Below are 57,671 nucleotides of genomic sequence, written 5' to 3' on the forward strand. Positions count from 1 at the left end.
TCTATAATCGCCCATGCTTTTCGTTTCCTCTTACTTGTGGTGAATAAGAAGTCTCTTTTAGCATGGGCGTAATTCAGGCTATAGCCTCAAGGAACAATCACCACCGCCAGAGGCGGTGGTTTTGGGATGACAATAAAGCGCGTCACACACCTGCAATATAAATCGCAGCCAAGAAAACTAACCTATTATTAATACTGTATTTTTATAAAAATTATTTACCAAAAAATGATTAAATTGATTCAGTGTCAACTGTACTAAACCAATAATAAGAACGTGAAGCCTATAGTTCAGCAATGAAGATACGTATTGCCCATCTCCCACTCCCACAATATTGAATACCACTAAAAAACTTCGGACTCAGCTAATCAACGATTAGCTATCGTCGGCTTCCATGTAACGCCAACACACGGCTGTGCTACCGCTGCAATTCATCCGCCTATCCATAACACAGTGGTAAACCACAAGGCTTGCTTGTAGCATAACAAGCCTCTATGTTAGCCAACTTCACTAGCACTACCGCTTACAAGTACCCGCTTAACGACAAGAATGTTATGAAGATATTCACTATTGCTACTCTCCTATTACTGTTGACAGTAAGCTTTGCAGCAACCGCAGAAAAGTCCGCGCTGGAACAGCTATTTGAGCAACAACAATACGACGCTTTCTTACAACAAGCGCAGCAGCAAGCAGCAGAGAACAATGCTGAGGCGTTATTCTTACTGGGTAAAGCCTACCATCTCGGCCGTGGCGTCACGCAAGACAATGCCACCGCCAGCCAATACTATGAACAAGCCAGAGCCTTAGGTTCGGCCCGTGCCAGCCATAATCTAGGTAGCATGGCGCTGGATAATGATCGAAAAACGCAGGCCATCCCCTTGTTAGAAGAAGCGCTGGCGCGGGGTCTTAAACTACCGACCTTATATAACCTAGGACGAGCACACAGTCCGGCAGATCCCAGCTCAAGGTTCTATCTAGCGAAAGCAATCACTGCGGCGCAGCAAGCGGGGAGTTACTTTGGGCAAGCCTTTGAACTCCAGCCCGATAACCTCTATCTGGATAATGCCTCACGCGAGTGTCTGCGCGCGTACTTAATGGCGATGCAAAGTGTCGGCAGCGAAAGAGAAAGCATCAACATCCCGCAGTTACGCCAGCAAGCCATAAAGTGGCTAGAATTGGGTATGGCAGCAGATGACGGTACGGCGTGGACAAACTACGGCGCTCTGCTGTTGAATGAAAATGACTACAGCGGTGCGAAAGCCGCATTTTTACAAGGTGCTAAGCATCAAGTTGCCATCGCTAACTATCATTTAGGCAGCATGGAAGAGCGCGGTTTGGGCGCAGAAGCCGATAAAGTGCGAGCACTGGCATACTACGAGAAAGCGGCGTTAGCCGGCATGGAACAAGCTAAAACGCCCGCATATAATCTGCTTAATGCACAACTGGAATACGAAAATGATCTCACTAAATTGGAACAGGGCATTGCCCGCTTTTATGCACTAAAACAGCAAGATCAGTATGTTCCCATCTCACTGGACTCAGTTATAAATCGGCTAGCGTGGGGTAAGTTTCTGGCACTGCAGCGACAACAGATTATTTCGCTGCCAGCAGCGGCCAAAACCCAATTAAGCTTGCAGGCCTGTGGTTTAGGCTACAACCAACTGCATGGCAGCATATACAATATTGGAGAAAACTCTCACTGGCGTATGGCAGCCTATCTAACCTTAGCTGACAAAATCGCCTTACCACTAGAAGGCAGAGTCGATGAACATGGCTGCGCCAGTTTAACGATTGCCATGACTGATCAGCTGTATCACTTGTTACAACAAGGTGCCGTATTCGGATTGCGCTTTCCCAACTACACACTGCCACTGGCATTAAGCCGGCAAGAAAATATCTTGCAGCTGACACTTATGCCCGTCGAGACCCCATTACCGGTTAATTAGTCACAGCAATTTAAGCCTGTGGCCGCGCTTGCTCAGGTTACAGGCATAGTCTATTTTCGACAGCAACATCTTATTAATCTTGCGATTCCCTCGCCCAATATCCGGCCAACATGGCGCCTGATAGGTTATGCCATATCGAGAAGATGGCACTGGGGATAGCGGAAATGGGGCTAAAAAATTTAATACATAAAGCAGTGGCGAGACCGGAGTTTTGTAGGCCAACTTCGATAGAGATAGTTTTACAGACTGTGTGGTTAAAGCCTAATAAACGGCAACAGAAATAGCCTAAGGCGAGACCAAGACCATTATGTAAGAACACGGCCAGCAGAATAATCGGGCCAACTTTATCAAACTGATTGGCATTTAACGCCACGATAATCGTAATCGCCATCACAATTGCCAAGATAGAAATCAGTGGCAATGCAGGAGCGACTTTAGCCACCAGCGATTTAAAAAAATGATTGATAATCACGCCAACGCTGACAGGGATCAGCACAATTTTCACTAAACTCAGCAGCATATCGGCGAAGGGTATATCGATCATTTCCCCAATCAACAGCTTAATAATCAGTGGTGTTAACACCACGCCCGCTAAGGTTGATAGGGCCGTCATGGTTATCGATAAAGCCACGTCGCCTTTCGCTAAATAACAGATCACGTTTGAGGCGGTGCCGCCTGCAACACTGCCTACTAGCACCATGCCTATGGTGAGTTCCCTATCTAATCCTAATAACAGGCTGATCAATAATGCGCTGAGCGGCATGACCGAAAATTGCAGCACGAGTCCTGCGAGTACCGCACGTTTCTGTTTGAAGGCATTAGCAAAATCCTGCAGATCTAAGGTGAGCCCCATAGATAGCATGATGATCACCAACAGCGGCACTATGGCGGATTTAAGCTCAGTAAACCAACTCGGTATCAGATAAGCTGTCATTGCGCCTATCAGTGCCAACAGCGGGAAGAAGCGGTTTACGTTTGCCAACATAGTGGGCCCTTTACATCAAGAGGTTATTTTTATCGCTCGGATGATGACAGCCGTCCCTTGGATAGACAAGCGCTAATCCGCCAGCAACAAAATGCCTAGAATGGTGATTTTCAATCTCAGTATTTAGACTGACACGGCAAGCTAACCCCGCAAATCTACAATAAATTCCGCTAAAAAATGTATGATAAAAATGCATTCTCAATCGCTAAAACATGATCTGCTTAACAAAAAGCCCGTGATTTCCTTGTTAGGAAACCGTAACTTATAACCAGTTCACGTTTTAACAATTACATACGAGGTAGTCTTATTGCGCTAGGTGGTCGTGAATTACCTAAAGCAATTTCGGTGTTTACGGTTAGCACTCTCAGATAGGAATCGTTATGTCATCAGTTATTCAAACGCTCAGCGGCGCTATCGCAACGCCTTATCAAGCGAATATTACCGTCCCTAACTGGATGCTCGGCTCGATGGAACGGGTCATGCAGTACTATGTCGATAAGAATCTTCGCCTCGATACGCTTTCCGCAGAAATGATGCCAGCACCGGTTGAAGGCAAAAAATATATGCTATACGCACATATTCCCTTCTGCCATACCCTGTGCTCTTACTGTACCTTCCACCGTTTTATGTTTAAGGAAGACAAGGCGCGTGCCTACTTCATCTCATTACGTAAAGAGATGGAAATGGTCAAGGCCCTCGGCTATGACTTTGAATCTATGTACATTGGTGGTGGTACCACCACGGTATTAGAAGACGAATTAGCCCGTACCATAGAACACGCTAAAACCCTATTTCCTAGCATTAAAGAAGTCTCCTGCGAGTCCGATCCGCAGCATTTAGACAGCCCAGGCTTTAAACAGCTCAAAGGCTTAGTGGATCGCATGTCTATCGGCGTGCAAAGCTTTAATGACGATATTTTAAAAATGACCGACCGACTCGATAAATTCGGCACGGGTCAGCAAACCTTCGACAAGATCATGGGTGCCAAAGAGTTATTCCCTATTATCAACGTCGACCTGATTTTTGGTTTCCGCGGCCAAACCGATGAAGTGATCCAACACGATCTCGACATGGCATCGCGCTTAGACCCAAGACAAATTACCACCTATCCGCTGATGATCACTCATCAAACCCGTAAGAGTGTTAAAGGCAAATTAGCGGCGCCGCAAGCGGATATGGCAAACCAATATCGCCAAATATTAAACAGTCTTAATGGTCAATATAATCAATTATCTGCATGGGCATTTGGTAAAACCGATGACGAAGGATTTGATGAATACGTTATTGATTACGACGAATATTTAGGGGTAGGTTCGGGCTCATTTAGTTTCTTAAATGACACGCTTTATGTGAACACTTTCTCGCTACGTAAGTACCAAGAACGCATCGCAGCGGGTCAAATGGGTGTCGAGCAACAAAAGAACTACAGCAAAAAAGACGTGATGCAATATCGCTTTTTGCTGGGCATGTTCTCCGGCCGTTTATCGCGTAAATATTTCCGCGAAACCTTTGGCGTCAATTTAGATACCGCCTTATTTAAAGAAATGACCTCGATGAAACTGATTGGCGCCATCAAAAACGACCCAACAGATCCAGACAATCTGATCGTCACCGATAACGGCAAGATGATGGGTCTATTGATGATGAAAGAGTTTTACTCAGGCATGGACAACGTGCGCGCTCAATTGCGTAAGCCACTCAAACCCTGCGATATGTAACACTTATTGATGATTGTTGATTCATAAAGACTAAACAGGCCCTTCGAGGGCCTTTTTGTTAACTCGGTTTAAAGGTAATCTTGCCCAGTACTATTAATTGAGCACAATCCCAACAATAAAGGAGTATTCGTTATGGGTTTTAATGAACAAGAAAAACAAGCCTTATTAGCACTCAAAGGCGTTGGCCCTACGGTAATTAAACGCTTCGAAGAAATTGGCATCAGCTCGCTGCAACAACTCGCCCAACACGAAGTGGATGATATTGCTAACTTAGTCGCCAGCATGCTGCGCACCACTTGCTGGAAAAATAGCCCACAAGCGCGAAATGCGATAAGTGCGGCCATCGACCTCGCCCGCGCGCAATAATCGTTCTCCATTGATACTTAAAGCATCCAACTAGAGTTAAGAAGTACATGTCAGCACACTTAGTCATACCCCTTTTTGCTATAGTTTTACTCGTCTACGGAGAAACGGCCTCTGCCAACGACAGCAGTTTTGGCGATGCTAATGGCTCTATTACCTTGAAATATCAGCCTAATATCAGTATGGATAAAGAGTCCCTCTTCATCAGCGAGACCGAAGTCAGGGTCGATTATGTGTTTACCAACACCAGTTCGCAGGATCTTATCGTCCCCATTGCCTTCCCCATGCCACCGATGTTTTTTGGCTCAGCCGATCACAGCAGCATTGATAATTTCACCCTTAAAGTGAATGGTAATACCCAGCCAACTCAGCACAGGCTGGTTGCCCAACTTGCCGATAAAACCGATATTTCAGCCGAGCTGAAACAGCTTGGTTGGGGGATAGATGAAGTCGCTTACTTTGCCGAATATGCCGATGTCCCCGAGGGCAAACCCGCGCTCCCCAAACAATGGTTGGATGAGGACCAACAAATCGCCTTTACCCTAAGTGATTACTTTGTGTGGGAACAAACCTTTCCCGCGGGCCAATCTGTCGCTATCAGCCATAGCTACACGCCAAGCCTCTCAACGGGCATCCCCGATACTGCCAGTAGTATTATTGATACTTACACTGAACTGGCCTGTTTAGATGAAAGCGCCAAGCAAGGCATTAGGAAGCGCAACCTTATCGTTAAACAAGACGGTGAAGATCAGGAGATTGGCGTCGAATGGAGCCATCTTAGCTATATTTTGGTCACAGCTAATAACTGGCAAGGGTCAATTAAGGACTTCAAACTCACCCTAAAAAAATCCCAGCCCACAGATCTCATTAGCTTGTGTTTTGATGGCGAGCTTAAAAAAACTGACCCACTCACCTTTGAGTTCCAGCAAAAACAGTTCACGCCAAAGCAAGATCTCAGCGTCCTGTTTATTCGTAAACCGAATTTTGAATAATCAGAAAAGAAGCCAGCTAAGTGCTGGCTTCTTTATAACTTGCTATTTTTAATTTAAAAACTATAGGTCATACCTAACCAGTAACGGCGGCCATCTTCGATATAACCGTATTCCTCTTGGGTAATTTCCTTATCGAAGGCGTTATAAATGCCCGCGCTAAATTTCAGGCTATCGTTCAACTGGTAGTTAGCCCCCAAATCCAGCAGAGTATAAGAAGGGGCGATTAAGCTGCTCGATGAAGGTCCTGTCGTCGGTTGGCTCTCTTCGCCACGGTAGTTCACCCTCAACCAAGTGCTTAAATTATCAATAGGCTCGTAGTTGAAAGACGCTTGAATCAAATGCTTAGGCAATTGATTCAATGGGCTACCTTTATAAACACCTGTCTTTTGCTCCGAATCCGTATAGGTATAGTTACCTGTCAAACTCAAGTTTGAGCGAATGCGATAGTCGATACTCAGTTCAATCCCTTGGGTCACAGCTTCGTCGACGTTCACATAAGTCGTCGGATTAGAACCAAATTGATTTGGACCATCGGTACATTGAGTCGCAGGACAGGCTACGCGGGTGATCTTGTCATTAAACTCGTTATAGAACACACCCGCGCTGGCGGTAATGCTCTCGGTCAGATCAGAATACAAACCTAACTCGTAGTTAACTGAAGTTTCAGGTTGTAAATCTGGATTACCGTACATGTTGCCACCGCGGCTGACTTGTCCCCAGTCGGGCACTGTCTGGCGTAAACTCGGCGCCCTAAAGCCTGTTGATACACCGCCCTTTAAGGTGGTGCTGTCGGTTAATCCCCACACGCCATAAACGCGCGGACTGACATGATTACCAAAGTTTTCATCATCATCCAAACGCAGCCCCATGGTCAGAGCAAAGTTATCGACAATGCGCCATTCATCCTCAGAAAACACCGACCATTGTTTGCGACTAATATCAGTTAAGTCACTCACTTGGTTACCTGTTTCGTCGGTGAGATCTTGATGGTTGAATGCTGCGCCAAAGGTCGCTGTATGACTTTGGCCTAACGTAGTGATAAGGCTAGATTGCGCATCCGTGTTAGTGATTTTCATCTTACGGGATTTATTATCAAACACTTCATGCTTGATATAACTATCCGAAGTACCAAAGTTCCAACGACCTGTATGTGAAAGGGAGAAGGTGCTGTTTTCATATTCTGTCGTTGAAGATTCAGGGCAACCGCGACGACCACAGGCTTCGCCCGGTGCTAACGGTGTGACGGTTTTACCTAAACTGCTGTCGAGTTCTTGGTTAGAAGTACCAACTTCAAACATGATATCGTGATTTTCATTGGGTGTGAGCGCAAATCTCGCGGTCAAGTTAGTCGCATCGCGACCTCGGTAACCACCATAGATTTGATCTTCTTCACGCTGAGTATATTGACCATAAAGTTGCATCCCTAGCAGATCTTTGATCAAACCACCGTTGACGAAAAAGTTGCCTTGATACACATTTCCCGAGTCAGACTTTTCCTGCAAAGTGCTGTCGAGTCGTACCTCACCCTGCCACTCGTTTGGCACTTTGCGAGTGATAATGTTAATTACCCCACCAATGGCATCCGAACCATAAAGTGACGACATAGGCCCACGAACGATCTCAATTCTATCGATAGCAGCCAATGGTGGCGTCCAAGCGCCTTCAACGCCTGGGCCGTCACTGTTGGTCCGTGTCTCGCGCGAGGATTGGCGTTTACCATCCACTAAAATTAACGTGTATTGGCTACCCATGCCCCGCAGACTGATATCCTGACGGTCTGCACCGCCCGTAATCACTACGCCGGGCACTTCTAACATGGCATCGGTTAAGTCGCGGTAGAAGCGGTTATCCAGATCCTCACGGGTGATCACGCTGATAGAAGCTGGCGCATCACGAATTTGCTGTTCAAATCCCGATGCAGTCACCACGATTCTTTCCATCATCTTTTCTTTATCTGACGCGGTATCCGCAAGGGCATTTGTTACTGGTACTGTGGGCAACAAACATAAAGCGGTGATCACTTGAGCGAGGTACTTCTTACGACTTAACAACATAACCGACAAGTCTCCATTAGAGCAAAGATTGTAAATGAGAACAATTTTCAATACGGCAATGTATCTCTATGTTACAATCAGCTCAAGTTAGACTTTAGGTATTCACTTGTAAGAGTTACTTAAAAATGAATAAAAACATGATCAAAGGGATGATCGTTTTTGCGACAATCGCAGAAAAGGGCTCAATGAGTGCCGCAGCGCAGCAATTAAATCTCAGCTCGTCGGCGGTAAGTCAGCAAGTGACCAAGCTCGAAATGGACATGGGGATCAGCCTGTTCCACCGCAATACCCGCAACCTCACACTCACCGAAGCAGGCAGTTTGTTCTATGAGAATTGCCGCAAGGTCATAGCGATAGTCGAAAGCACAGAGCAGAAACTTAATAACTTGAAAGGTATTCCATCAGGGGAATTAAAGATTGCCGCGCCTATAGGATTTGGCGGCGGCCTGTTAAGCGAACCTTTTAATTACCTGTTGGCAGCACATCCACAGATAAGTTTGAATTTACTGCTGCAAGATGGCCCGATAGATATAGTCAACGACGGTATCGATCTGGCGATTTGCATCGGCCCCTTATCGGATTCCAACTTAATTGCCCGCCATTTAGCCGATTGGCGTATGTTACTGTGCGCCTCCCCCAATTATCTGCCAATGCATAAAAACCTTAGCCACCCAACGGAGTTAGCTGAAATAAATCGGATCTATCACACTTATGCTAAAGGCGATATCTTAACCCACGCCTTCAGCCAAGAGTGTTTTGAACTGACAAGCCAGCGAATTAGCGTCAACAATATGCAGGCGTTAATTCAACTCACACTCGATGGTCTAGGATTTGCCGCTCTGCCCGAACCTGAAGTGCATAAATACCTCGAAAGCGGCCAACTGGTCACCCTATTACCCGAATGGTCACTCAATACCTACAGTGTTTATAGCGTAACGTCGGCGCGAGATAAGCAGCCCGCAAAAGTGAAAGAAGCACTCAATGCACTTAGCCAATACTTTAGTCAGGCAGATTTTCACCAAGCCTATCATGTTAACCTGGGCCATCAAAAAGATGGTGTAAACGATAACGTAACCAATATCTTACCAATTAAAACTAAGAAAAAGTCACATCATCTTGATGTTGGTCACGCATCTTGAGGATACCTTACACGCATTCATTTCTGCGCTAAGCTGGGGTATTCTGCGGTGATAAACCGATAAAAAGATGTAACTCGATGAAAGATGTGGCCTTAGTGTTGGAAGGTGGTGGCCTCAGGGCCATTTATACCGCAGGTGTATTAGACGCGTTTTTACAGCAGTCACTTCACTTCAACTATGTAATTGGGGTATCTGCAGGTGCCATTTATCCCGCGTCCTATGTATCCCGCCAATTTGGTCGCAATCTCCACATTCAGCAGCAATATCTCAATGACAAACGCTATATGGGCATCCGCCATTGACTGGCAACGGGTAATTATGTCAACACAGACTTTACCTACCGTCGCATGGCTTATGAGTTGCTGCCATTTGATTTTGATACATTTTTAAATAGTAATACCGAATTCAAGGTCGACGCCTTTAACTGCAACACAGGAAAAACCGATTACTTTGGGATGGCCGATTTTAATGAACACGATAAATTGCTCGACGTGCTCATTGCCTCCTCTAGCCTGCCTTTTATGTCTAAACCCAGCGTGATCAACCAAAATCCTTACCTCGATGGCGGCATCGGCAAACCGATACCAGTAGCGCAATCACGAAAGGACAGTTACGCACGCCAAGTCGTGATCCTGACTCAAGATGAGCATTATCAAAAATCCGCGATGAAAATGAATTGGTTAGCCCGCAAAACCTATAAACACTATCCCGCCGTTGCCCATGCGCTAAATGAACGCCATCGTGTTTATAATCAAGCATTAGTCGAGTTAAACCAAGCCGTTGCGAATAATAAAGCCTTTGTGATCCGCCCAGCGCAACCACTTAATCTATCGCGGCTCGATCGCAATATCGGTAAAGTAACCGCTGTCTATCAGCAAGGCTTAACAGATGGGCAAAATATCTTGCCCGCATTAATCACTTGGTTAGCCGCACCAAAACGGCCTAAATCTGAAGTGTAATCGAACGCAGCACTTGGCTAATAATCAACTCTCGCAGCCATTTATGGCTCAAGTCGTGTTCGAAGTGTTTGTGCCACATCAATAAATACGCACCGGGGATCAGCTTGATGGGTGATGGTAAAGACTGAAGCTCAAAAGACTTCATCACAGCCAAGGCATAGCGCGAAGGTGCGCAGAGGATTAAATCGCTCTGTTCACACAGGGTGAGAGCACTCTGAAAGTCGGTCATATTCACGGCAATATCCCGTTTACGGCCCTCGAGTTGCAACACATCATCCAGCAACCAATGCTCTAAACCGCCAAAGGCCACTTGCAGATGGCGATAACTCAAGAAGGTATCTAAATTCCATTCTTGTGTTAACGCCGGATGATCACGACGCATCAAACACACGGGATAATCCTGCACTAACTCAACATGGCATAAGTCATCGGGAATATTATTCACATGCATGGGCGAGCGCTCATCCCACTCGCGGCAACCTATGGCTAAGTCGATGTCGCAGCGCAGTAATCTGTCCATGGTATCGAGTCGCCACGTTTGGCAATTGAGACTCACACCGGGCGCTTGAGTGAGCAACATGGGCATAAAATGAGGAAAGGTCAGTGAATAGGTGGTTTCGACCAAATGCATTCTAAACTGTCGTTGGCTCAAGGCGGGTTCGAAGGTGTCCGGCCGAGTAAATTGCGCCAATTGCTGTAAGCATTGGCGCAACTCAGGCGCGAGTGACAAAGCCTTGGGTGTCGGTTTTAGGCCGTAGGCGGTACGCTCAAATAAAGGATCATCAAATACTTCCCTCAGACGTGTGAGCTGTTTACTCACCGCCGACTGGCTCAAATGCAACCGCGCAGCAGCGGCGGTCACGCTTTGCTCCTCAAGTAGAATTTCGAGTACGGGCAGTAAATTCAGATCCAAACGTTTTAGCATCTATGCCTCATTCACCCCAAAATAATGACTAGGGTTGCACTTTTTTAAATGGATTTAACCTTAAATTCTGCGGCAACTTCATCAATAACAGTGACAATAAAATCACAGCTATTCCCATCCATTGGCGCATATCTAAAGTTTCCCCCACAATCATGACCCCTAATGATACGGCAACCACAGGGTTGACTAAAGCGACCATACCCATGATTTCTGGCCCTAAGTTTCGCATAGACCATAACCAAGCCCAATAGGCAACGGCGGTGTTGGCAATCACTAACCATATCAGTGAAGGTACAAGCGTCATACTCGGTAGCTGCGGTGGCCCTGCCATAAACCAAGCCAGTGGGATCAACATCAAACCGCCTAATAATAGCTGCCACGCGGTCAGCACTAAAAAGTCACCCACATCCCACTTTTGCATCCAGCGAGAAGAAAAGGCAATTAACGTAGTGGCGCTCAACATGCACAACACGCCGATAGGATCGAGATCCGCCGAAGGGTTAAGCAGTAAAATCACCCCACCAAGACCCATTAAGCCTAATAATAACCACTTCATTGCTGGGCGTTTTTTATCAATGAGCCAAGCCAGTATTAAGAAGATGAGCGGCAGAGTGGCCCCTAAGGTTCCCGCCACCGCGCCCGGCAAACGATACGCGCCGATAAATAGCAAAGTGAAGAAGGCACCGATATTACAAAAAGCCAGCAAACCAAGCTTTGACCAAACCAAAGTTGGCAAACGAGGACGCAGCATCAACATCAGAATCCCCGCAGGCAGCGCGCGCCACACAGCCACCCAATAGGGCGACATATCATGTAAGTAGAGACTCACTAACGCATAGGTCGTCCCCCAAAATACAGGGGCGAGTAACGCAATAATAAAGGGCATAATGACTTCTTAAAAAGTATCTTGATGTTGAGATATATTACTTTGAGATAATAAAACAGGCAAGCCTTGAGATAACAATTCCACCGATTACAACCTCTATTGCATGAACTTAGCCAAATCCACCCACAACAGACACTGCGCTTGGGCGCCGTTTGCCGTATAATCGGCCGTCATTTTCTACAGGCGGGCCAGTATGTTCCATATCGCACTCTATGAGCCAGAAATCGCACCTAACACAGGTAATATCATTCGCCTTTGCGCAAACAATGGCTGCCAGCTGCATTTGATTGAGCCATTAGGTTTTGATCTAGAAGAAAAAAAGCTACGCCGCGCGGGTTTGGACTATGCCGACTTAACCAATGTGACTCGCCATAAAGACTTCGATGCTTTCCTCGAAGCCATGGCTGGCAAGCGCATTATGGCCTGTACGACTAAGGGGAGTAGCCAGCATACTGAACTGAGTTTTGCCAAAGACGATGTGCTGCTATTCGGCCCAGAAACCCGAGGTTTACCGATGGCGATTATCGAATCTATCCCCACTGAGCAGAGACTACGCATCCCCATGGCGGCCACCAGCCGTAGCTTGAATCTTTCTAATGCGGTGGCGATTATCAGCTATGAAGCGTGGCGCCAACTGGATTTTGCTGGCGCACTTTAAGCGCTATCGAAGGTAAATCGGATTGGCGACTAAGGAGATGGCGCGACTGGCGTCATCTCTATCCCGCGAAAAAGCTGATAGCGATCAACATCATCGTCTAAATATTGAATATTCTGCGTCCATTGCCATGTGTTAGCTTGAGCACCCGCCCCCTTTGCCTCGAACAGTAATTGAATTAACGCAGACCGGGCAGTCACCACGCCCTCACCCAGCAAAGAATAATCGCCATTTTGACGATATAAGCTAAAGACTTGCTGCTTCTCTTGGGACACGCCATCGTAATAAGTCAACAACACTTGCTCGCCCTGCTCCCTAAACCACCAGGTTTCACTATAGGGCGCACGCGTGCCAACACTCACAGACAATAACAGCTGCCGCTTATCATGGGAGCAAAATCCGGTGACTGTGACTTTTCGTGGCACTTCCCCCACTTTAGCGGCATCGCCCACCCATTGACCGGTAAACTGAGGGCAAAACTCACTAAAACTTACCCTAGCCGCGTGCGCAGCCAGAGGAATAACAGTACTCAGTGCAATTGTCACTCCCCATAATAGTCTTAATCGATTGATTTTATTCTGCATCTACCTAGTCCTCAGCCGAAATCTCATCCTAGATTAGCCTGTAATTCTGCCATCAACAAATCACAATTAGCCGACAACCATTCACAGATGCTTACACAAAGCGTCCCGCTATGGGTTATCACTCAGTTTGCTTTCATGCTCGGTTTCTATACTCTCGAATCTGCACCATAAATAAAATCATTATAACTATATGTATGATAAGGAGACTCACAGTGAAGAAGGCAGGAATCTTATTGCTCTGTCTGTTGATGCCATTCGGCTCAGCATTTGCGGAGCAGGGTAAACCGCTCTCGGTGGAATTGCTCTGGCAACTTAAGCGTATTGGTAGCCCAGTCGTATCGCCCTCTGGTGAGCATATTATTGCGCCAGTCACAGAATATGATCTGAAGGAAGATAAAGGTTCGACCCAGTTATGGCGTTTTGATGGCGAAGGTAAAAATAATCGTGCTATTACAGTCAAAGGGTTAAAGGTAAGTGAACCCGTGTTTTCGCCCGACGGCAAAACCTTAGCCTTTGTGAGTGAGCGAAATGAAGACGACGCAGGCCAAATCTACCTATTGCCTATGGACGGTCCGGGTGAAGCGCAGCGCTTAACCGACATACCTACTGGCGTAAATGGTATTAAATGGGTTGGCAAGCATTTGTATTTCATCAGCAATATATTCCCAAATCAAACATGGGACGAGATGAAAACCCAACTAAAAGCCGACGAGGACAATAAGGTCTCCGCTCGCCAGTGGAACGCTTTGCCCTACGCTCAGTTCGATCATTGGTTAGATGAACGTCGCCAAGCCCATGTATTTAAGATCCCCGCTTCGGGCGGCGAAGTCGAATCCGTGACGCAAGCGCTCGGCCATGAGTTACCACGCTCGAGCCAAAGCAGTTCAAGTTACGATATTTCGCCTAATGAAGGCTTAATTGCCTTCAGTACTTATGGCTCAGACAACCGTATCGACCCTAAACTGGATATTTTCCTTGCGACGATTGGCAGTGGTAAAGCAGAGAATATCACCCCAGAAAATCAAGCCGCAGATGCTGATCCCAGCTTTAGCCCCAATGGCAAAACGCTGGCTTTTACCCGTCAGAAAATCCCTGGTTTCTATGCCGATACTTCAAGGCTGATGTTACTGGATATCGATAGCCGTAAACTTAATACGCTAACACCTGAGTGGGATCGTTCGGTCAGCCAATTTAATTGGACCCCCGACAGTAAAGGCTTTTATGCCACCATCGAAGATGCCGCCACTAACCGCATTTATCATATCGATGCCAAAAACGGTAAAGTCAAAGCCATTACAGAGGCAACTGACTTTAGCCAACCCGCCATAGGTAAAGACGGTGAACTGATTGCCACCAACGAGAGCTTTTTGCACCCAGCGCGCTTGGTCAGCATTAATCCCCGCAATGGTAAGACGGTACGCCTAGAGAATTTTAATGACGATATTCTCAAAGATGTTGATTTAGGCACTTACGAATCAGTGACCTACAAGGGATATCAAGATCAAGATATTCAAATGTGGGTTCACTATCCCCCCGGATTCGATCGCAGTAAAAAATATCCACTCTTTATGCTAGTTCACGGCGGGCCACACAACGCCATTACTGACGGTTTCCATTACCGTTGGAACGCACAAACCTTCGCTTCTTGGGGATATGTCACTGCATGGCCGAACTTCCATGGCTCTAGTGGCTTCGGACAAGCGTTTGCCGATGCGATTAACCCAGATTGGAAGAATAAATCCCTCGAAGATGTGCTCAAGGCGGCCGACTGGTTTAAACAGCAAAGCTGGATTGACAGCGACCGCATGGTGGCGGGTGGCGCAAGTTACGGCGGTTATCTGACCTCAATTATTTTAGGTCAACCACATCCCTTTAAAGCCTTGTTGATCCACGCTGCGGTTTACGACATGTATTCACAAATGGCGTCGGATTTTGCCGTCCACAGCACCCGATTTGGCAACTACTGGGATAATCCTGAGCTGTATAAAGCCATTTCTCCACATTACTTTGCGGCTAACTTTAATACCCCAACCTTAGTCAGTCATGGTCAACTTGACTACCGGGTACCTGTGGGACAAGGGTTTGAACTGTTCCGCACCCTTCAAACTCGCAATGTGGAATCGCGGATGATTTATTTCCCCGATGAAAACCATTGGGTTATGAAACCCAATAACTCTATCTATTGGTATAACCAAGTGAAGGATTGGATGACCCATTATGCTAAGCCGGGTGGACAATAAACGCTGCATCTAGCACCAAGAACAGAAAAGCAAAAGGTCTGCACTATGCAGACCTTTTCTTTATCGAATCAAGCCTCGCAATAATAGCTTATTGGCCAAATCCCGTGGCTTTAATATCGACGGTTTGCACTTTGCCGTACTTAGCGGCAATAGGTGCAATCTTAGCCGCATTGCCAATCAGCACAAATTGCAGATCTTTTTGCGGGAAGTAAGTTTTCACTAACCTTTGGGTTTCTTCTAGGGTTAAACCATCCACCTTAGCTTGGAACTCATTGATAAACTTATCATCGAAACCATACAGATACATGCCTGATAAGAGCCCCGCCAGCTGCCCAGAGGTTTCAAACTGAGGCGGGAACTGACCCTTAACATAGGCTTTAGCCGAATCTAAGGTCGCTTGATCTACACCTTTCTCCCATAAACGAGCATAGGTTTTCAAGGCTAAATCCATCGCTTCTTGAGTGGTTTCCGTCTTAGTGAAAGTGCTGATTGTGAATACGCCCGAATCGGTATAAGGGCTAAAACCTGAGCGTGCGCCATAGGTTAAGCCTGCGTTCACCCGCAGCTCGTCGTTAAGCCAAGAGGTAAAACGACCACCTAAAATAGTGTTCACTACCGTTAAACCTACATAGTCTGGATTGTCACGACTAATACCTAAGCCCCCGATCACAAAAGTAGTTTCGATTGCATCGGGTTTATCCACCAGCAAGACTTTGGCCTCAGTCAACTGAGGCAAACCTTGGTTTAAATCAGGTTGTACCAGTTTTTCGCTGCCTTGCCACTGACCAAAGGCTTGCGTCAGCTTGGCTTTCATCGTCGCCACATCAAAGTCACCCACGACAGTTATCGCGGTATTGGAAGGTTGATAGTAACTCTTATGGAAGGCGCGCAGTTGCGGCACGGTTACTTGTTCAAGCGAATCGCTGTTACCCGAAGCCGCATTACCATAAGGATGTGCACCAAATACGAGCTTATCAAAATAGCGACCAATCACCGCCCGCGGGCTTTCTTTATCCTGCTGCAGCCCAGCAATCGCGCGCTGTTTGAGCTTATCAAACTCGGCGGCATCAAAGTCAGGCGTTAACATCGCCGCGCTAAATAAGCCCAGCATCAAGTCAATGTCCTTCGCCATAAAGTCAGCACTCAGATAACTGCCTTCCTTATCCGCTTCGGCCACTAAGCTTGCACCGAGAAAATCCACTTGCTGCTCGATATCCGCCTTAGATTTCCCCGCCGCACCTAACAGCAAGCCTTCTGCCGTCATTTGTGCCACGCCTGCGGTGGTGTCATTCACAGCACCGGCGCGTACCACGGCATTTAAGGTAATTAACGGCACTTCGCGCTGCGGCATTAAGTACACAGTTAAGCCGTTATCTAACACAAACTTATCGTAACTTGGCATCGCAAAGCTGCCAGTATCGACCCGCTTTGGTGCCGATGTCGCCGCGCAGCCCGCTAAGACTAAGCTTGTGCCTAAAGCCAATGCTGCCATTAACTTAGACGATTTCCCAAGTGATTTCATTGCTGTCGATTTCATAGGGAAGACTCCTCGGTTGCCGCCAGCACAGCCACAGTGCGATTCGATTTACGTAAGTAGGTTTGGGCAACTCGTTGAATATCCGCAGGCGTCACCTTGTTATAGGCTTCAGGTGCATTAAATAACTTGTCGTAACTGCCAAAATACATCTCATAGGTGCCTATGGTATTAGCCTTACCATTAATGGTTTCCATCGAACGATAAAAATCCATCAACTTAATATTTTTAACTTTATCCAGTTCTTGCTGGGTCACGCCAGTTGTCGCAATCGCATCGATTTGTTCAATCAACGCATGCTCCAGCGTCGAGGCTTTAACCTCAGGTGTAGCAACACCCATCACATAGAAGAGGTTAGGATCGACCGACATCGGCATGTAAGTTTGCGCTTCTAAGGCCACTTGTTTATCAACCAATGATTGATATAAACGCGAGCTATTACCTTGGCTTAGAATCGAGCTTAATAAATCCAGCGCATAAAAATCCGCATGGGTTGCCGCCGGAATATGGTACGCCAACATTACGTTAGGTGTGCTGACCGATGCCTTCTGCACAAAGGTGCGACGCTCACCCTTTTGCTCAGGTTCGACAGTGCGAATCGCTTTAGGCGGAGTCTGTGCCGGAATAGGCGCAAAGTACTTGTCTGCCAAGGCTTTTACTTGGGCAAGCTTTACATCACCGGCAATCACGACCACGGCATTGTTCGGCGCATAATAGGTTTTATGGTACTGGACTAAATCTTCCAGCGACCAAGCGGCGATATCCGACTCGTGACCGATCACCGACCAAGAATAAGGGTGGGCTAAAAATGCCACGCCTTTGATTTCGCCTTCGAGGGCATTCCAGTTCGAGTTTTCTAAGCCAGTGGAACGCTCCGACTGCACTACACCACGTTCGCTATCGACCATGGCTTGGTTGATATCTAAGTTAGCGATGCGGTCAGCTTCGAGATCGAACATAGTTTCGAGCGCATTGGCGGGGAACCAATCGGTATAAACCGTCATGTCTTCAGTGGTATACGCATTGTTCGCGCCACCGGCGGCTTCCATAGTACGGTCGAACATTTTTGGGCCGTACTTTTTCGAACCGTTGAACATCATGTGTTCGAAAAAGTGCGAAATACCGGTAATGCCGGGCACTTCGTTACGTGAACCGACCTTCCAAAATAAATACATGTTGGCATTGGGAATTGAGGCATCTTCTAGCACCATGATTTTCATGCCGTTATCTAGCGTGAAACTCTTAATGTCTTCTGCCGTGGTGGCCTGTGCTTGGCTTAGGGGGTTCAAAAGTCCCATGGCCAACACCAGAGCCGATAGCGTGCGCTTCATCTTGTTCGCTCCTTGCTGTAAATATCCACATATAGAGGTAAATTGTTTAACAAATCAAGCGCAGGAAGCGTATCCCGCGCCGATTTTTTGTAAGCTCAAGTTATACCGCAGCGCTTACGGAATAATGCATTAGCCACTTATTGGGCTTTGAGCGCCGTTAACGCCACTTTGGTCATGGCCTCAACGCCCACTTTTAGCGCGCTTTCATCCACATAAAATGCCGGCGAATGATTGCTGGCCGCCGTTTCAGGGTCAGCTCCCTTTGGCGTCACCCCGAGGAAGAAAAACATCCCCGGCGTTTCTAAGGCATAGTAAGCAAAGTCTTCGGCACCTGTGATTAACCCGGGTTCAATCAGCATCTTATCGCCCGCCACACTCGCAAGCACAGGCCGCATACTGGCGACTAATTCGGGATTGTTAACCACCACAGGATAACCTTGATGGATCTCAGTAGTCGCAGTCGCCCCTAAGGTTTTCGCCGACAGCTCGGCCATTTGCGCTAAACGCAGTTTAATATCGGCGCGCATGGGTTGGTCGAAGGTACGAATCGTACCAATCAGCTCGACTTCATCGGGAATAATGTTAGAGCGAATGCCACCATTGACCGCACCAAAACTCACAACAGCCGGCGCTTTAGTGATATCCACCTGACGGCTGACGATCGTTTGCACGTTAGTGATAATTTGTGCCGCAGCGACGATAGGATCGACCCCATTCCAAGGACGCGAACCGTGGGTTTGGCTGCCTTTCACTTTGATGGTAAAAGAGTCTTCACTCGCCATTGCTGGACCACTGCGCAGGCCAATCATGCCACTCGGCATACTCGAGGTGACATGCATACCAAATACTTGCTCGGGTTTGCGCTGAGCAAACAGCCCTTCTTTGAGCATCAATTCCGCGCCGCCCTCTTCACCCTCTGGCGCACCTTCTTCAGCGGGTTGGAAGATAAACATCACATCCCCCGCTAGGCTGTCTTTCACTTTAACCAAGTTTTCGGCCACGCCCATTAACATAGCCACATGGGTATCGTGACCACAAGCATGCATCACACCCACTTTTTGATCGCGATAAGTGTCAGTCGCCTTAGAGGCAAAAGGCACATCGACCACTTCAGTCACAGGCAGTGCATCCATATCTGCTCGAATCGCAATCAACGGACCAGGCTTGCCGCCCTTCAGCTTCCCGCCTTTCAAAATGGCCACCACGCCCGTATGTGCAACACCCGTTTGCACTTCTAATCCTAAGGATTTCAGATGTTTTTCAATAATCTTGCTGGTACGAAACTCACGGTTAGACAACTCAGGGTGTTGATGCAAATCACGACGCCAGTCGATCACCTTTTGCTCCACACCCGCCGCCAACTTAGCCGCATCAGGCATAGCACTGGTCGCCGCTTGCGCCGAACTCAAACCCGCAGCCATAAAGCTCAAGGCGAGAGCAGAAGCGATTAAGGTCCTGGAAAAAATGGCTTTGTTTGCAGAGGATTTAAAACCAAATGCCTTTGGGATTGCTGATTTTGAAATAGCAGATGGTGATACAGAGGGTAAAGTCATAGCGATAGCCTATTGTTGTTTTTATAAGCTATCTAAACTACACGGACAAGGAAGAATTGTTAATAGATTTAATGATAAAGGTAAAAGAGACTGTGCTTCATTAAAGGCTGTCTTTAACCGTCATTCCCGCAATGTTTGTGGGCGGGAATCAAACTTTTAGATAAATCAACCTGAAAAAAGATAGGGATGGCGGATCTCAGTTAAAGAAACTCAAGGCAACGGAAAAGCTGTCCTAATGCTTGGCATCGTTAGCTTTAGTCACAAAACAACAAATTCACGATTTTCTTTAAAACCACATGGCCATCGGCCTTGGCTATACAACTCAGCCACCTCACTCCATACGCCCTTTTGTCTGAGAACGACCTCTCTCGCTGCCATTTTGAAGGCAAAGAGTGCGCCGCCTCTAAAGCTCTCAGTAAAATCATGAGGACCATACACAAGCAAAGGATGTGACCGGCCAATTTTTCTCAGAGATCTGAACGCCGATTTATACACAAGCATCTCCGCGTCTTTTGTTTCCTCACATTTTTTCGGACCATTCATAGGATCCTCTTGATCTCTGCTTGTAGGCAGCCATTCCCATCCATATGTAGAACCCAATACGCCTTCAATGGGACTTGCAGCCGAGAGCCAGTCAATAAATTCAACTTGTTTGGCTAGATATTCAGGTGTCATAGGAGGTTAACGCCGTGTTAAAGGAGTTTCAAACTGAAGCAGCAGTTTGAACTCCCAGTGAGTAAAGCGAAGAATTTCAAACGCTTTATTACGTTTTGGCTGCTTAGCTTGGTTTACCAGCCAAAGTCTAGCCACCCATTCTAAATCAACAACATAATGCACTTTCGGTTTCTCTACCACCTGTACTGGCTAAAATTACTTGAACCAGAGCCATCATATATGGATGTCTGGCTAAAATGCTTAGCTAAAATTGCCTTTCTGATTAACACAGTATTGCGCGGGAATAACGGTAATGAAATTTAGTCAGCAACTCACAGAAAATTAAGCTCTTCATCTTGAAGGGATAAAGCACTATCAATGGAGGCTAATAACACACCATAAGTGTAACCGCAGTTGCCCACAAAAATCACTTGATTACCATTGAGTACCATCACTTCTACCCATGATCGGTTTCCCAGTTGCAGGAGTAATGATAACGAATTGCCCGAGTCTCCATTGTGCTGGTGTCATCCAATATAATGTACAACGGCTGGGTATTTGCGGCTATTTCATTGATGGTATTTAAAGAAACCTCTAAGTCACCGCAATAATCTTCAAAGTACTTATGCATTTTGAGCATAGCATTTAGAATTTGATGCTTCGTTTCTGGTGTCATCAGAGAAACGTCTTCGAGCATTTTTATGCGTAACTTATCGTTGCCCTGAAGCTCACCTTCAATAATCAGTTCACTCGGTTTGTTGAGTAATGGGTCGTACATTTTTGTTATCCTTAATCCTCAATTAATTCATCTGGATATAGCGCGATTTGCGCCAAGGATTGCTCAAAAAATTGGCTTAGGTCTGGGCTGATAAAGTCCATCATATCGGAGTCATGGGTGTATGCGATCACTTGTCCCATTTTACCTAATGCCGAGGGCGAATGATCTGCAATCAAGAGTAATGTGCCACCCCCAAATTGGGCAAAGGGCAGCCAACCTTCTTGATACCATCCTGATTGGATTTTGGGATCCCGCACTTCTGGCTCGTGGTAATTAGCGTAGTGCTGGGCCCGTTTTTTCATTCGGTCACGATATGTAAGAGATGAGGCTAAAGACAAAAAATCATACCGGCAAAAGTAATCTTTCCGGGCAAATACTGTGCTCCACTCATTGCCGCCATTGGCATATCCCCAAAGCTCCCTTAACGGAGAAACAAATTTAAAACCTAATTGTTTTTCGGCTTCATCTAAGACTAAGTTTGATAAGCCACGATCCAGTTCTAATGTTTGATTCATGTTGGCGTAAATAGCACTCAATGCTTGTAGATACGTCTTAACATCCATTGTATTTATTCCTTCATCTTGACACTTGGCCGCAGTGTTAATCCGTTTGCTTTATACCGCTAACATATACACTTGGCGAACTTATTTAATCGAATTAACCACATAAATTCTATTTTCATATTGCTGCAACAAATTTTGTCGCAGCCTTCTATTACTTACTAAGCCGCTATTCCAGTCATACCTTATTAACTAGATATACAGCCTAATTTTCAGCGTCAAGTGACCCTTACTCAGTTTGATCCCTCGCTCGCCCCGCAAAATATCGGTGAATGAATTAGTCGAGCGTCTTGAAAACCACACGCAGAATACGAGTAAACGTTCGGTGCAACATCCACTACTCGATGATATAGACCAAGCACTAGCGGCAATTGTGAGTGTCGTCGCAAGGAACACCATAGAACTCAGTTAATACAATCAGATAGGCGTGCTAAACAAACAACGCCCCCACGATGCCCTAGTGATTATCGGGCTAACGGCTAACCCTAATCTTGAGTCAGAGCTTGAGGTATTAGTAATAGCCACTGGCATTGCAACAAAGCCCATAGAAAATCAGGCATCTATAGCGTCACAAATTGATGATAAGTACATTTAAGCGACAACAGCATTAACTCGACTGATGAATTCCTTTATGCATCTCTTTATGCCTCCCTTTATGCAAGAAGACTACGTCCTTATCAATAATTTCGAGTCGCCAGCCATAGTGATGCGCAATCCACTCAAAGGTCGCTTCGGCGTAAAAATTGATGTGGGTGGGATCGTTTTTATAGTGCCAGCGGGCAAATGCGATTTTATCCTGCACACGCTTGGTCATAACAGCCAAAATGCCATTAGGTTTTAATAACCTATCAAGCTGGGCAAGTAACCCTGCGGCACCACTCACGTGTTCAATGACTTCGGTTAAGGTAATAAAGTCGTATTGGCGGGCTAACGTTTCGGGATTATTAGCGTAATAAAGGTCGTAATTATCTATCTGATAACCGCGCGCCTTTGCCATTAGACTCAATGCCTTACCTTCTCCACAGCCAAAATCGAGCCCTTGGGCCGAAGTGCTAACACGGCTAAGTAGTGGCTCGAGTGTGCGATTTAAAAATGTTTGATAGCCGAGATCATCGGCATGGTTCTCGTGCTTATCGTACTCGGCTTTTTCTGCCTCGGCCGAAAGATAAAACTCAGAAGGCACGCTCACCAGTTGGCAGGTTTGGCATTGCTGGTAGTTACGCTTCCTATCTTGATGATAAGCGAGTAATTCAACGCCATGGCATAAGGGACAGATATTCAACAACAATTCCTAGGGATAGTAAGGTGCATAGTAATGAGAATAGTCGTAATGCCCACAAATAATGCTAGCACTGACTAGCTGAAATCGACTGTGTCGATGGCTTGATTAAGGTTTAGGGATTTTACGCTCTTTTGCGGCAGCTTCTTTTGCTTCCCGTAAATATTTGTGCTCGCGACTTTCTCTTTCGTCGAACTGTTTTTGTGCCTTAAGTTTTTGCTGTGCTTCCCAATCGTTGGTTTGGGATTGTTGCTTAATTTTATCTTCCCGCTCTGTCGTCTCTTTAGTGGCTTGACGGGCCTTTTCTAATTGAGCCTGTTCTAATCGCTGTGAGTCGATGCGTGCCTTATCGGCTTTTTGCTCTAGGGTCAATCTAGGCTTTGGCGCCTCGGCGGCATTTGTTAACGCGAGATGAAAACTAAAGATGAGGACTAGCGATATTAATATTTTAGAGATTAACACTTTAAATAAATACGCCATTTCCTGTCTCCTTTATTCGATAATTGAATGAATCAATGATAAAAGCCAATTCACGCAAGATGTGCAAAACATAGCATAAAATCTGCCTAAGCTTGAAATATGCAGCAGGTGTTCTTAAAAAATATGCTTGAATACAAGTCTTAAACTACACTTTTTAAGTTTCTATTTGAGTGAAACAACAATTAGGTTTATTTTTAACCCCATTGGAATGATGTACTATTGGGCAACTTCGTGTTCAACGAAGACCTAAAAATGGGATGTGACTATTTTGCGTCACAAGGGAGTATCCTGAATGATCAGATGGCAACACTTACTTAAGAAACTCAGTACAGATGATCCTGTACTGCAAGAAAAGCTGTCTCTCTGGCAAGCACATCCCCATAAAACCCCCTTAGCCTTAATTCAAGGCTTTAGCTTTATTAGTGCCAACCAAGCCACCCTCAGTTATTTTGAGACTGAATACGATGCTTTTGTAAATGCGACTCCCTATGATTTTTCTCCGAGGATCCAATCTTCAGGCCGCAATAGTGTTGAATTTGCGCGGGAAATGATCCTTGAAGCCATTGCTGGCAATAATGTTGAATTCAACTGGCTACACATGAGCCAACAAGGCAATGAACTGCCGACTCGAATTAATCTCTATCGCTGTTATCTGCAACAACAGCCCGTGGTACTCGTTGAATTACAAGCTCTTAATCGCCGCAATCAAATGCGCGAAACGATTTCTGATGGTTTTGCTCATATTCCCAAAGAAATTTTGTCGACCACGCTCGAAGAAAGTGCCGAAGCTGTGTATATCACTGACACTGATAATCAAATTTTGGCTGTCAATAAAGCAATGTGCCGTATTTGCGGCTATAGCGCTGAGCAGCTCATCAGTAAAACCCCTGAATTTTTAGAGGTAAGAACCCATAATATGGGGGAAGAAACCGAATGCCAAATCGCCTTGAAACAAAGGGGATTTTGGCAGGGCGAAACGTGGAAAAGACGTTCAGATGGCAGTAACTTTCCTGCTTGGCAGAGCAGTCGTAAAATCGTCACTGAAGATAATGCTCATTATAATGTGAATATTTTCAGTGATATTAGTACTAAAAAACTATTAGAAACCCAGCTAACAACTCGGGCTATGTACGATACCTTGACTGGATTACCTAACCGGTTCCATCTCAAACAGATCCTCAATAGTGCCCTCGAAAAACTTAAAACAGATCCCCTCGCACTGGGCGCGTTGATGTTTTTAGATCTCAATGGTTTCAAGAATATCAATGACAGCTTCGGTCACTCCATGGGCGATAGAGTATTACAACTCGTCGCAGCCAGACTCGAAGCAGGTTGTATCGAAAAGGCCGATATAGCCCGTATGGGAGGAGATGAATTTACCTTAGTGCTGCAAGACTGTAGCTGTAAAGATGAAATTCAGCTGTTTGCAGAGCAGATTCTCAGCTTATTTGAGAGCCCCTTTGAAATTGAAGGCCAAAAGTTCTTCCTCGGCACCAGCATAGGCATCGCGCTATTTCCTACCCACAGTAACCAAGCGGGACAACTGATTAGTCTTGCCGATACTGCTATGTATTGCGCTAAAAAGAGCTTACCGCATCTCGTGTTTTACGATAAGGAAATGAGCCTAGCAGCCGAGTTAAAATTACAGTTAATCAATAACCTAAGGCATGCGCATAGCCTAAAACAATTCACTCTCGCTTATCAAGCCATAGTCGATTTACACACAAATAAAACTATTGCTGCCGAAGCCCTGCTCCGCTGGCAGAAGTCACCGACAGAATATTATGAAGCTGCCGACTTTGTGCCATTGCTTGAGGAAACAGGATTAATTGTCAGCATTGGCCAATGGGTATTAGAGCAGGCCTGTGTACAAGCGGCCCTCTGGCGAGCACATTATCAACCCGACTTTAGAATTTCAGTCAATGTGTCACCACTGCAATTAGAACACTTAGATTTTATCGACCAAGTGATAAATGCCTTAGAAATGGCGACGTTACCCGCTGAAGCACTGATTTTAGAAATTACCGAATCGGCATTGTTACGACAACCGGAGCAAGCACGACTCACACTCAATCGTATTAAAGCGTTAGGTGTCAGCATTGCCATCGATGATTTTGGGACTGGGTTATCGTCACTCAGTCGCTTAGGGACTTTGCCAATAGACAGCGTCAAAATTGATGCCGAGTTTGCCTTGCGCTTAAACGAAGTCTCAGGACAAAAGCTCTGCAATGCTATAGTGCAACTCGCACAAGCACTCGACATTCACTTCGTCGCAGAAGGTATTGAAACTCAACAACAAAAAGACATAATGACTGACATGGGCCAAGGTTTCGCCCAAGGATTTCTATTTGGCTACCCGAGTTCAGTCGAAAACTTCACCCAAGCCTTTCTTGCGGAAAAACGCTTAGCCTAGAACAGATTTAAGACTGCCGATGTTCGCATCGGCTCGATAATCCGACTTGCGTACCGAATTAACGCTCTCAACGTTTACAACGGAAAACGAAAGATCCGCTAAGGTTTTATCGAAATATTTTGATGGGTCGCGAACGAAGGGGAAAGATTTTCTTGCAGAAAACACCATATTTAAAGCTCGATAGCCCTGCCAGCACGCCATTTACTAATAGTAATGAATGGAATTACTCCCCTGCAAAGCAATTGGCTGGCAAAGCTATCTCATCATTTGCTGCGCAAATGAATCCTAGTTATTAAACCGTATTTCACATTACGTTAGCGTGATCTGAATAAGATTTTGACTATTTTAATTCGTACGGAGTCTCAAAACTCAATAACTTAAAAGCACTAATTCATACTTAAAAAATCTAAGACTCAATAGCCTTAACCTCATCAACTATACCTTACCACTGGATTCATTTGAGTTCTGATAACGAGCCTGCACTGTACTCGGCATCGCCTTAATCCGCAGTTCCACCATAGCATCAAATGCCATCATTAACGGCTGAACATCAAGGGTAGGATCAAGGGCGCTTAACATATAAGCGCAAGCTTCTAAGGTCGATAAACTATCGCTACGACTCGATTTACGGATCCGATAGCGCGATTCATAACCTTCAGCCAAATGCACCGCAGGATACTGGGCTAACCAAGGATTCAGCTGCAGCATTTTGAATGCCTTACGCCAAGTGCCATCGAGCAACAGCAATATACAATCAGGATTAATACGTTGCTGTTCAACACTTACACTTAACGCAGAGGGATAGACGAGATAAATAGGCTTATTACACGCCGCTAAATATTCCCGTAAACCGTTGAAATCAGACTCGCTTTCACCCACATAAACTTGCGTTTTAGGTACAGCAAGACTCAATACCCGCACACTATTCTTCTTATGTTCGACTTCACTCGGGTGCTGTAAAACCACCAACTGAGTCATTGGAGAGATAGGCTTAACACTCGCACATAAGCAAGCATTTTGCGGATAACGACAGATAGCACAATAGTGACGGGACAAGCTTTACCCTCGGTTTAGTGAGTTATTTTACGAGTATACCAAAGGATAAAAGGGTATTAGACACAATAAAAAATACCCACAGTTCGCGGTCAAACAAACTGTGGGTAAAGGGTGTACTCTGTAATTAATCAGTGCCGCGAACTAATGCTCGCCAACTAACTGCTCTTGGTGCCAGTGGTCGAATCGACTCAGCGCCATCATCAACAATAAACCGATAGAAAACACGCCCATGACGAGTGCCACTGCATAAGGTGCAGTTAAATTCGTTTGCTGTATAAGTCCAGCTAAAACGGATGCACCACTCATCTGAATAAAACCTAGCATAGCCGCGGCAGTCCCCGCTCGTTCACCGAAAGCTGACAGTGCCATACTAGTCGCAGGGCCGAGTAAGAAGGCAAATCCCACACATAACAACATCATAGGTAACATGAAGTTAAAAGCTGCTGCCATCCCTGTATTTGGACCAAACTGTTGACCCGCCACTGTTGCCACTGAAGACAGAACGAGTAAGGACAGAGCCAAAATAACCGTTGGACGATTACCCAGTTTGCGAATGACGATCGGTGCCGCAAAACAGGCCACGATATTAAACACAGCATTGAGCCCGAATAAACCACTAAACGCCAGCTCAGAAACCCCTAAATGCCCAATCAACCACACAGGCGCATAAGACACATAACTCAAAATAGCCGCCATAGCCGACATACAAGCAAAGGCATAAAACAAAAAGTGGGTGTTACCGAGTACAGGTTTGAATCTGCCCCAACGGTAAAGTGGGCCAGTAGTAACAGTGTTAACTGGACGAGTCTCAGGTAAGCGATAACCAACAACGAGCATCATCAACATGGCATATAACGTCATGAAAACGAAAGTTGAACGCCAGCCGAATTGCATCGCTAGCAAGCCACCTAAGGTTGGTGCTAAAGCTGGGATCACGCAAATCGCTCCATTTAAGTAACTGTAAATTTTAGCGCCTTCTTTTTGTGAGTAGCAGTCACGCACCGCACTAAACACCACGATAGAAGTTGAACAGGCGGCTAAACCTTGCAGCACACGAGCAATCTGTAACCAATGAAACTCGATGGCCGCGGCAGCGAGAAGACTACTTGCGCCGTAGAGTAAGACCCCGAAAATGGCCACAGGACGGCGGCCATAACGGTCGGCTAATGGCCCAATCAACACTTGGCCTAAGCCCATGGCGAATAAAAACAATACGAGCGTGGATTGCACATCACTGGCAGATACGGCGAATTCTGTCGCCATAGTTGGCATTGAAGGTAAATAAATATCGATGGCTAATGGGCTGAGCAGCACCATAGACATCAGGATAGGTAACAGATTGCGCCGCATAAATAATCTCAGTTGATCAGGGAAAGGTATTTCAGTGGGCGCTATTTTAATTAACTCAAGGTATGAACAGAAATGGTATAATTTCCAAAGTAAATTTCCTCTGAGGAATATCTGTGAATATCGACAACTTAGCCAGAATCGATTTGAACTTGCTGGTCATACTCAAAGTGCTGCTAGAGGAGCAGAGTGTCACTCGCGCCGCCAGCCGATTACATATAAGCCAGTCAGCCCTCAGTAAGAGCTTAAATCGACTCAGAGAAACCTTAGATGATCCCCTATTTCAGCGCACGGCGCATGGCTTAAAACCCACCGCGCATGCCCTCATTCTTGGGCAAAAACTACCGAATATATTGCAAGACTTGTATCAACTCACTCAGCCTCCGACCTTTAATCCTGCCAGTAGCAATCGACAATTTTCTTTTGCCATGGTGGAAAGCGCCTATGAGACCTTAATCCCATATTTTATCGGCCCTATGCTGACCACGGCACCCAACGTCAAACTCGACTCCTATGTCTGGACTGAAAAATCGATGCAGGATTTGCAGCAAGGGCAAATCGACTTTGGCATTTCAGGGCGGGATTTGCATCCACTGTCGGATTTTCAAGTAGATCGCCTGCCCGAAGGGATTGCCTATCAAACATTATTTACCGATCAACAAGTCTGCTTAGTGCGAGAGGATCACCCGCTGATGGCGGCGCTCACCTCAGAACAATGGAATTTACCCCTTTACCTCGATATGGCCCATGTGCAGGTTCGTTGTGAAGGTAGTGATTGGTGGGCACTGGATTACTTTCTTGCCGATCTTGGGCATAGACGCCGGATCAGCACGACTGTACCCGACTTTTATGGTGCCGCCAGCGTTTGCGCCCACAGCAATTTAATCTTCACTCTGCCGTCGAGCTTTGCCCGTCACGCCTGCCAACTTTATCCGCTCAAACAACTGCCACTGCCTTTCGAATTTATGCCAATGGCCTATGTGTTGTTATGGCATCAAAGAAATGATGAAGATCAAGGGCATAAATGGATTAGAGAAACCATTTGTCAAAGTGTGGCTAAGTTATTCAATCCCACAGAAATGCTTTAACACGACAAAACGGCCAGTAAAAAGCCCGACAAAGTAAAGGCTTTATCGGGCTAATATCGAGGCACGCTATTAAGAATAGCGATTACAGAATAAATGTCGCGACTTGCGCATTCAGGTCATTAGCGCGAGCTTTTAAGCCCCTCGCCTGTGCCAAATCTGCCATGGCCGATGCGGTAATCTCATCAGTCACATCTTTAATCGCAACCGTATTCTGGGTTATTTCACCCGTCACTTGAGTCTGTTCTTCCGCTGCGGTAGCAATTTGGCCTGCCATATCTGAAATCACGTTGACCGCTTGCGTAATTTCTTCAAGGGCTTTCGCCGCCGCATTGGCATCTTCTACGCTATGACCCGCTAAGGCTTGGCTGCTTTCCATCAAGCTGACTGCTCGAGCGGTAGTGCGTTGTAGCGTTTCAATCGTGGTATGTACTTCCTGAGTCGAATCTTGTGTGCGGCGCGATAATACTCGAACTTCATCGGCAACGACCGCAAAACCACGGCCTTGCTCGCCAGCACGAGCCGCTTCAATGGCTGCGTTAAGCGCCAACAGGTTAGTTTGCTCAGCAATCCCTTGAATTGTCGCCAGAATACTCGAGATAGACTTAGCGTGACGACTTAAATCGCCAATGACATCCGTTGCTTGAGTCACTTCATCTGCGAGTGAATTAATCGAGTTACGAGTTTTATTCACTAACTCTTTGCCCTGTAAACTGCTCGCTGCAGACTGTTGAGCCGCTGTTGCCGTGTTCTCAGCATTGGCTGCGATCTCATTAGTCGCACTCGCCATTTCAGTTACCGCAGTCGCGACCATAGCGACTTCTTGCTGTTGACGTTGTAACTCCGCAACCGAAGTTTGCGTGGTGGCAAGACTACGTTCAGCATCGGCATCTAACTCATTCGCTAATTGGCGAATATGGCTGATCAGCTGATGTTGACTGCCCACAAAGCGGTTAAAGCTGTCGGCAAGCACGCCCACTTCATCTTGAGTGTCGACTGAAATACGTTGAGTTAAATCACCATTACCATCGGCAATACGCGCAAGAGCTTGCGATACTCGACTCAGAGGACCCAGTAACATGCCAACTAACCAAGAAATGGCTAACACACTCAGCAACAGTACGAGTGCAGAGAGACCCAATTGAGTGAGTAATAGGTTAGACAATGGCGCTTCTAGCGTTTCCTTATCAAGCACTAACACTAATTCCCAATCTGTATTAGGGATATCAACGCTCCAGACTAATTTGTCACGTCCTTCATTTTCAAAATACATAGGCAACAGAGTGCCCGCTGCACGGCTCTGTTCCGGTAAGTTGCGATTAAGCTCGTTGTCGATTTCACCTATAGGTTTCATCGTCTTAGCTTGATCTTTATAAGCGATCACTGTGCCGTCTTTGTGCATCATGATGGCATAACCGTTTGCCGGTAACTTCATCCGATTAACACCGTCAACTAGGCTTGCGATAGATAAGTCACCACCCACAACACCTTGTGCGGTAGGCTGCGCCATAGTCACAACCAGAATGTTATAGGCAACATCCACGTAAGGTTTTGTCAAAATAAGACCGCGTTCACTGATGGCTTGTTGATACCAAGGGCGGCTGCGAGGATCATAGCCCGTACGATCAATACTCGGATCAGAATCCAACATTTGCCCTGCTTGAGAGCCAAAATAGGTCAGCTGAAAACGGCCCGATGCCTGTGCTTGTTGAAGTGTATTGAGGCTGTCACCTTCAACTTTGTTCGCCAGGGCTCCCATAATATCTTGGCGGCCAGCCAACCATTCTTGGATCCGCTCAGCCTGCTGTTCACCTAAGCGCTGCACTTGTTCTAGGCTGTTTTGTAACAGCTGGGATTTTTGGCTGGAATAACTTTGCCATGACAACAAACCAATCACGAGTGAAAGGGCTGCCACGACAGAGAACAGAATTTTTTGCTTGAGCGAATATGAGTTCATGTTGGCGTCTAATTAATTAACAAAGCAGTGAAACAAGAGGGTGTTTGAGCGGGTCGAACGAACATTTACAACCAATATAATAAGGCGGCTAACTGAGTTAAAACTGCAGTTAAATTTGAGCTGAATTTTCTCATATTCTGTACAGTTAGCAAAGAAATTGCTCAGATTTACATCAAAAAGATTTTAGCAAACACATATAATTAACCAACTGTTATTCGAGCAACAACATATAGATAGGCATGCGATCACATATCAAAGTAATGCGCAACACCAAAATGGCCTCCGGAGTAAAATAAAGTAAATTAATCAAGATTAACGTGACCTAGACGCACTCGCTATTGCACACTAAATGTCCACTGCCTATCGAGGAGTTCTTATGATTTTTCAACAGTTCCAACAGAGCCCACTGCAGACCCGAATTTCTGGCCCACGGGCTTGGTTAGCGATGGCAATTAGCATTAGCCTAATTTGTTTATCACTATTTTTATTGCCCTTCGTGCTCTTATTTGGCGCCATTGCGCTCGGTTGTTTAGTCCTATTTAGCCGTTTTTATATGGCACGTCAGTTGGCTAAGTTTAATCAGGCTCAGGCAAACGCAACGCAGCATGCCCACGCGACAGAGGAGCCGCAGAGTCAGGTTTATGGATCTGACACTATTGTTAGGGAATCTAATACGACACGCCATCAAGGGCGCACTTTTGAGCATAAAGAGGATGAACACTAGTTCAATCGAAGCAAAACTGCGCTCAAGCGAGTAAGATCTGGGCGCGTTTAAGGCTATGAATTTCGGCGGGATCTTGGGTTACCTCAAGCACATTTTCAATTTGTAATACCAGTGAACGCCACAGAGGCTCGATAATATCCGCCTCTTTTTTATTGGCATTTTGCCGTGCCAGCTTAAGTAAAGCCGCAGATCCAACGACATCAATTCGCCCTAAGATACCGTCGGCCAGTGCCATACTCAGCTCAATCATCGCAGGCACACTGTGGCTATATTTGATCACTTGGCGCAAATAATCCTCAGCTTGAGTCAAATCACTGCCAAAGGCATTGTCATCATTGAGCATATGCTGCGCCCGCGTGAGCATAGCATCGAGTTGTCCTTGCTCGGCAGCTTCGGCCATCCAATGCTCACTGGCAATCATATCTCGAGTACAACCATCTCCATTGGCAAGCATTAATGCTAAATGATACTGGGCATGGGGATAACCTGCTTGCGCGGCTTTGCTTATAAAATGATAGGCTTGAGTTAAGTTCTTTTGCTGGTAATGCAACACACCTAGATTTGCCATCGCTTCAGTTTGCTCGCCATCTGCCGCACCTTGTAAATATTGCTGTGCTAACTTGCTGTCGGGTTGAAACGACTCACTGCCTACAAGATAAAAATATCCCAACAACGCCATCGCATTGACCACACCTGCTGCTGCTGCAGTGGCAATGATCTGTTCACCTTTAGCCACTTCTGGCGCGCCTTGATAACCGTGGATCAGTGCTACGCCATGCTCATGTAAGGCTTCCATGTGCTTAGGTGCCGCAAGGGAAAACCAATAGGCGGCACGGGCAAAACTGTCAGCGGCGCTGATGTGAGAAATGGTATTTAGAGGTGAAACTGTGGATAAATCTTGGCTTGATATAGCTTCGGCTTCTGCCGCAAGTTCTTGCTCTTTGAGCAGTTCTTGTTCTTTCAGTATCAAAGCCTTGGTCTTAAACGATATCCCCACCAAATACTGCGCTTGCGGGTCATCTTCCATCACAGCGCGGTAGCACAAGTCCCTCACAGTCATTGCGTCAGTCGCTTCATAACAGTAGTCAGGGGCAACTCGACCTTTAACCTTAGGATACAAGTGCTCGACTAAAGTCAGAACATCTTTAATGGATTTTTGCGCTAGCGCGAGTAATTGTTCTTGGGTGAGATGGTATTTCTCAGGATGAGCACCGCGGTTACCGTCGGCACGCAATCGATGCAGGGCACGAGTGGTCTTCACATCAATCACGCGCCGCTGATTTAGCTGTTCGATCCTATCGTATAAATTCGGACTCGAAAACGCGATTTGCTTATCTTGCCCCAGTAACTCTGTAAGTTTATGGGTAAAACTGCGAATGTGCAGTAGCGACTGTGTCGGTACATCCTGCACATAGCTTTTCACCTTGAGGTAATCATCACTCAAGGAGACCGAAAAATCGTGGATAAACTCACTATCCTTAATGACTATTTTCGTCCCCATGAGTGATTCCCTACAGGCTGAATTGATGTTGCACTATTCGACGCTTGGTTTTTTCGACACCATATATAAGCGGAACAAAGCGACGTTAACGAATAATCCAATAAAAGACATAAAAGTATCCGCTAACATTTGCACAGGTAATCCGCCCATGGATGCTAACCCAGAAAGCTGGCTACCTATGACGGAGAGTGGTAAATATAACATCAATAATGCAATGGTTTTCAGTACGATAGGGCCACTAAAACTAAAACTACCCTTAATCGCTTCTAGCGGTGTTAAGCGCTCAACCACAACCATAAAGTTCACATAGGCTAAACGTGCAAAGAGATAGAAGCTAATTACCAATCCTACCAGCCACACAGGACCGAAGGCGGCAAACAGCATCACTGGTGCTAAAATCGCTAGACCAGAAAACACCCCAGCCAATAATAATGGTGGAACAAAAGGTAAACTCGCCTTCAACACCACTCCCGCTGAAGGACTATGCCCTTGTGAGCGCAGTTCTAAAAACAGAGTCAAAGCGGCAATTAATACCGAAAATGTAAGTAGTAACAGCATCATGGCGATCATATGCGGAGCGCCAAACTGTGGGTTTTCTAGATCAACTTTACTCATCTCTATACCAAGCCATAACTGGATCCCAACTTGGATCAAGAGTAATGGGATCGTCAGCATAGCGAGTTGCGCCAGATGATTACGGAAGAAGTTATAGGCTTCTGACAAAATTGCGGATAGTGACATGCGACTTTCCAAATAATTGAAATGAATTAACACTTAGAATTGCCGCTAAGGATACCGAAAATCCCTTGGCAATGCACAGTAGAAATCACCAGTGTGAACCGTAAATCACAGAAAACTACTGCAACAAAAGTGACAAACCCGCTAAACTGTCCAGCGAACTCGTGCGCAAACTCTCAAAGGACGCTTCCATATGAAACACACTCTGACCTTCTCTATCCTCCTCAGCACTTGTATTTTAGCGGCGCCCGCCAGTGCAGGCTGGTTAGATAACTTGGCAGGAACTCAAGCCAAAACTGAAAAAGCGACCACTACAGCAGCGGCAACTCAGTCGAATGATTTAGTTGGCAGCGTCATGTCACAATTGGGTTTAAACCAAACTCAAGCCGAAGGTGGCTTAGGCAGTTTATTAGGCTTAGCGCAATCAAGCCTAGGAACAACCGACTACTCAAAACTGGCTGCCAGCATTCCTAATGCCGATAGTTTGCTCGCCGCCGCGCCTAAATTGGACTCAAAATCGGGTGTTTCTGGCTTATTATCCAAAGCGGGTGATTTAGGTTCATCACTGCAAGGCAGTGCTATGGTTTTAGACGCCTTTGAAAAATTGGGCATTTCTAAAGATCTAGCAATGCCAATGATCAACATAGCTAAGTCTTACTTAGATACCAATGGCACTGAAGGCACCTCAGACTTACTGGTGAAAGGTCTGAACTCGCTACTGTAATTCAGTCTTACCTCACCCTAAGCAATACAAGGTTTAGGGTGAACTTTCACTTCCCAATCGACTCTACTTTATATTCCCTCCAGCATGAGAACCGCCAAATATGATTGCGAAATTAAGACGATTTTTTGAAGCTCATACTCAAGCAGTCTCCCCAGAAGACAAGGCACATCAACTTAAACTGGCCGCAGCGAGTATGTTACTTGAAGTCGTATTTGCCGATGAGACCTTAACGGCAGAGGAAGAAGCCTTATTACCTAAGCTGCTAACCGATACCTTATCAATGTCAGAAGTAGACGCTAAGATACTGATTGATGAAGCTAAAAGCGTACAAGGCAGCGCGACCTCACTCTTTGAATTCACCTCAGCCATTAACGCTGAATTTAGCCTAGCGCAAAAGCAGCAATTGTTGCTCGCAATGTGGCAACTGGCCTACGCCGATGGCCAGCTATCCCAATATGAAGACCAGATCATTCGACGCACCGCCGATTTGTTGCACCTCAAACACAGCGAGTTGATCCAAATGCGTAATCTTGCCATCGCTGCAACCCAACAAACTGGCTAGCCACATCCACTATTCAGTCAAAGTGCAAATCAACAAAAGCCCATAAAAAAGCGTGAATGCGAAACGTCCGTTCCCCATTCACGCGATGGTCTTCTTAAGACTAAATTGATATCGCTCTTTGGCTAAAAATATTTTTACTACCACCCTACTCACCAAAAAACTAAGCTAAACAAGAGCCTAAGCTAACGCTTTACCGATTTCATATCCCGAACCGTGTAATTCAGTCAACTTAGTCCTTAGCCCGCCCATCTCCATCTTCAATCCTTTCTTAGTCGCTAATTGAGATAACCAACTGGTTTTTTCATCATCCTCAATCGTATCCCACTCATCTAGAACTTTGTAAGATAAGCATAATAACGCAGCAAGTTTTGAAAATGGGTTTGAATCCTTAGGGTGGTCTTGATACAAAATGCCTTGCACTAACGCTGGTGTAAACTTCCAATTCTTCGCTAGTAATGCGCCAATATCCGGGGAATCATATCCGAGTAACTCGCGCTCAAACTGATGCTTATCTTTACCCTGCGCCACAGCTTCGGCAATTTTCGCCGCATCTTCAGGCGATACTGCCGCAATCAATAGATCGCCAATACGATGCAAGATACCGCAAGTAAAAGCTTCTTCTGGGACAGCACCACAACGCTTTGCCATTTCTTGACTATAAAGCGCAATCTCAAAGGTTTGCCCCCAAAACTGGGCTAAATCTATTCCTTCACACTTAGGGACTGCACCAATCACCGCCGATGCGAGCACTAAGGTTCGTAGGGTTTGCATCCCAAGACGCACAACAGCTTCATCGATAGTACCAACCTCTCGACTACGTCCATAGTGGGCACAATTAGCAAGGCGTAACACCCTAGCGCTGATTAAGGGATCGTGTGAAACTTTAGTGGCAATGCTTTTTACTGTCGCATTGTCATCATTGACCGCATCTAACAATTCACTGATCGCCTTAGGTAACCTAGGTAACTCATCGACACGATTGAGCAACGCAGCTGAATCCATATTTATTCTCCTTCCGTATGAATGATCAAAATATAGAACACAAGTTATCGCCTCGCTCACCGAGATACATTAAATATCAGTAATGTGCAGTCCTTCGGCAACAAAGCTTGGCGGCCATCAGACTTAAGGTTTACCTCTTTGTTTCATGCAATTTAATCGCACTCAATCATATCCAGTTTCGAAATCCACTAAGCCACACAAAAAAGCCCCAAACTCTTATGACAATAAAGAGTTCGGGGCTTTCTTAATTAATCCATCATGTTGATTTAGCCCCAGAGGGGTCGAATATTACTCAGGTAACGCCAAACTTTGTTTGCGACTAATATGGGTCTTTTGCCACCACAAAAATGGTGCGACCACTAAGATCAACACAAGCACATAGGACATACTTGCACCTAGGGCAAAACCTAATACTAAGCAAAACGCACAACCCAGCGCCACCAGCGGCCAATTGTGCCGTGGTAATAACTTAGCGGCAGCGAGCATAGCCATCAAATAGATCACCACAAATACGCCGTTGCTCCATGCGATAAGGTGCTCTAGCTCTTGCCCGGTAAGGTAAGTCAGTACAATCACGCTTGCCATCACAGATAACAGCGCAGCAAGTGCTCGAATGGGCACACCGTGGGCATTCTTAACGGCAAAGAAGCGCGGTAAAATGCCTTCACAACTAAAACTCCAGACCAGACGTGCCGCACTGGCCGCATACACGTTAACGGTTGCCAATCCACTTGCGATACCTAACACACCAATCACTTGCGCACCGTAACCACCGAGCAGTTGGTCAAACACGCCGATCATGGCGACACTTTTATCTGTCGGCACTAATAGCAATAAAAGTGTACAAGCCACATAAATCACGCCCACCAGCACTGTGCCCATCATCATAGCGGGGATCATATCCTGCTGCGGACGACGAAAATCATCGGCAAGATGGGTCATAGCTTCTATACCCAAGAAACTCCAAAAAGCGATGCCAGCGGCAATCATCACGGTCGGCATTTCAGGCATACCATGGCTAGCAAGTGTCGTGAGATGACCTTGCTGAAAACTACTCGCACCAAACAAGACCACAACAACGGCGACTATGCAAAGTGTCAGGCCAAATTGCAGCTTAGCCGACACTTGAATGCCTCTTAAATTAATCAGAAACAAGCCAAAAATCACGAGTATTTCAACACCAACCTTGGACCAACCCGATATCGGGATTAAGGCATTCACAAACTGAAAGGTCATCAAAATCGCGGCCGGAGCCCCCATGGGCACAACCAGTAAAAAGATCAGTCCAATTGTTCGACCAGCAGTGCGACCAAAGGCTTTTTCGACAAAGTAAGCGGGGCCTGCGGCATGGGGAAATACACTAGCTAAACGACCAAAGACCAGTGCTACAGGAATAATGGCCAAGGTCAACAAGATCCATGCGACTAAGGCGCCAGAATGCGCTTTTTCAATAGTCATCTGAGGCAAAATAAATACCCCTGTACCGAGCAAAGTGGTCGCCATTAAACCCGCACCTTGCCAACGACCTATAGTTCCGCTATTTGAATTCATCTGTTAATATTCTGTGGTTTTTGAGCTGTCAGTATAATGAGATTTCGCCCTACAATCTGCCGTTAATTTCAGTGTTCTCCACGTCCAATACCGGCAAAATCGCGGCAAATAACGTTATTTCTATCAAAATGACGGTCAGTTTAAGATTTGATGCAATTTTAAGCCAAAATACTCAGCAAATTCTGTGGTTATTCAAACCAATGGCAAAATAACACACAGATTCAATATAGCCATTTTCACTGGAGTCACCCTTGGATAAATTCGATACGGCCATCATTCATAGTTTGCGTCAGGATGCGCGCCAGAGCGTGTCGAATATCGCCGAACAGGTCAATCTATCCCGTAGTGCGGTTGCCGAGCGCATAAAAAAGCTCGAACAAACTGGAGTAATCCGTGGCTATCAAGTGCTCTTGAGTGAGTCGCAAAAAGAAGGAGTATCGGCTTATTTCGAAATCCAGCATCAATGTCCACGTTGCGCCGATGTGGTACACGTATTCCAAGCTATCCCCGAAGTGATTACCTGCCGTGGTATTTCTGGTGATATGGATTTACTCGTGTACGTGCATGCGCCCTCGATGCGCCGCCTGCATGAGATCCGTGAGTATATCGACACTCACACTGACATCATCAAGATCAAAACCCATGTGGTAATGAGTGAATGGATTAATAACCTCGGCGAGTAAATCGTGCCTCCCTAAAACAAGAAACGCCACCCTTAGGAATAAGGTGGCGAGGCCCGTTTGGAGGCAGGGCAAAATATTGAAGTGTAAAATATGGCATCCTTGCCCAGCGACCTCCCTGTTACACAACCAACCGCGGCTAGACTTAACCCTTGAGAGCTCAGCCAGCGCCGCAAGGGCCTCATCTACAATGTTTTCCTTTGACATTGTTTCCGCGATCCGTCGATTCCATTGATTATTATGATTTTTTCGTCATTAATTAACGGTACGCCTTAAGCGATCGTCATTTGTCCTGTATAGAGTATGAAGTTACGTAGCAGTAATACCCCGATCAAGCTCAAGCAAGCCGTCCCCGCCACATAGGCCCATTTCCGTTTAGATGTCGCCGTCATAAACAGATTCATCGCCAATGGTCCCGACAAACCGAGTCCAATAATACCAAGCCAGAAAATCCATCCCCAGAAGCCATACCCTAAGGCATTAAAGGCGGCTATTTTACTCTGTCCACCTGTTAGCACTAAGCCCATAAAGAAGGTAAAAATCAGCACGATTTCGACTAAAATCAGTGGGATTTCAACCTTGTGGATAAAGTGCACCTCTTTGTCATTAGGTTTGCCATTCATCAACACGCCACCGAGTAAAGATGATGCCGCACCGGAAGACAAACCAGATGCCAAAAACAGCAGAGGTAACACAGGGTTTTTAAGCATGGGATAGCCTGGCAAGGCCGAGAGCAGGAAGCCTGTATACGCGCCCAATGCCAAGGATAGAATCACGAGCAATCCTGTAATTGTCGCTTCAAATCGAGCCAATAATGCGGTCAACTTAAGCACAATAGGAAAGCGTGTTTCACACCAAGCATCAACAGGTTTACGGAAGGTCAAACCAATCCACATAAACATAAATACTTGGTAAATCAGCAGAATAAGCACGCCCATCGACATGACAGATTTAGGGTTGTAGAACACCAAAATCTTCCAAAAATCGAGAGGTTTAGTTAAGTCTGCGACCAATATCCCTAACCCGGCCATCACAGCTACAGGCGCGACAATACAAGCGGCTCGCACAAAACCAGACTGATAGGCGTTTTGCTTCAAAACAAAATGTTTCAACAGTACGGCGAAGAACATGGCTCCCGCAGATACACCCGCTAAAAACAGGTAAATTGCAATCGGCCAATGCCACACTAAGGTATCAAAATGTAGGGCACTCATAGTATCACCTCCCCTGATTTTGCAACGATACGGAACAATTTAGGTCTCGTTCCAAGATCAACCTTAGTGCGCTGGGTTGGATTAGACCGCAGAACTTGAACAACCTCAGAAGTCGGATCTTTTAAATTACCGAACACGAGTGCCTTTGTTGGGCAAGCAGCAACACAGGCTGGTTGTTTACCTTGAGCTAGGTTAGTTTCTCGGCAGAAATCACACTTATCCGCCGCATGGGTGACAGGATTAATAAAACGGACTTGATAAGGACAAGCTGCAATACAGTATTGGCAACCTACGCATTTCCATGCATCGACAGAAACGATACCCGTTTCTTTATCAATAAATGCAGCTCCAGTTGGACATACATTGACACAGGGCGCGTCTTCACAATGCTGACAAGACTTGCGACTAAAGTGATAAAACTGATTAGGGTATTCGCCAAAGGGACCCGCTTGCTTAATTTGAAGCCTAGACACACCTTCGGGTACATTATTCACTTCACGACAAGCCACCTCACACGCTTGGCAACCTATACACTTAGTTTCATCATGAATAAGTGCATATTTGACATCAGGTTCTGCTTTAACGCTATCCGATGCATTCACTGTGGCGAGTAATGATGCACCTGTAGCGCCGGCAAATAAGGCACAGGTGCCTTTTAGAAATCTTCTTTTTGAATTTTCCATAACCTTACTCCTGCTTGCCAGTGTGGCAACTGCTACATAGCTCACTGCGAACCTTCGGCGTCATATCCGCCATTGGATCCGTTGGGCTATGTAATTTATGGCAGGCGGCACAAGGCACTTTTTGAGCATGTACGTTATGCGTCCAATCTGCTCCACTGAGTTTTTTCTTGGTATGACATTTCTGACACACTCTCAGCTGAACCGTCAGATCCGACGATTCCTCCATACCAAAGACCACCATATCATTCGGTTTTTTAGGGTGATCGCCCTTTTCTCCATGACAGGAAGAACAGCTCATTTTCATCGCATCTTGACCATGATGCCCTAACATTTGACCATTACGCTTGTGACACTTCATACAAGCATCACTGTTAATTTGATTGGCTGGCTCAGCACTCATTGCAGAAAAGCTTAAAAGCAACGCAGCAGCACCTAAGCGTAACGACCACAGCCATTGTCTTTTGGACATAGGAAGTCCTCACATTTATCCGTAGGAAGGTAAAGAAGGGGTCGAGTTCGGATAATTCCGAACCCGACGGTCAAGATCACACAGCCAAGGCTTGCTTAAGACTCTGAGTATCCCACTGTTTATGCTGGTTCATTTCAATGAAACTGATATTGAACTTGCTAAACAGTTTTTTCAGTGGTGAGTTAGTTTCTTTGCCAAAATCACTGATAACCATTTTCACTTCAGATGAATCATGGTCGATCAATACATAATCGAGTCGGCATTCATGATTTAATTCCGTATCATGTTTGTCCATCTCAAATACAGTGTCTAATGGCACGTTACAACAAACATCGTATTTACCTTCAACAACTGTTTTTAATGATTTAAAAAAATTGAAGCTTTGTTTATCGAACAATACTGGTTTAAGTTTCATCTCATGATGTGCGGCTTCATCAGGACCTGCTTTAAAAAACTTAATGCAAGTCATGACAAACATCACAAACACGAATGGTACTGCTACGAATAGTACGAAGTACATAAACGCATAGCTGAGAATGACTGAAGTATTCATACACGCCTCCAAAAACTAATTTATTTTTTGTTATCTCCTTTAAAGCAACTTTAGTATTATTTGAAAACACTTATCTTTTCTTGACGCATGTCACACTTGCAAATAACAACTTAAATATAAACAATGATTTACACTGCTCGTCACATTGCAAAATTATGTAAATCTTAAATACAAATATTGATACTTGATAATTCAGTACTTGCATTTTAAATATGTAAATATTAGTTTTTGAAATTTTAAATTTTATGAAAAACCATTTTAAATATTAAAAATAAAACAAAAAAACCTTTGATACACATAGATAAAATCTAGATCCAAAACTTGGGATTAGTTTCACATTAAAATTATTAATTAGCACCATAATTAGGCGTTGATTTAAGTATTTGCTCAATATTAAGGAATATAAAAAATGCACATTAGTAACATGGATGGCCTCGATATTCTGAGTTTAAAAATACTTGTTTCATTATATGAGAACAAGTCAGCAACCTATGTATCGAAAGCGCTAGACATTCCAGCTCCTAAAATCAGCCGTAGCCTTAAAAATCTACGGGAAATTTTTGGTGATGAGTTATTTATTCGTCGTAAATATGGCTTATTCCCAAATGAGTTTGCTACTCATTTATATCCAATTGCAAAAGAAGCAATTGAGTGTACTGATAAGTTTCAAAAAGCCAGAATAGCAAACACTCGCCAAGTTAAGACACATGTCGAAATTGCAGCACCAGGGTTAATTGCCTACACCTTTCCTAAAGCCTTGATGCAGGCTATTAAAGAAGAGCAAAAACCCATGCACATTAATATAAACCCTTGGTCTATGCATACGACTCAAGACATTATTAATGGTGATACAACCCTAGGTATTTGTTGCAATAAAAGTGCTGCCGATGTTGCCGCCTTCGGCGATAAACTGCTAACGACTGAATTGCAACGTATGGACAAACTCTACCTGATTGCTAGCAGGCATCATCCTATTTTTAAACGGGAAATCACTCTAGAAACGATTGCGGAATACCCCTATGTCAATACGGATCTTGGTAATCCCAGCACCAAATTGAGTCCATACCAAGAGTTTTGCATAACGAATGGCATTAAACTCAATACTGAAATTACCATTACCAGTATTTCAAGTTTGTTTGAATATCTAGGCGAAAGTAATGCAGTCTCCCTATTGCCTTATCGGATAGTTTACGAAATGGTGAGCGATATTCCTGAACTGCATACGTGTCAACTATCGCAGTATGAAGCAGAACGTTTATATGCAGATACAGAAACCCCAACGATTTTCTTAGTGCAAAAAAATCAGCCTAATGCAATCAATGAGGACCTGAAATGGTTAAGCGGAGAGATTAAAAAAATCGTCGATCGTATTATCTAGCCAAGCAATAGCTCAACATATCCAAACAACAAACCACCGATACACGAGGTGACAGGCATCCTCTGCCTTAGCTTAGGCTCCACCTCAGCCCCCATGCGATCCACTCGAGAATTGTTAAACCAAGCATACATCTTGGAGCATAAACACGTTACACTAAGCCCATCTTTATCCTAATAGATTCAGCTATGCGGACCGAAAATACAGCCACTCTTAATCTTATTTGGGGCGCCCTTATTCTTGAGGAGTTAGCACGTCTTGGCGTGCAACATGTGTGTATGGCGCCGGGCTCGCGCTCAACACCGTTAACCCTCGCCGCCGCCCAGCAAACTAAACTCCAGCGTCACTTACATTTCGACGAACGTGGGCTCGGCTTTATGGCCTTAGGTCTAGCAAAAGCCAGCCGCGCACCGGTCGCCATCATTACGACCTCAGGCACAGCAGTCGCCAACTTGTACCCTGCCATTGTGGAGTCGTGGCTGACCCATGTACCTTTAATCGTCTTAAGTGGCGATCGTCCGCCAGAATTACTCGGCTGCGGTGCCAATCAAGCCATAGTCCAACCGGGAATTTTTGCGAATTACGCCACCCAAGTGAATTTGCCAACACCGGATACACATATCGCACCGCAGGCGTTGCTTACCACAGTGGATGAAGCAGTGGCGAATCAAACTCGCCCAGTGCACATCAACTGCATGTACCGTGAGCCCTTGTATCCGAGTGAACTCAGTGGCGCGATTCTCGATACCGAATCACCTTACCTCAAACCATTGCAAACTTGGCTACAGCTCGCACGTCCGTATACCCAATACGGCAAGAGCAAACAGGTGAGCAGCCCAAGTGACGATGCCATTATGCGGTTCGTCCACGGTAAAGGGGTGATCGTTGTCGGTACTCTCACGCCTGAACAAGATCCACAACAGCTCATTGCCCTATCGCAAAAAATCGGCTGGCCATTACTTACCGATGCCCAGTCGCAACTGCGTCAGCATCCCGCGGCAATAGGTAATATTGATCAACTGTTGCAACATCCAAAGGCGCGCAATCTATTGCAGGAAGCGGATCGTGTACTCGTATTCGGCGGCCGTTTATTATCAAAACGCTTGATAGGTTATCTCGCCGAGCAAAATTGGCACAGCTATTGGCAGGTTTTACCAGAACAAGACAGGCTTGACCCTAGCCACAATGCTAAACACATTTGGCACGCGAATGCACAGCAGTTTGCGGCCTTAAATTGGTATCGCTCATCCTCTGCAAACTGGGCGAATACTCTAATCACCTATAACGATGAATTGCATAACTTATTTGTGCGCAATATCGACCAAGGGGAATTTGGTGAAGCACAAGTTGTGCGGGCCATCGCCAATACTCGTCCGCTAGAACAACAGCTTTTTATCGGCAACAGCCTGCCTGTACGCTTGTACGACATGTATGCCCCTGTCAGTTGTTGTACGGCAACCACTTATACTAATCGTGGCGCATCGGGTATTGACGGACTACTCGCCACCGCCTGCGGTATTGCGGCCCATGAAGGCAAACCCACGAGTTTAATCATCGGTGATTTATCACAACTGCACGATCTTAACTCGCTGGCCATCGCTAAAGGCTTAACCAGCCCGCTGGTGATCGTGATCCTCAATAACGATGGCGGTAACATCTTTAACTTATTGCCCGTTCCCAATGAACAAGTCCGTAGCGATTATTATCGACTCAGCCACGGTTTAGAATTTGGCTACGCCGCAGCTATGTTTAATTTACCCTATAATCAAGTGGATAATTTAGCCGATTTTCAAGATAGCTATAATGAAGCGCTGGATTTTCAGGGGGCTTCGATCATTGAAGTCAATGTAAGTCAAACACAAGCCAGCGACCAAATCGCCGAGCTCAACTTGTGGGTGAAACAAAGCTAATGCCAACCATGGCCCGTTACGGCAATTCTTCACTACCGACCTTAGTGCTACTGCATGGATTTTTAGGCACTAAGACCGACTGGTTGCCGTTAATGCCAGCGCTAAGCCAGCACTTTCACTGTATTTGCTTAGATCTTCCGGGCCACGGGGATAACCAAAGGGAGTTGAAGCCAACCGAATTAGATGGATTTAACCAATGTGTTGAAGATGTGTTGGCACACCTGAATGGCCTTCATATTGGTCAATTCCATCTCTATGGTTATTCTCTAGGTGGCCGTATTGCTCTGCACCTTGCCAAAGCCTATCCAGAAAGACTTCTGAGCCTAAACCTCGAATCCTGCCATCCTGGACTTACAGACCCGCAAGAAAAACTTGCCAGAATCAAAAATGATACTCAGTGGGCCGAGCGTTTACTGCATCTGAATAGCAAAGACTTTTTAAGCTTGTGGTATCAGCAGCCCGTATTTGCCGATATGACGGCTACCAAACGAAAAACCTTAATCGAGCATCGTTCTGCAGCATTAGATCTGCATCCGAAACAGCGGCTGAAAGAGGTATTCATAGCCACCTCACTCGCACACCAAGCATCGATGTGGGATGTACCTTTGCAGCTTACCTGTGAGTGCCATTTCTTTGCGGGCAACCAAGATGCTAAGTTCCACGCCCTCGCCCAAGAGTGGCAATTACACGCGCCCATCCTCGTCCATAGTATTCACGGCGCCGGCCACAACATACACCAAGCTGCTCCCGAGGCATTAACCTCAAAAATAGTGAAGTTGCTAGGGTAATGACAGAATTAAAATGTAGGAAATATATGATATTAACTTCGCTTAACCTGTATCAATATCGACTACCGCTCGACGTATTATTGCCCGTCGGCAAGCAACGTATCGATCACAGAGCGGGATTAGTACTACAAGCCAGTGCTAATGTTGGTGGCGAGCATAGACAAGTCGAAGTTGAAATTGCCCCACTCTCTGGCATAGATGTCGATGAACAAGCCTTGATGGGGTTCAGCCGTGAAACACTCACTCAAGTGCAAACGGCTTTGACTGGATTATTACCCCAACTCTGCGGTCAGCATATTGATACATTGCTGGAATGCGCCGAGCAAAGCCCTTACCCTTCTTTGGCCTTTGGTTTAAGTCTGTTACATGCCAAGTTAATGGGCAAACTCGATGCCATCCGTCCACAAACGGCCACAGTCCCTTTGATTTATCATCCAACGGATGCCAGCCAAGACTTGCTCGATAGCAAAATTGCCGCCCTTGGCAGGAATGTTCGTTCGGTGAAAGTCAAAGTCGCGCAAACTTCAATCGAAGATGAACTAAGCCTGATTTATGGCATTTTACGTACCCGCCCCGATCTCAAATTGCGTTTGGACGCGAACCGAGGGTTTACACTTGAGCAAGCAATCGAATTTGCTGCTTGCTTACCCCTAGATACCATAGAGTACATTGAGGAACCTTGCCTGAATCCTCATGATAATCATGAATTTTATCAAGCAATTGGTATACCCTACGCCCTCGATGAATCGCTCAACGATCCAGAATACCAGTTTGTAATGCAAAATGGTCTGACTGCGCTTGTCATCAAACCTATGCTGCTCGGCAGTATCGAAAAACTAGCTAATTTAATCGATACGGCGCAAAGCTATGGCGTACGTTGCATTATCAGTTCGAGTCTAGAGAGCAGTTTAGGCATTAATGATCTGGCTCATTTAGCCGCGATTCTCACTCCCGATGAAATCTCTGGGCTCGATACCCTCAGCGCCTTTAGCCAAGATTTAATCGTGTCATCGGGTAAAAAATACTGCCTCACACTCGCGCAACTTGAGCCCATTGCACTACATGTCATTGATTCAAATCAACAAAATGATGATGCAGCTAAAAGTGAGGGAAACGAGTTTGTCTAATGCCAGCCTATCAAAACCGCTTGCACTGCCACCCGTGCACCAAGCTGCGCTTGCGTTTCCACAGCAAACAGCCATCAAGTTGGCGGGGGAAGACATTAGTTACTCAAAGCTTAGCCAGTGCGTTATCGCACTGGCTAAGCAGCTAAGTGCTGCGGGGATCTCAAACGGTGAGCCGCTCGCCTGTATTGCTAGCAATAATCTCGAGATGATTTGTCTCTATTGGGCCTGCATCGATATTGGAGCAATCTTTTTTCCTATCTCGCCACGTTTTCCCCTCGCTCAGATCCAAGGCTTAGTTGATCAACATCAGATCCGCTATATTTGGAGTACTGAGGTTTACGAACTACAGAATTGTCATCACTTGCGCTTAAATTTCAATCGCGTTAGCAGTGACTTAGCCCTGCCTGTCGACTTTACTCGCCCAGCTAATGTGATTTTAACTTCAGGCTCTAGTGGCTTTCCCAAAGCGGCGGTGCATTGCTTAGCGAATCATATTGCCAATGCCGAAGGTGCCCGCAGCTTAATCCCACTCGAACAAGGTGATGCTTGGCTACTCTCCTTGCCCTTATTCCATATTGGCGGTCTTGCGATATTAAACCGCTGTGCCTTAGTCGGTGCCAGTGTTGTCCTGCCAGATCAAGCGCTTAGCCTTGGTCAGCAGATTGACCAAGATCAGTTGACTCACATATCTCTCGTTCCCACACAGCTGAGCAAGTTACTTGCCGATACGAGCAGCAAGCTTAAAAGTATCAAAGCCTTACTACTTGGTGGCGGTGCAGTCTCAATCGACTTACTCCAACAACTTAAGCAACGCAATATCGCCAGCTACACCAGTTACGGCATGACGGAAATGGGCTCGCAGATCACCACAGGTCACGCTTTAAGCGACGGCAGCAGTGGCAAACTACTCCCCAAACGTGAGCTCAAAATCGAAGACGGTGTAATTTTGGTGCGCGGTGAATGCCTGTTTATGGGCTATCTCACCGCGGATGGAATACAAAAGTGCGTTGAACAAGACGGCTGGTTTTACACCAAAGACAAGGGCGAATGGGACGAAAATGGTAATCTGCGCATTCTTGGTCGCGTCGATAATATGTTTATCTGCGGCGGCGAAAACATCCAGCCAGAAGAAATCGAAGCCGCGCTTAAACAACATCCACAAATAGACGATGCAATCGTTTTCGCCATACCAGATATACAATTTGGCAATCTCCCTGCCGCCATCATTCGCGGCAGTTTAACCCACCACCCAGGGTCGATTGCAAATACGCTCGAACTATTCCTTGCCAACAAAATCGCCCGCTTCAAACGTCCAAGACAATATTATTCATGGCCAGAAAATAATGAACAAATAGGACTGAAAGTGAACCGAAAATCCTTGATCAGTGAGCTAACAAAAACAAGTTAATCCACTAAAACTCAAGGCTAAGCTCCTGTAATTCTTTAAGCTGTAAACTCGCAGGGAAAAAACGTTGGATAAATGTTTGCTCATCAATAGGACGAGAAAAACAAAAGCCCTGTCCAATCGTACAGCCAAGCTGTTGCAACAATACTAATTGGGAATTTGTTTCAATACCTTCTATCACTAACTCCATATTAAGTGCTTGTGATAACGCTATCACACTGGAAATTGCGGCTTGGCACCTAGGTTCAACACTAAGTTCACGCACAAAACAACCATCTAATTTAATTTGTGAGAAAGGCAATTCGCATAAACGTGCCAATGAAGAATGTGCAGCACCAAAATCATCAATCGCCAATTCAAATCCTAGCATTCGCAAGCGGATTAAATTCTCCATATTCACTGCTGGCGCAGCCAACAGGCCAGTCTCAGTAATTTCGAGGGTAATACTTTGAGGATGAATGTTAAATTTCTTTACCATATCGACAATCTGATACACTAATTTAGTCGAATTAAGTTGAGATATATCGAGATTATAGGCGAGAGAAATTAGGCTTTCATGTTGTTGTAAACGCTGCTGTAAAGCGCAGCCTTGCTCGAATAACTGTAAGAATAAATCGTCAAGTAAGCCATGTGAAATTAACCGGTCAATAAAAGTACTGGGATTTAACAATCCAAAATCAGGATGATGCCAGCGTGCGAGCATTTCTGCCCCTTTCAAGTTAAAGCCTGCAACATCAAATTTGGGCTGATAAAAACCCACGAACTGCCTTTGCTTCAATGCTTGTTCAAAATCCTCAAATACAAAATTTTCGGGGCACCTAGCAGCTATAAAACCCGAAGAAATTTGACTCCTTTGAATGCGACTGTTGGTAAATCTATCTAACATACGCTGCAAATTATCCACTGAAGGGCACTTACTTAAATCACCAAGATATTCAAAATTAAGCATTTTAATCATCTGCGATACAGACCGCCTGAGTTCCTTATCAATACAACTAAATAATGCAACTGAAGCTATATCGTATTTTGCTTTTGCTTTGCGCAAAAACGATAGACCATCAATACCTGCCATCATAAGATCGCATATCACTATGTCCGCACTATGATGCTCATCGAGCCAAACAAGCGCATCTTGTGCTGCCCCAAAAGCAAACACCTCAACGTTGCTAAGAGATGCAAGATTATGCTCAAGTACTGCACGTTGAAAGGGGTGGTCTTCTAAGACAATCACTCTAACCTTACCCATTGAATACCCTTTAAAATTAAAATACTAATAGACAAATGCCTGTTACGCCCTTGCCGCAAAAAAGCTGCAACACCGAGATATAGATAGTCAGCTATAATTTAAATCACTAGAGGATCAAAACTCGAGATACAAATATATACAGATGTTTATGAATTAAAAACAATGAGAATGCCTATGATTAAATTCATCTGCCTTCAAATATTTTACGACTATTATTTAAAAGAAATTGCTGAAAAATATGTAGGAAAAATCTTAATCACATAGTTTTATTTCACTGTAGCGACTTACAAAGGATAAAATCTGTACTCAATAGTTATGGAGTTACATGAATGAAAAGAAAAATATTAATAGTAGATGATCATCCAGTTGTTGTTTTAGCACTAAAAATCATTTTAGAACAAAGTGGCTTTGAAGTGATAGCAGAAACCAATAATGGTGTTGATGCATTAAAACTTATTAAAGAACTCTCACCCGATGCTGTTATTCTCGATATTGGCATCCCCCAATTAGATGGATTAGAAGTGATAGAAAGGTCAAGAAAACTCGTAAAGAGCCCGCCAATTTTAGTCTTGACGGCACAACCATCTGATCACTTTGTTTCCCGTTGTATTCAAGCCGGAGCTTCAGGTTTTGTCTCTAAACAAAAGGACATGAATGAAGTCACTGGCGCGCTTAGAGCAATTCTCACAGGCCACTCCTATTTTCCGATTATAAGCAATAACAACATGATTGCTAAATCGAGTCAGGACGAGGCTGAACTCGTAAAAAAGCTTTCAACTCGTGAAATGGTGGTGTTGCAGCAGCTAGCAGTCGGCTTATCTAATAAAGAAATAGCCGAGCGTATGCTGCTAAGTAACAAAACCATTAGCACATATAAAACTAGACTACTTGATAAACTAAATGCAAAAAATTTGGTAGATATAATTGAAATAGCAAAGAGGCAAAACTTAATATGAGAAATGTTATTTTCATTCTTATATTGAGTCTAAATTCAATTTATTCACTAGCACATGAAAGTAAATTTACCCATTATCATTTGATCGGCTATCAAGAGAAGGCTGCATTGCCTATCCAGCTATCATTAGAAGAGATTGATACACTTAAAAAATATAAATTTCTGAATATTGGCATATCGTCGCCTGACTATCCACCATTTGACATGACAGTAAATGGTGAACAAGAATTTTATAAAGGAATTAGTGCTGACTATATACATATTATTGCTAATATGCTCAACATTGAAGTCAATATAAAACGTTATACATCTCGGGAAAAAACAATTACCGCAGCGCTCAATGGAGAAGTAGATCTAATTACTACAGCAAATAAATTTGAACAAATGCACGGTCTGCTACTAAGTACACCTTATACTGTTGATAAGCCTTCTATATTCAGAAATGCTAACTTAGGTGATAATGAACAAATCAAGTCAATGTCTATGGCCTATGAGTACTTACCAGATGAAGCGATAACAGATATTTATCCAAATAGAAAATTACTCAAATTTTCCTCTAGACAGGCGGCCGTTGCTGCAGCTGCATTTCGGCAAGTTGATGCTGTGATTGTCGACCAAGTCTCCGCCAACTATTTAATAAACAACAACTTCTCTGGAAAACTTAAATTAGACACTCACTTGTCTCTAAACTCCTATGGCAGCGCCTTTGCTGCAACAGAACAAAATAAGGCCTTAATAGATATAATTAATAAATCTATTAGTAATATTTCACTCGAACAGAGAAAGTTGATTAGAAAACGCTGGAGTGGCGGTGGAAGCACCATTCCTTTTACCTCAGAACTCCCCAGTTTTACAGCAGATGAGACGGCTTGGCTACAAAAAAACCCTAAAATAACAGTGGCAATTAATAAGTATGCGGCACCGCTAACATACCTTGACGATACACATAACGCTGAAGGGTTTGGCATTGAGGTTTTGGAACTAATACAAATGTATTCAGGGCTAAAGTTTGACTATATTATTAACAATAGGTTTTCAGAACAGATTAGTTCCGTCCTCAATCATAAAGCTATGATGACAATATTCTCACCGAGTGAAGAACTTAATAAAAATATTATTTTTACTAAAGAATTCTCAAATTCACCTTATGTTTTTGTAACACAGAAAAATGCACAAGACCTAGATATTAACGCTATAGTTGTTCCCGATGGTACTTTTAATGATAACATGCTCAGAAAAATAAATCCTAATGCAGACATTATAATCGCTGACAATTATCTTGAGGCATTGAATGATATAGCGACTGGTGCAACAAATACCACTATTGTGCCACTGGCTTTAGCCGACTTCTATGTAAATAGTTATTTCAGCGATACTTTAGAAGTAAGTAAGATCATAGATGAAATGCCAAGAGCATCTGTGGCATTCGGAATGGCGAGTTCAAATAAACTACTTAAGAGTATACTTAATAAAACATTAACTGTTATTCCTCCTGATGAATTACAAATGGCAGAAAATCGCTGGCGCCGTAATGCCCTGCCTGCACGCCAAAGCTGGAAGGATTATAAGTACACTATTTACACTATTGTGATTGCCTCAACGATCATGATTTTAGTCTCAATTATTTGGGCTCTTTACACTCGAACTCATTATCGCAAGCGGCTATTAGCCAAAAAAGAACTTAATCAACAACTGCAATTTATGCAGTCCATTGTTGATGCCATACCTCATCCTATTTATGTAAGAAATAAGCGGCGTGAACTGACTATGTGTAACGAGAGTTACCTTAATGCTTTCAACGCCTCACGCGAAGATTTGCTATATAAGACCACAATGGAAGGAGCCAGTCGCTCTAAAGAGGCTCCTATTGTAGATAAAGAATATGTGCAAGCCTTAGAGGATGGTCTTGCCATATTTAAGGATAGAGAACTTCATATAAATGGACATAAATATAATATTTATCATTGGTTTAAATCCTATGGCGATGAAGCTGGCAATATAGAAGGGATTATTGGTGGTTGGATAGATGTCAGCGATAGAGTCAAGCTTATTGAAGAATTAGAATATGCTAAGGAAGCTGCGGACAGTGCAAGCCAAGCAAAGAGTACTTTCTTAGCAACTATGAGTCATGAAATCCGTACGCCAATGAATGCCATCATAGGAATGTTAGAACTGGTACTAAAACGTACAAATTCACAACAGTTTGATTTAAATTCAATTAAAGTTGCCTATGATTCCGCTAATGACTTACTTGAACTTATTGGTGATATTTTAGATATTGCTCGTATTGAAGCGGGTCAGCTGTCACTTTCGCCCATGAGAACCAATCTTAAGACAATTGCAACCTCTGTCGTGAGAGTGTTTGATGGACTAGCAAGGCAAAAAGGAATCACTTTACAGTTGGATTTCGATCCTGTTATTGCGAATGATGTACTCGTTGACCCTATGAGGATTAAGCAAATACTGTCAAATTTAATTGGTAACGCCATTAAATTTACTGATAGCGGTGGAGTAAAAGTGAAAATTCAATCAGAAAGTTTCACCAATACAACTCACACGATTCTATTTACTGTCACGGATACAGGAATTGGCATTTCGGGGGACGACCAACAGAAACTATTTACCCCTTTCAGCCAAGCGCAAGGAACCCACACAACCCATGGTGGTACAGGGCTTGGGCTCATGATTAGCCGCTCTCTGTGCGAAATGATGGGTGGGAGTTTAACCCTTGAAAGTAAATTGCATCAAGGAACTCAGATCAGCATGCAATTAACCCTCACCCAGCTTGAAGCCGAAGCAATCCATAACCCTTCACAACCCATTCCAGAATCGCATGTGAGTAATCCCCTCGATATCTTAATTGTTGACGATCACCCTGCGAATCGCTTGCTATTAGCCCAGCAGCTTAAATATTTAGGCCATAGTGTTGATGAAGCAGAAAATGGCTTAATTGCCTTAAACATGTTCGAAAGTAAACAGTATCCTGTGGTGATCACCGATTGTAATATGCCAGAAATGAACGGTTATGAACTCTGTCAGAAAATTCGCCAACTCGAACACAAACGTCACACGCATGCTATCGTCATCGGCTATACCGCTAATGCCCAAAAAGAAGCCAAGGATGCCTGTTTAACTGCAGGGATGGATGACTGTTTATTCAAACCCATCAGCCTAATGGAGCTAGAAAGTATGATTAAACGGTTTACCCCAGAGAAAATCACCATAACCGCCACACATTTTGCCGCTGACGCAGTAGAAAAACTCACAGGAAATAATGCAGAGTTAGTCGATAAATTGCTTAAAGAACTCCTTAAAAGCAATCAAAGCGACTTGCAGTCCCTGTATTTAGCCCTCGAAAATAATGATTTGAGTACCATCAAAGATCTCGCCCATAAGATCAAAGGTGCTGCGAGAATTATCGATGCACAGAAGCTTATGTCTGCCTGTGAAATGCTGGAAAATGCGAGCCATCAGCAGTTGAATACTTATGTTGAAGCCGTATCTCAGGCTATTGCTTCACTCGAGGCAGAAGTGATCTCTTATACCCAAACAGCCTCAAAATAATGCCCAAGCCCATAGCTTCAAGTCACGCTGTATAAATGCATATACATAAGGCCCTGTTGTAAACAGAGCCTTATGTTCAATTCACTGTCAAAGCAAGCGGCTGAGCATTCCCCTCATCGTCTATGTACTCGGCCTTTAGGATAAGCCCAAGCTGATCGATTAACTCGCTCTCAGTGATAGTCACAGTTTCTGCGGAGTAAGGGGCTAGCATTCCTTGAAAAATAGCATAATCCCTCCCTTTAAAACTCAAACTGAGGTTCTGATAGGTCACATAGTAAGGTGACTTATTCTCTATTGATAACATATTGTCTTTCAATATAAATGACTGCCACTTTGCTAAGTCTAAAACATCAATTGCGAGCTTATTGGGCCGCACAAAAACCTTCATTTGAGTACGTAAAGCGACAATCAACAGTTGCCCCTCAGTTTCATCAATATTTTTGGCAGGGGTGGGTGGAACTTCGTATACATTCAGCCAGTATAACTGTTCTTGTTTTTCAGGTTCCTGCTCCGCAATATTAAGCAGATTTATGTGCTTGCGCTCCTTTGGGGCAATTTGCAACAAGCCAGGATAGGGTAAAATTGGCGCATTTGCCGTTTCAGGGCCAGAGTCTGGATCGCCGTCATCCACCCACAGTTGCACCATCACAGGGTAGTCATTAATATTCACCAGTGACAATCCTTGCTCCCGATCGGAAGCCGCAAAAATAATTCGACTACGATCGGCGACTACGCCAGCCAGAGCGTTTTGCAGCATTAGGAGCCATAAAACTAAACTACTGAACCCGAATAAGCACTTCCGCTTTTGCATAAAATTTTCCTGCCGTTGGACTCATTCCGGGCAACTTGCCAAAAACAACTCTGTAATTATCCATATATTGATAACTCGTACCGACAATACCTGTCTGATTCCCCTGTAATGGCCGCCAACCGTCTTTCCATGCATTATATTGTGAGTCTAAGCTGGTTCTATTATCAAAATTTAAAAAGGGTTGAATCACACCATCATTGCGTTGTAGCTTTACCCCCACACCATTAGCAACCATATTAGCACCATAGGCATTACTGACTAGATATGTCACAGCATCCTGAGTAGTAAACCCCAACCGTCTCGCCATCTGGTAATTATTACTCTCAATCTTAAAGGCGATAGCGTTCGCATTAACTGCGGGGCCATTGATATTGGCTTTCTGTTGGCAACGATAATTAATCTGGATGTCAGCTTCTCGGGTAATGCCGCTGTTTAATTCCGCGATAGTCACAGTGGGGAACAACACATAAGGCGTGACATTCATTACCGCACAACCTCCAGCCCTTCGCGTATACAACTGTTGATATAAGCTGATATTCCCAGGCCAATTCGCATACCAGCCTGGATAATGACTAATATGGTCAACCCCTTCCGTAGGATAGGCAAGGCCAGGCCCACCAAAAGCAATATAAGCTGCAGGTTGATTATAACTGTATGCTATAGACTCAGTCACACCTCTGATATTGCCAATCTGGAACAGCTCTATCGTGACATCAGTAAAGTTTTTCGCCTTCACTAATATTCTTCCCTGAGCATCACGGTCTAACCCCCGCAGCGGCCGATATTGCCATAAGCGCGAAAAATACTGACCGGTGGCATTATTCTTAACCCTGAGCACAACATTTCGATGGTAAGTGGCATAACCTTTGTTAATACCATAAGCCACGCCATCTTCGTACATGCCGCCATAAGCATTATCAGCGTTTACTGAGTAGATCTCATTTAGTTGGTGCTCATCCGCCGCATCGCAACGAAAAAGTACCTGATCAGGATCATACCCGCCAGTCTGTCCATAGGTACTGAAGGGCACAACACTCGATCCCAATAACGTGCCATTGGGCTGAAAACTTTCATCGGTAACATTGATAATAGGCAGATTAAGTATGCCCCTATTAGGATCGAGACCACCAGACCATATAGCTGTTTTACCATACGCAGGTGCGACATAATAAAAATTTGCCGGATCTGTTGTAGTCGTCGATATACGGTAGCAAGTCGCCATAGCTTGACCACTAACTAAAGTGGCAAACACAAAAGATACCACTGCCAATAGCCGACCTAGGTTGAACTCAATCATAGTTTTTATCTCAATTAATCCGCTCACATAGCGCGGGCATTCTTAATAAAGTGTTATCACGACTGCTTTCGAGGGTATAGTCAAAGTGACATTGCTGATCGGGTTTATTTCCCCAATTAACGGTCAACTGACCACTCGGTTTAGAAGCTCTGACATAAGCCATACCAGCCTGTCCAACCATGCCCAATACTAGGCCATCTTCGTCCACGACTTCGGCGCCAATAGGAATAACGCCGCCGTTGGCTTGCTGAGTCATGAAGACGACGGCTATCCCGTGTCTAGTCTCGAATTTCATCTTAACGATAGAGCCGGCATAGGGCGCAACTTGCTGTTGTGTCTCGATAAGTTCTGTACCACTTAACATAGATCCCGTATCAAGCGTGACACTATTTGTGCGATAAGGCGTCAAAGATGGGATAATTGCATATCCCAAGTCATCAATCTCAGCACCCCAATTATTAGTCACTTTTGCGCCAGAAGCTCCCTCAGCTTGAACAATCGCAAAAGTATCACTGAGGTTTTGGCTTAATGTTACGCCGCCAGAATGCACCACTGCTGCACCACTCAACCCAGCGCCAACCTGCTGATAAGTACCAGAAATCGAATAGTTACCCGATAAAGTCGCTTGGCTAAAACGCTTTTGCGTATTGACGCTGACACTTTCACTCGAACTATCCTGCCGCTGCAGTGAAGCATTCAGGCCATATGTCCAAGTATTATCATCGTCCACAGTGCCTGCGAGTCCTAGATTATACTGTTCATTACCCCTAGATGAGTGACTAAACCCACTGCTAAGCATGTTTGACTGGCGACTACCAAATGGAATGGACACGGTGAGACTCACAAGATCTTCCTTCACCCTATCAGAGGAATAACCGCTCATTTCAGTTAATAGCTGACCACCAAACCCATTCTGTAGCGGAACTTGACTGGTATATTGGCGTGAAAAAGTGAGTCCTATATTCACACGACCAATACCCACCGTATAACCGAACTGTAGTTGATCGTCATCATCGCGCCCATCACGGTATTGACGTTTAGAACCACTCAAATAAACAAAGCCAAAGTCATCTAAACTCTGATTCACACTTAAACTCATTTCAGACCGCTGACTGTAGGTCTCAGATTCAAAAATATTCCCACTCTCCAATGCCCTCCTCAAACCTAAAACATCATTCAACTCCCGAAATGACTCTGTAGAGTAGTGATATCCAGCAAGTGCCACTGATGTCCCCGAATCGAACGAATGGCTATAATTAAGTCCAACACGCCAGCCATTTTTCCACTCATTTAATGCTGAAGACTGAGAAATACGAGACATT

General features: G+C 45.0%; 50 protein-coding genes and 1 pseudogene (1 of these 51 running past the window's edge). 23 read left to right on the forward strand and 28 right to left on the reverse strand.

Annotation, left to right across the window (positions count from 1 at the left end; translation table 11 throughout):
- The first annotated feature begins 551 nt into the window (after positions 1–551).
- Complete coding sequence (locus GWI56_RS05675) at positions 552–1,943, forward strand: SEL1-like repeat protein (protein ID WP_198572363.1); 1,392 nt, start codon at positions 552–554, stop codon at positions 1,941–1,943.
- A gap of 73 nt (positions 1,944–2,016) precedes the next feature.
- On the opposite strand, the gene GWI56_RS05680 is transcribed toward GWI56_RS05675, so the two are convergent.
- Positions 2,017–2,928 carry a bile acid:sodium symporter family protein gene (locus GWI56_RS05680; RefSeq protein ID WP_173497711.1) on the reverse strand — a complete coding sequence of 304 codons (912 nt, stop codon included), beginning with the start codon at positions 2,926–2,928 and terminating at the stop codon, positions 2,017–2,019.
- A 380-nt stretch (positions 2,929–3,308) separates the two neighbouring features.
- Between GWI56_RS05680 and GWI56_RS05685 the strand changes: the two genes are divergently transcribed.
- The 3 genes from GWI56_RS05685 (at position 3,309) to GWI56_RS05695 (ending at position 6,001) form a co-directional block, all read left to right on the forward strand.
- The gene (locus GWI56_RS05685) at positions 3,309–4,646 is read left to right on the forward strand and encodes a coproporphyrinogen III oxidase family protein (RefSeq protein WP_105250563.1); all 1,338 of its coding nucleotides are present in this window, start codon (positions 3,309–3,311) and stop codon (positions 4,644–4,646) included.
- A gap of 132 nt (positions 4,647–4,778) precedes the next feature.
- On the forward strand, positions 4,779–5,012 hold the full coding sequence (locus GWI56_RS05690) for a hypothetical protein (RefSeq protein WP_011787794.1): 234 nt from the start codon (positions 4,779–4,781) through the stop codon (positions 5,010–5,012).
- Positions 5,013–5,059: 47 nt separating this feature from the next.
- Entirely contained in the window at positions 5,060–6,001 is a 942-nt protein-coding gene (locus tag GWI56_RS05695; RefSeq protein WP_198572364.1) for a DUF4424 domain-containing protein, read from the forward strand.
- A 53-nt stretch (positions 6,002–6,054) separates the two neighbouring features.
- Here GWI56_RS05695 and GWI56_RS05700 read toward each other — a convergent pair whose 3' ends face one another.
- Entirely contained in the window at positions 6,055–8,055 is a 2,001-nt protein-coding gene (locus GWI56_RS05700) for a ligand-gated channel protein (protein ID WP_173248134.1), read from the reverse strand.
- A 125-nt stretch (positions 8,056–8,180) separates the two neighbouring features.
- Between GWI56_RS05700 and GWI56_RS05705 the strand changes: the two genes are divergently transcribed.
- Both GWI56_RS05705 and GWI56_RS05710 read left to right on the forward strand, forming a co-directional pair.
- Positions 8,181–9,194 (forward strand): LysR family transcriptional regulator, encoded by a 1,014-nt coding sequence (locus tag GWI56_RS05705; protein ID WP_198572365.1) that lies wholly within the window; start codon positions 8,181–8,183, stop codon positions 9,192–9,194.
- A gap of 77 nt (positions 9,195–9,271) precedes the next feature.
- Positions 9,272–10,153 (forward strand): annotated as a pseudogene (locus GWI56_RS05710) (patatin family protein).
- On the opposite strand, the gene GWI56_RS05715 reads toward GWI56_RS05710, so the two are convergent.
- Positions 10,137–11,078: a LysR family transcriptional regulator gene (locus GWI56_RS05715; protein WP_198572366.1), complete on the reverse strand. Its 942-nt coding sequence runs from the start codon at positions 11,076–11,078 to the stop codon at positions 10,137–10,139. The pseudogene GWI56_RS05710 and the gene GWI56_RS05715 overlap by 17 nt on opposite strands.
- A 28-nt stretch (positions 11,079–11,106) precedes the next feature.
- A complete protein-coding gene (locus GWI56_RS05720) occupies positions 11,107–11,964 on the reverse strand; it encodes an EamA family transporter (protein ID WP_173497717.1) in 858 nt (285 codons plus the stop codon).
- A 193-nt stretch (positions 11,965–12,157) separates the two neighbouring features.
- Between GWI56_RS05720 and trmL the strand changes: the two genes are divergently transcribed.
- Positions 12,158–12,622 (forward strand): tRNA (uridine(34)/cytosine(34)/5-carboxymethylaminomethyluridine(34)-2'-O)-methyltransferase TrmL, encoded by a 465-nt coding sequence (gene trmL / locus GWI56_RS05725; RefSeq protein ID WP_198572367.1) that lies wholly within the window; start codon positions 12,158–12,160, stop codon positions 12,620–12,622.
- A 29-nt stretch (positions 12,623–12,651) separates the two neighbouring features.
- Here trmL and GWI56_RS05730 read toward each other — a convergent pair whose 3' ends face one another.
- A complete protein-coding gene (locus tag GWI56_RS05730; RefSeq protein WP_173497718.1) occupies positions 12,652–13,203 on the reverse strand; it encodes a hypothetical protein in 552 nt (183 codons plus the stop codon).
- Positions 13,204–13,415: 212 nt separating this feature from the next.
- Here GWI56_RS05730 and GWI56_RS05735 point away from each other — a divergent pair, with 212 nt between their 5' ends.
- Positions 13,416–15,443 carry a S9 family peptidase gene (locus GWI56_RS05735; protein WP_198572368.1) on the forward strand — a complete coding sequence of 676 codons (2,028 nt, stop codon included), beginning with the start codon at positions 13,416–13,418 and terminating at the stop codon, positions 15,441–15,443.
- Between the two features lie 88 nt (positions 15,444–15,531).
- Here the strand turns inward: GWI56_RS05735 and GWI56_RS05740 are convergent, their stop codons facing one another.
- The 3 genes from GWI56_RS05740 to GWI56_RS05750 all read right to left on the reverse strand — a co-directional run bounded on the left by GWI56_RS05740 (position 15,532) and on the right by GWI56_RS05750 (position 19,861).
- Positions 15,532–16,980 (reverse strand): pitrilysin family protein, encoded by a 1,449-nt coding sequence (locus GWI56_RS05740; RefSeq protein WP_242068356.1) that lies wholly within the window; start codon positions 16,978–16,980, stop codon positions 15,532–15,534.
- Positions 16,977–18,308, reverse strand: a complete 1,332-nt coding sequence (locus GWI56_RS05745; protein ID WP_198572369.1) for a pitrilysin family protein — start codon at positions 18,306–18,308, stop codon at positions 16,977–16,979. The genes GWI56_RS05740 and GWI56_RS05745 overlap by 4 nt, the downstream gene beginning before the upstream one ends.
- A 137-nt stretch (positions 18,309–18,445) precedes the next feature.
- Positions 18,446–19,861 carry an amidohydrolase gene (locus GWI56_RS05750; protein WP_198572370.1) on the reverse strand — a complete coding sequence of 472 codons (1,416 nt, stop codon included), beginning with the start codon at positions 19,859–19,861 and terminating at the stop codon, positions 18,446–18,448.
- Between GWI56_RS05750 and GWI56_RS05755 the strand changes: the two genes are divergently transcribed.
- Positions 19,773–20,021 (forward strand): hypothetical protein, encoded by a 249-nt coding sequence (locus GWI56_RS05755; RefSeq protein ID WP_198572472.1) that lies wholly within the window; start codon positions 19,773–19,775, stop codon positions 20,019–20,021. The genes GWI56_RS05750 and GWI56_RS05755 overlap by 89 nt on opposite strands.
- Before the next feature lie 98 nt (positions 20,022–20,119).
- On the opposite strand, the gene GWI56_RS05760 is transcribed toward GWI56_RS05755, so the two are convergent.
- The 3 genes from GWI56_RS05760 to GWI56_RS05770 all read right to left on the reverse strand — a co-directional run bounded on the left by GWI56_RS05760 (position 20,120) and on the right by GWI56_RS05770 (position 21,856).
- Positions 20,120–20,536 carry a hypothetical protein gene (locus tag GWI56_RS05760; RefSeq protein ID WP_198572371.1) on the reverse strand — a complete coding sequence of 139 codons (417 nt, stop codon included), beginning with the start codon at positions 20,534–20,536 and terminating at the stop codon, positions 20,120–20,122.
- Positions 20,537–20,972: 436 nt separating this feature from the next.
- Complete coding sequence (locus GWI56_RS05765; protein ID WP_242068357.1) at positions 20,973–21,293, reverse strand: hypothetical protein; 321 nt, start codon at positions 21,291–21,293, stop codon at positions 20,973–20,975.
- An 11-nt stretch (positions 21,294–21,304) separates the two neighbouring features.
- Entirely contained in the window at positions 21,305–21,856 is a 552-nt protein-coding gene (locus GWI56_RS05770) for an SMI1/KNR4 family protein (protein WP_198572372.1), read from the reverse strand.
- A 265-nt stretch (positions 21,857–22,121) separates the two neighbouring features.
- Here GWI56_RS05770 and GWI56_RS21635 point away from each other — a divergent pair, with 265 nt between their 5' ends.
- The gene (locus GWI56_RS21635; protein ID WP_206766013.1) at positions 22,122–22,265 is read left to right on the forward strand and encodes a hypothetical protein; all 144 of its coding nucleotides are present in this window, start codon (positions 22,122–22,124) and stop codon (positions 22,263–22,265) included.
- Between the two features lie 195 nt (positions 22,266–22,460).
- Here GWI56_RS21635 and GWI56_RS05780 read toward each other — a convergent pair whose 3' ends face one another.
- The gene (locus GWI56_RS05780) at positions 22,461–23,135 is read right to left on the reverse strand and encodes a class I SAM-dependent methyltransferase (RefSeq protein ID WP_198572373.1); all 675 of its coding nucleotides are present in this window, start codon (positions 23,133–23,135) and stop codon (positions 22,461–22,463) included.
- A gap of 105 nt (positions 23,136–23,240) precedes the next feature.
- On the reverse strand, positions 23,241–23,612 hold the full coding sequence (locus tag GWI56_RS05785) for a hypothetical protein (protein WP_198572374.1): 372 nt from the start codon (positions 23,610–23,612) through the stop codon (positions 23,241–23,243).
- Between the two features lie 292 nt (positions 23,613–23,904).
- Between GWI56_RS05785 and GWI56_RS05790 the strand changes: the two genes are divergently transcribed.
- Positions 23,905–26,025: an EAL domain-containing protein gene (locus GWI56_RS05790; protein ID WP_198572375.1), complete on the forward strand. Its 2,121-nt coding sequence runs from the start codon at positions 23,905–23,907 to the stop codon at positions 26,023–26,025.
- Between the two features lie 435 nt (positions 26,026–26,460).
- On the opposite strand, the gene GWI56_RS05795 is transcribed toward GWI56_RS05790, so the two are convergent.
- Both GWI56_RS05795 and GWI56_RS05800 read right to left on the reverse strand, forming a co-directional pair.
- Complete coding sequence (locus GWI56_RS05795; RefSeq protein ID WP_198572376.1) at positions 26,461–27,081, reverse strand: tRNA-uridine aminocarboxypropyltransferase; 621 nt, start codon at positions 27,079–27,081, stop codon at positions 26,461–26,463.
- Between the two features lie 141 nt (positions 27,082–27,222).
- A complete protein-coding gene (locus tag GWI56_RS05800) occupies positions 27,223–28,431 on the reverse strand; it encodes a multidrug effflux MFS transporter (RefSeq protein ID WP_168827265.1) in 1,209 nt (402 codons plus the stop codon).
- Positions 28,432–28,544: 113 nt separating this feature from the next.
- On the opposite strand from GWI56_RS05800, the gene GWI56_RS05805 reads away from it, so the two are divergent.
- A complete protein-coding gene (locus tag GWI56_RS05805) occupies positions 28,545–29,516 on the forward strand; it encodes a LysR family transcriptional regulator (RefSeq protein ID WP_113940290.1) in 972 nt (323 codons plus the stop codon).
- 82 nt (positions 29,517–29,598) lie between these two features.
- On the opposite strand, the gene GWI56_RS05810 is transcribed toward GWI56_RS05805, so the two are convergent.
- Entirely contained in the window at positions 29,599–31,470 is a 1,872-nt protein-coding gene (locus GWI56_RS05810) for a methyl-accepting chemotaxis protein (protein WP_113940288.1), read from the reverse strand.
- A 376-nt stretch (positions 31,471–31,846) separates the two neighbouring features.
- Here GWI56_RS05810 and GWI56_RS05815 point away from each other — a divergent pair, with 376 nt between their 5' ends.
- Positions 31,847–32,194 carry a hypothetical protein gene (locus tag GWI56_RS05815; protein ID WP_198572377.1) on the forward strand — a complete coding sequence of 116 codons (348 nt, stop codon included), beginning with the start codon at positions 31,847–31,849 and terminating at the stop codon, positions 32,192–32,194.
- 22 nt (positions 32,195–32,216) lie between these two features.
- Here GWI56_RS05815 and GWI56_RS05820 read toward each other — a convergent pair whose 3' ends face one another.
- Both GWI56_RS05820 and GWI56_RS05825 read right to left on the reverse strand, forming a co-directional pair.
- On the reverse strand, positions 32,217–33,695 hold the full coding sequence (locus GWI56_RS05820; RefSeq protein ID WP_198572378.1) for a DUF4145 domain-containing protein: 1,479 nt from the start codon (positions 33,693–33,695) through the stop codon (positions 32,217–32,219).
- A gap of 33 nt (positions 33,696–33,728) precedes the next feature.
- Entirely contained in the window at positions 33,729–34,436 is a 708-nt protein-coding gene (locus tag GWI56_RS05825; RefSeq protein ID WP_105250588.1) for a hypothetical protein, read from the reverse strand.
- A 190-nt stretch (positions 34,437–34,626) separates the two neighbouring features.
- On the opposite strand from GWI56_RS05825, the gene GWI56_RS05830 reads away from it, so the two are divergent.
- Together GWI56_RS05830 and GWI56_RS05835 are read left to right on the forward strand one after the other, a co-directional pair.
- Entirely contained in the window at positions 34,627–35,157 is a 531-nt protein-coding gene (locus tag GWI56_RS05830) for a DUF2780 domain-containing protein (protein ID WP_168827259.1), read from the forward strand.
- Positions 35,158–35,257: 100 nt separating this feature from the next.
- A complete protein-coding gene (locus GWI56_RS05835) occupies positions 35,258–35,719 on the forward strand; it encodes a TerB family tellurite resistance protein (protein ID WP_105250590.1) in 462 nt (153 codons plus the stop codon).
- Between the two features lie 177 nt (positions 35,720–35,896).
- On the opposite strand, the gene GWI56_RS05840 is transcribed toward GWI56_RS05835, so the two are convergent.
- Together GWI56_RS05840 and yjeH are read right to left on the reverse strand one after the other, a co-directional pair.
- Positions 35,897–36,721 carry an HDOD domain-containing protein gene (locus tag GWI56_RS05840; RefSeq protein ID WP_173248173.1) on the reverse strand — a complete coding sequence of 275 codons (825 nt, stop codon included), beginning with the start codon at positions 36,719–36,721 and terminating at the stop codon, positions 35,897–35,899.
- Positions 36,722–37,009: 288 nt separating this feature from the next.
- Entirely contained in the window at positions 37,010–38,272 is a 1,263-nt protein-coding gene (yjeH, locus tag GWI56_RS05845; protein WP_113940284.1) for an L-methionine/branched-chain amino acid transporter, read from the reverse strand.
- 251 nt (positions 38,273–38,523) lie between these two features.
- Between yjeH and GWI56_RS05850 the strand changes: the two genes are divergently transcribed.
- Positions 38,524–38,955 (forward strand): Lrp/AsnC family transcriptional regulator, encoded by a 432-nt coding sequence (locus tag GWI56_RS05850; protein ID WP_006079646.1) that lies wholly within the window; start codon positions 38,524–38,526, stop codon positions 38,953–38,955.
- Positions 38,956–39,224: 269 nt separating this feature from the next.
- On the opposite strand, the gene nrfD is transcribed toward GWI56_RS05850, so the two are convergent.
- From nrfD to GWI56_RS05870, 4 genes are all read right to left on the reverse strand, one after another.
- The gene (gene nrfD, locus GWI56_RS05855) at positions 39,225–40,166 is read right to left on the reverse strand and encodes a cytochrome c nitrite reductase subunit NrfD (RefSeq protein WP_105250593.1); all 942 of its coding nucleotides are present in this window, start codon (positions 40,164–40,166) and stop codon (positions 39,225–39,227) included.
- Positions 40,163–40,849 carry a 4Fe-4S dicluster domain-containing protein gene (locus tag GWI56_RS05860; RefSeq protein WP_105250594.1) on the reverse strand — a complete coding sequence of 229 codons (687 nt, stop codon included), beginning with the start codon at positions 40,847–40,849 and terminating at the stop codon, positions 40,163–40,165. The genes nrfD and GWI56_RS05860 overlap by 4 nt, the downstream gene beginning before the upstream one ends.
- A 4-nt stretch (positions 40,850–40,853) precedes the next feature.
- Positions 40,854–41,318 carry a cytochrome c3 family protein gene (locus GWI56_RS05865; RefSeq protein ID WP_105250595.1) on the reverse strand — a complete coding sequence of 155 codons (465 nt, stop codon included), beginning with the start codon at positions 41,316–41,318 and terminating at the stop codon, positions 40,854–40,856.
- A gap of 76 nt (positions 41,319–41,394) precedes the next feature.
- Complete coding sequence (locus tag GWI56_RS05870; RefSeq protein WP_105250596.1) at positions 41,395–41,871, reverse strand: DUF2726 domain-containing protein; 477 nt, start codon at positions 41,869–41,871, stop codon at positions 41,395–41,397.
- Positions 41,872–42,280: 409 nt separating this feature from the next.
- On the opposite strand from GWI56_RS05870, the gene GWI56_RS05875 reads away from it, so the two are divergent.
- From GWI56_RS05875 to menE, 5 genes are all read left to right on the forward strand, one after another.
- Positions 42,281–43,249, forward strand: coding sequence for a LysR family transcriptional regulator (locus tag GWI56_RS05875; RefSeq protein ID WP_105250597.1), 969 nt, complete (start codon positions 42,281–42,283; stop codon positions 43,247–43,249).
- 185 nt (positions 43,250–43,434) lie between these two features.
- The gene (menD, locus tag GWI56_RS05880; RefSeq protein ID WP_198572379.1) at positions 43,435–45,156 is read left to right on the forward strand and encodes a 2-succinyl-5-enolpyruvyl-6-hydroxy-3-cyclohexene-1-carboxylic-acid synthase; all 1,722 of its coding nucleotides are present in this window, start codon (positions 43,435–43,437) and stop codon (positions 45,154–45,156) included.
- Complete coding sequence (gene menH, locus GWI56_RS05885; protein WP_198572380.1) at positions 45,156–45,944, forward strand: 2-succinyl-6-hydroxy-2,4-cyclohexadiene-1-carboxylate synthase; 789 nt, start codon at positions 45,156–45,158, stop codon at positions 45,942–45,944. The genes menD and menH overlap by 1 nt, the downstream gene beginning before the upstream one ends.
- 26 nt (positions 45,945–45,970) lie before the next feature.
- Positions 45,971–47,071, forward strand: coding sequence for an o-succinylbenzoate synthase (gene menC, locus GWI56_RS05890; protein ID WP_198572381.1), 1,101 nt, complete (start codon positions 45,971–45,973; stop codon positions 47,069–47,071).
- Entirely contained in the window at positions 47,064–48,479 is a 1,416-nt protein-coding gene (menE, locus tag GWI56_RS05895; protein WP_242068358.1) for an o-succinylbenzoate--CoA ligase, read from the forward strand. The genes menC and menE overlap by 8 nt, the downstream gene beginning before the upstream one ends.
- A 4-nt stretch (positions 48,480–48,483) precedes the next feature.
- Here menE and GWI56_RS05900 read toward each other — a convergent pair whose 3' ends face one another.
- Positions 48,484–49,722 (reverse strand): EAL domain-containing response regulator, encoded by a 1,239-nt coding sequence (locus GWI56_RS05900; RefSeq protein WP_198572382.1) that lies wholly within the window; start codon positions 49,720–49,722, stop codon positions 48,484–48,486.
- A gap of 329 nt (positions 49,723–50,051) precedes the next feature.
- Between GWI56_RS05900 and GWI56_RS05905 the strand changes: the two genes are divergently transcribed.
- Together GWI56_RS05905 and GWI56_RS05910 are read left to right on the forward strand one after the other, a co-directional pair.
- Positions 50,052–50,678 (forward strand): response regulator transcription factor, encoded by a 627-nt coding sequence (locus tag GWI56_RS05905; RefSeq protein ID WP_113940277.1) that lies wholly within the window; start codon positions 50,052–50,054, stop codon positions 50,676–50,678.
- The gene (locus tag GWI56_RS05910) at positions 50,675–54,241 is read left to right on the forward strand and encodes a transporter substrate-binding domain-containing protein (protein ID WP_198572383.1); all 3,567 of its coding nucleotides are present in this window, start codon (positions 50,675–50,677) and stop codon (positions 54,239–54,241) included. Before GWI56_RS05905 ends, GWI56_RS05910 begins: the two co-directional genes overlap by 4 nt.
- 76 nt (positions 54,242–54,317) lie before the next feature.
- On the opposite strand, the gene GWI56_RS05915 is transcribed toward GWI56_RS05910, so the two are convergent.
- The 3 genes in view from GWI56_RS05915 to GWI56_RS05925 are tightly spaced (at most 19 nt apart) and all read right to left on the reverse strand, a layout consistent with a single transcriptional unit that may run on beyond the window.
- Positions 54,318–54,998, reverse strand: coding sequence for a molecular chaperone (locus GWI56_RS05915; protein WP_168827248.1), 681 nt, complete (start codon positions 54,996–54,998; stop codon positions 54,318–54,320).
- A 19-nt stretch (positions 54,999–55,017) separates the two neighbouring features.
- On the reverse strand, positions 55,018–56,349 hold the full coding sequence (locus GWI56_RS05920; RefSeq protein WP_198572384.1) for a fimbrial protein: 1,332 nt from the start codon (positions 56,347–56,349) through the stop codon (positions 55,018–55,020).
- 10 nt (positions 56,350–56,359) lie between these two features.
- A protein-coding gene (locus GWI56_RS05925; protein ID WP_242068359.1) for a fimbria/pilus outer membrane usher protein crosses the window boundary here: on the reverse strand, positions 56,360–57,671 show its 3' portion. 1,277 nt of this gene lie beyond the right edge of the window; only the last 1,312 of its 2,589 coding nucleotides appear in the window; its start codon lies beyond the right edge, outside the window — the gene reads right to left on this strand; its stop codon occupies positions 56,360–56,362.

This window comes from Shewanella sp. DW31 (assembly GCF_015767295.1).
Classification (GTDB): Bacteria; Pseudomonadota; Gammaproteobacteria; order Enterobacterales; family Shewanellaceae; genus Shewanella; species Shewanella oncorhynchi.

Coding starts and splice junctions, on each gene's coding strand:
- GWI56_RS05870 (WP_105250596.1), bottom strand. CDS start 41,871: ATGAATACTTCAGTCATTCTCAGCTATGCGTTTATGTACTTCGTACTA.
- GWI56_RS05910 (WP_198572383.1), top strand. CDS start 50,675: ATGAGAAATGTTATTTTCATTCTTATATTGAGTCTAAATTCAATTTAT.
- GWI56_RS05875 (WP_105250597.1), top strand. CDS start 42,281: ATGCACATTAGTAACATGGATGGCCTCGATATTCTGAGTTTAAAAATA.
- GWI56_RS05760 (WP_198572371.1), bottom strand. CDS start 20,536: ATGACACCTGAATATCTAGCCAAACAAGTTGAATTTATTGACTGGCTC.
- GWI56_RS05695 (WP_198572364.1), top strand. CDS start 5,060: ATGTCAGCACACTTAGTCATACCCCTTTTTGCTATAGTTTTACTCGTC.
- GWI56_RS05720 (WP_173497717.1), bottom strand. CDS start 11,964: ATGCCCTTTATTATTGCGTTACTCGCCCCTGTATTTTGGGGGACGACC.
- GWI56_RS05740 (WP_242068356.1), bottom strand. CDS start 16,980: ATGAAATCGACAGCAATGAAATCACTTGGGAAATCGTCTAAGTTAATG.
- GWI56_RS05820 (WP_198572378.1), bottom strand. CDS start 33,695: ATGGGGACGAAAATAGTCATTAAGGATAGTGAGTTTATCCACGATTTT.
- GWI56_RS05685 (WP_105250563.1), top strand. CDS start 3,309: ATGTCATCAGTTATTCAAACGCTCAGCGGCGCTATCGCAACGCCTTAT.
- yjeH (WP_113940284.1), bottom strand. CDS start 38,272: ATGAATTCAAATAGCGGAACTATAGGTCGTTGGCAAGGTGCGGGTTTA.
- GWI56_RS05755 (WP_198572472.1), top strand. CDS start 19,773: ATGGCTTTGTTTGCAGAGGATTTAAAACCAAATGCCTTTGGGATTGCT.
- GWI56_RS05900 (WP_198572382.1), bottom strand. CDS start 49,722: ATGGGTAAGGTTAGAGTGATTGTCTTAGAAGACCACCCCTTTCAACGT.
- GWI56_RS05830 (WP_168827259.1), top strand. CDS start 34,627: ATGAAACACACTCTGACCTTCTCTATCCTCCTCAGCACTTGTATTTTA.
- GWI56_RS05715 (WP_198572366.1), bottom strand. CDS start 11,078: ATGCTAAAACGTTTGGATCTGAATTTACTGCCCGTACTCGAAATTCTA.
- GWI56_RS05770 (WP_198572372.1), bottom strand. CDS start 21,856: ATGGATGTTAAGACGTATCTACAAGCATTGAGTGCTATTTACGCCAAC.
- GWI56_RS05705 (WP_198572365.1), top strand. CDS start 8,181: ATGAATAAAAACATGATCAAAGGGATGATCGTTTTTGCGACAATCGCA.
- GWI56_RS05690 (WP_011787794.1), top strand. CDS start 4,779: ATGGGTTTTAATGAACAAGAAAAACAAGCCTTATTAGCACTCAAAGGC.
- GWI56_RS05700 (WP_173248134.1), bottom strand. CDS start 8,055: ATGTTGTTAAGTCGTAAGAAGTACCTCGCTCAAGTGATCACCGCTTTA.
- trmL (WP_198572367.1), top strand. CDS start 12,158: ATGTTCCATATCGCACTCTATGAGCCAGAAATCGCACCTAACACAGGT.
- GWI56_RS05765 (WP_242068357.1), bottom strand. CDS start 21,293: ATGTACGACCCATTACTCAACAAACCGAGTGAACTGATTATTGAAGGT.
- GWI56_RS05800 (WP_168827265.1), bottom strand. CDS start 28,431: ATGCGGCGCAATCTGTTACCTATCCTGATGTCTATGGTGCTGCTCAGC.
- GWI56_RS05785 (WP_198572374.1), bottom strand. CDS start 23,612: ATGGCGTATTTATTTAAAGTGTTAATCTCTAAAATATTAATATCGCTA.
- GWI56_RS05730 (WP_173497718.1), bottom strand. CDS start 13,203: ATGCAGAATAAAATCAATCGATTAAGACTATTATGGGGAGTGACAATT.
- GWI56_RS05810 (WP_113940288.1), bottom strand. CDS start 31,470: ATGAACTCATATTCGCTCAAGCAAAAAATTCTGTTCTCTGTCGTGGCA.
- GWI56_RS05750 (WP_198572370.1), bottom strand. CDS start 19,861: ATGACTTTACCCTCTGTATCACCATCTGCTATTTCAAAATCAGCAATC.
- GWI56_RS05815 (WP_198572377.1), top strand. CDS start 31,847: ATGATTTTTCAACAGTTCCAACAGAGCCCACTGCAGACCCGAATTTCT.
- menC (WP_198572381.1), top strand. CDS start 45,971: ATGATATTAACTTCGCTTAACCTGTATCAATATCGACTACCGCTCGAC.
- GWI56_RS05745 (WP_198572369.1), bottom strand. CDS start 18,308: ATGAAGCGCACGCTATCGGCTCTGGTGTTGGCCATGGGACTTTTGAAC.
- nrfD (WP_105250593.1), bottom strand. CDS start 40,166: ATGAGTGCCCTACATTTTGATACCTTAGTGTGGCATTGGCCGATTGCA.
- GWI56_RS05825 (WP_105250588.1), bottom strand. CDS start 34,436: ATGTCACTATCCGCAATTTTGTCAGAAGCCTATAACTTCTTCCGTAAT.
- GWI56_RS05865 (WP_105250595.1), bottom strand. CDS start 41,318: ATGTCCAAAAGACAATGGCTGTGGTCGTTACGCTTAGGTGCTGCTGCG.
- GWI56_RS05915 (WP_168827248.1), bottom strand. CDS start 54,998: ATGCTGCAAAACGCTCTGGCTGGCGTAGTCGCCGATCGTAGTCGAATT.
- GWI56_RS05835 (WP_105250590.1), top strand. CDS start 35,258: ATGATTGCGAAATTAAGACGATTTTTTGAAGCTCATACTCAAGCAGTC.
- GWI56_RS05905 (WP_113940277.1), top strand. CDS start 50,052: ATGAAAAGAAAAATATTAATAGTAGATGATCATCCAGTTGTTGTTTTA.
- menH (WP_198572380.1), top strand. CDS start 45,156: ATGCCAACCATGGCCCGTTACGGCAATTCTTCACTACCGACCTTAGTG.
- GWI56_RS05680 (WP_173497711.1), bottom strand. CDS start 2,928: ATGTTGGCAAACGTAAACCGCTTCTTCCCGCTGTTGGCACTGATAGGC.
- GWI56_RS05860 (WP_105250594.1), bottom strand. CDS start 40,849: ATGGAAAATTCAAAAAGAAGATTTCTAAAAGGCACCTGTGCCTTATTT.
- GWI56_RS05675 (WP_198572363.1), top strand. CDS start 552: ATGAAGATATTCACTATTGCTACTCTCCTATTACTGTTGACAGTAAGC.
- menD (WP_198572379.1), top strand. CDS start 43,435: ATGCGGACCGAAAATACAGCCACTCTTAATCTTATTTGGGGCGCCCTT.
- GWI56_RS05840 (WP_173248173.1), bottom strand. CDS start 36,721: ATGGATTCAGCTGCGTTGCTCAATCGTGTCGATGAGTTACCTAGGTTA.
- GWI56_RS05920 (WP_198572384.1), bottom strand. CDS start 56,349: ATGATTGAGTTCAACCTAGGTCGGCTATTGGCAGTGGTATCTTTTGTG.
- GWI56_RS05790 (WP_198572375.1), top strand. CDS start 23,905: ATGATCAGATGGCAACACTTACTTAAGAAACTCAGTACAGATGATCCT.